The sequence below is a fragment of the Leifsonia tongyongensis genome, from assembly GCF_010686705.1.
Classification (GTDB): Bacteria; Actinomycetota; Actinomycetes; order Actinomycetales; family Microbacteriaceae; genus Diaminobutyricibacter; species Diaminobutyricibacter tongyongensis.
In genome coordinates, this window is the sequence record NZ_JAAGWY010000003.1 from 343,551 (window position 1) to 399,052 (window position 55,502).

Consider the following 55,502-nt stretch of genomic DNA (forward strand, 5'->3'; position numbering starts at 1 on the left):
GGCGTCGTGACCCCGCTCCGGCGAGAGGTTCCATGGGGGAAGCAAAGCATAGTTTGGCAAATTGTGGCAAACGGTTGCACCAGAATCGAAGGAGAGTCACGATGAGGTGTTCGGTGCGACCCAGCCTCACCTCAGGAGCAGTCACATGACCCAGACGACCCGGCCGACCCGGCCGACCCAGGCGACCCGGCCGACGTGGACCCTCTCCGGGTTCGGCGACGAGATCGACCAGGACCCGGTCGTGCAGGCCGCCGTGCTGCAGGCGCTCGGCGCCCACCACATCGAGGTCCGCAGCGCGTGGGGAGTGAACATCGTCGATCTCGACGAGGACTCGCTCGATCGGCTGGCCGGGATCCTGTCGGAGCGCTCGATGGGCGTCTCGGCCATCGCCTCACCGATCGGCAAGGTGGACGTCTCTCTGCCGGTCGAGCACGAGGTGGAACGCCTCACACGGGCGATCGCTGCCGCCCATCGGCTCGGCTCCGGCTTCATCCGGATCTTCTCGTTCTACCGGGGCGATGGAGTGAGCGTGGAGAGCATCCGAGACGACGTCCTGCAGCGGATGCGCGCCCTCGCCGCTCTCGCCGAGGCGTCCGGTGTCGTGCTCCTGCACGAGAACGAGAAGGACGTCTACGGAGACACCCCGGAGCGGGTGCTCGATGTCATCGAATCGGTCGGCTCCGACCATCTCCGCGTCGCCTGGGACAGCGCGAACTTCGTGCAGGTCGGCGTCGGGCGACCATTCGACGACGCCTATGCGATGCTGCGCCCGCACTTCGCGTACCTGCAGGTCAAAGATGCCCTCTCAGCGAGCGGCGAAGTGCGCCCCGCGGGGGAGGGCGACGGCCAGGTACTCGAGACCCTCACCGCCCTCCGCGACGACGGCTACGCCGGCTTCGCGTCGCTCGAACCGCACCTCACCGATGTGAACGCCCTCGGGGGATTCTCCGGACCGGAGGCGTTCGGGCGAGCCGGGCGTGCCTTCCGCACCCTCACCGACCAGATTGGAGTCCGCCTCGCATGAGCGATGCAGCCACCGGCCGATCCGTCCTCTCCGTCGCCATCGTCGGATGCGGGATCATCGGCCTCAACCACGCACGGGCGATCGCCCGGCACCCCCGCCTCACGATCACAGCTCTCGTCGACGCCGTGCCTGCCGCGGCGACGATGCTGGCCGACCAGGTCGAGTCGGAACTCGGGATCGCCCGGCCGGCTGAGCACGTCAGCCTGACCGCCGCGCTCGCCGCCAGCCCGATCGACCTCGTCGTGGTGTGCACGCCCAGCGGGCTCCATGTCCCGCTCGCCGAGGAGGCACTCCTCGCAGGCAAGCATGTCGTCATCGAGAAGCCGCTCGACGTCTCGATGGAGCGGGCGAGAGAGATCGCCGGTCTCGCGGCAGCCGCTGCGACGCGCGGGCTCGTCGTGTCGGTGATCAGCCAGCATCGCTTCGACCCCTCGTCGGTCGCGGTCGCGCGGGCGGTCCGTGACGGCCGGTTCGGGCGCGTGACCAGTGGGATCGCATCCGTCGCCTGGTGGCGCAGCCAGGACTACTACGACTCAGGGCAGTGGCGGGGGACGTGGGAGTTCGACGGCGGCGGAGCCGTCATGAACCAGGGTGTGCACACCGTCGACCTGCTCGTCTGGTTCCTCGGGCGCCCTGTCGACGTCTACGCCCACACTGCTCTGCTCGCCCACGACCGCGTCGAGGTCGAAGACGTCGCCGTCGCCACCGTGCGGTTCGAGTCGGGCGCGCTCGGCGTCATCCATGCCACGACCGCCGCCTACCCCGGGCTGTCGGTGCGCGTGCAGGTGCATGGCGACCGCGGGTCGGCGATCATCGACGACGACCAGCTCGAATACTTCTACGCGGCAGGCGATGACGCGTTCGATCCGGGCGGATCGTCGGCTCGCAACCAGGCCGCTGAGCTGGTGCCGGCGGATGAACTCCGCGGCGGCGACCGCGGACCGGATGTGTTCATCACGGGCCATCTGCGCCAGTACGAGGATGTCGTCGACGCGATCGTCGAAGGGCGGGAACCCGGCGTTCGCGTCGAGGACGCTCTCCTCTCGCTCGCGGTCGTGCGTGCGGTCTACCTCTCCGCGACGCTCGGTCGGTCGGTCGCGGTCGACGAGGTCCTGTCGGGATCGCTCGACGGAATCAGCGTCGTTACCGGAACCGTCGCATGAGGTTCTCCGTCTTCACCGCCTCGACACCCGAGTGGACGCCCGAGGAGGCCGCGCGCATCCTCGCCGCCCAGGGCTGGGAGGGCATCGAATGGCGTGTCACCGACCAGCAGCCCGCGGATCCGCCGGGATTCTGGGCAGGCAATCGCGCCACCTGGCCGCTCGAAGGTCTCGAGGGCTCCCTCGACGAAATCGCGCGCATCACCCGCGAGGCCGGCCTCGAGTTCTCGGGGATCGGCGGGTACGCGCGAGCCGACGACCACGAGAACGTGGACAGGATGCTCGCCGCGACGGCGGCCCTGGGCGCCCGCCAGGTGCGCGTGACCATGCCGCAGACACGGCTCGGCGACTACCGCGAGCTGTTCGCGGCGACACGCGCCGACCTGGAATGGGCGGCGGAGCGCGCAGCATCCCTCGGTGTGAAGGCACTCGTCGAGCTGCACCACACGACGATCACGCCGTCGGCGTCCGCTGCGTTCCGGCTCGTCGACGGGCTCGACCCCCGGCACGTCGGCGTGATCCACGACCTCGGCAACCTCGTCATCGAAGGACACGAGGATCACCTCGCGGCCTTCCAGCTGCTCGGGCCGTATCTCGCCCACGTGCACGTCAAGAACGTGCGCTGGGTGCCGACCGGGGAGCCCGGATTCGACGGCAGCGTCTCCTGGCATGACGAGTGGGCTCCGCTGCGCACCGGGCAGGCGGACGTCGAGGCCTATTTCGCCGCGCTCGCCGCGTTCGGCTACGACGGCTGGGTGACCGCGGAGGACTTCTCGACCGACCTTCCCCTCGAGGAGCGGACGCGGGACAATCTCGAATACCTGTGGGCTGTCGAGTCCCGCACCCGGGAACGCGCCGGTGAGGAGAGACGATGACGTCGGTCGGTCCGGAGGTGATGGGCGCGGATTCACCGCGCACGAAGCGTCACCCCGTGCGGATCGTGCACCTCGGTCTCGGTGCTTTCCATCGCGCCCACCAGGCCTGGTACACCCAGCTCGCCAACGACGCAGACACGGATGAGGGCTGGGGCATCGCCGCGTTCACGGGACGGAGCCCGGACGCCGCGACGGTGCTCGCCGCCCAGGATGACGTCTACACCCTGATCGAGCGTGCCGGTGCGGGGGACTCCGCCCGGCTGATCGAGAGCATCAGCGTTGCGGCCGACGGCGCCGACGAGAGCCTCTGGCGCGCTGCGATGGCCGACCCCGCTGTCGCGATCGTCACGCTCACGATCACCGAGGCCGGCTATCGGGCCATGGGACCCGCGTCGGCCGGCGCACGGCTTGCCGATGGGCTTCGTGCGCGTCGCGCTGCCGGGTCGCCGCCGATCGCCGTCGTCAGCTGCGACAACCTGCCTGGGAACGGCGAGGTCGTGCGCGACCTCGTGCGCGGGATCGCATCCACGGATCCCGGTCTGGTCGACTGGGTCGACGGGAACGTCTCCTTCGTTTCGACGATGGTCGACCGCATCACCCCCGCATCCACACCACGCGACCAGGCGATCGCCCGCACGCTCACCGGTTTCGCGGATGCGGCCCCGGTCGTCACCGAACCGTTCAGCGAATGGGTGCTGAGCGGCGCATTCCCGTCCGGCCGACCGGAGTGGGATGTCGCCGGTGCGCGTTTCGTCGACGACATCGAACCGTTCGAACGGCGCAAACTCTGGCTGCTGAACGCCGGGCATTCGGCGCTCGCGTACCTCGGACTGCTGCGCGAATGCACGACCATCGCCGAGGCCATGGCCGACAGCGTGTGCCGGGATGCCCTCGAGGCGGTGTGGGCGGAGGCGAGCCCCGTGCTTCCGTTCGACGCCGCTGAACTGGAGGTGCAGTTCGCCACGCTCCGCTCGCGCTTCGAGAACGCGCGCATCGAGCATCGGCTCGTGCAGATCGCGCAGGACGGGTCGCAGAAGCTGCCTCCGCGCATCCTCGATGCCGCTCGTGCGCGCGCCGAGGCGGGTCTTCCTGTCGGAGTGGCGGAGGCACGCGTCGTCGCTGCCTGGATCATCCATCTCACGACCGACGCCGTCCGCGATCCGGGTGCGCAGGCGCTGGTGCGGATGCTCGACCTCCGCGACGTCGAGGCGAGCGCACACGACGCGATCGCCCTGCTCGAACCCGAACCATCCCGGGTCGACGCGGCCTTCGTCGCCGAGGTCGCCCGGCAGCTCGTCGAACTGCGACGGCTCGACGATCTCACCACCCCCGAAACGCGAGGAGCACGCTGATATGCGAATCACATCCGCCGAGGTCCTGGTCTCGAGCCCGGGCCGCAATTTCGTGACGCTGCGGATCACCACGGACAACGGCTTCGTCGGCCTGGGCGACGCGACCCTCAACGGTCGCGAGCTCGCGGTGGCCGCCTATCTGAGCGAGCACGTGGTGCCGTTGCTGATCGGCCGGGATGCGCACAGGATCGAGGACACGTGGCAATACCTCTACCGTGGTGCGTATTGGCGTCGGGGACCGGTGACGATGGCGTCGATCGCGGCGGTGGACACCGCGCTGTGGGACATCAAGGCGAAGGTCGCCGGGCTGCCCCTCTATCAGTTGCTGGGTGGTCGCAGCAGGGAAGGGCTGCTCGTCTACGGGCACGCGTCCGGGGCGGAGCTGCCCGAGCTGTTCGACTCGATCAATGAGCACCTCGAGGAGGGCTACCGGGCGGTGCGGGTGCAGACGGGCATCCCTGGGTTGTCGTCGGTGTACGGGGTCGCATCCAGCAAGAACGCTGCGGCCGGTGCGGGCAGCGGCAGCGACGCCCGCTACGACTACGAGCCGGCCCGGCGCAGCGCCGTCCCCGTCGAGGAGACCTGGGACACGCGGGCGTACCTGCGACACGCGCCGACGGTGTTCGAGGCGGTGCGGAACGAGTTCGGCCCCGAGCTTCCGCTGCTGCACGATGCGCATCACCGGCTCACCCCGATCCAGGCGGCGAAGCTCGGCAAGTCGCTGGAACCGTACGACCTTTTCTGGCTCGAAGACGTGACCCCGGCCGAGAACCAGGCAGCACTGCGGCGGGTGCGCGAGCACACCACGACCCCGCTGGCGATCGGCGAGGTGTTCAACACGATCTGGGACTACCGGGAACTGTTCGAGGAACAGCTGATCGACTACGTGCGCTCGCCCGTCACCCACGCGGGCGGCATCACGGCGCTCCGGCGCATCTTCGACTATGCGGCGGTGTACCAGATCAAGTCGGGCGTGCACGGCCCGACCGATGTCTCGCCGGTCGGCCTGGCCGCGGCCATCCACCTCGGAATCGCGATTCCGAACTTCGGCATCCAGGAGTACATGCGGCACAGCGCGGCCACCCACGAGGTCTTCCGCACCAGCTACCGCTTCGCCGACGGGATGCTCATCCCGAGCGACGACCCCGGGCTCGGCGTCGACTACGACGACCTCGTGGCGCAATCGTTCCCCTACGAGGCGGCATACTTGCCGGTGAACCGTCTGACCGACGGGACGATGCACGACTGGTGATGCACGACGGTGATGCACGACTGGTGATGCACGACTGGCAGAGAGCAGGACGACCCCGATGACCGAACCCCACCCGCAGACCGGGCGTCCGCTCATCGTCGTCATGGGGGTGTCCGGCTCGGGCAAGAGCACGGTGGGTGCGCTGCTCGCCGAGTCGATCGGCGTGGGGTTCACGGATGGCGACGACCTGCATCCGCCCGCGAACGTCGCGAAGATGGCGGCCGGCATCCCCCTCGACGACGCCGACCGGTGGCCGTGGCTCGCCGCCGTCGGCCGGGCGCTCGCGGACGCCGGCCCGGCCGGGCTGGTCGTCGCCTGCTCCGCACTGAAACGCAGCTACCGCGATGCGATCCGCGCCGAGGCGCCGACCGTGCGATTCGTCGAACTCGACAATTCGGCCGACATCCTCGCCGAACGCATGACAGAGCGCACAGACCATTTCATGCCGGAGAGCCTCCTGGCCTCGCAGCTCGCAACGCTCGAACCGCTGGCCCCCGACGAGCCCGGCGTGCGCATCCCGAACGACGAGCCGCCGTCCGCCGTCGTCGCGTGTGCCCGCGCCGCCCTGGGGATCGGGTAGACTGGCGAACTGAACTTCGGCGAGGGATGCTCACCCGGGCTACCGGGCGTGTGTCCGTTATCGACGCGGTGGAGCAGGCTTCGCAGTCTTTCCTCACACGTCTTTCATCTGAACGATGCGTTCGAGTCGACACAACACCAGACACTGCGAGTCCCCGCTCGCCTGACAGCCGGCACGCCCGGCAAGGAGAAAAACCATGGCTGACGAGAGCAACAAAGTCGCCGCTGAGCTGCGCACCAGCTTCGGCAAAGGCGCTGCGCGCAAGATCCGCGCAGTAGGCAAGATCCCCGCCGTCATCTACGGACACGGCACCGACCCCCAGCACGTGACCCTCCCGGCCCACCAGGTCGGCCTGCTGCTCCGCAAGGCGAACGCCGTGCTCGAGCTCGACATCGAGGGCAAGAGCCAGCTCGCGCTGGTCAAGGACGTGCAGAAGGACCCCGTGCTGCAGATCATCGAGCACCTCGACCTCATCGTCGTCCGCCGTGGCGAGAAGGTGCACGTCGAGGTCCCGGTCCACGTCGAAGGCGAGTCGTTCTCGGGCACCATCGCTGTGCTCGAAGTCGCGACCGTGCGTGTCGAGGCCGAGGCGACCCACATCCCCGAGCGCATCGTCCTCAACGTCGAAGGTGCAGAAGAGGGCACCCAGTTCCACGCGAAGGACCTGCCGCTCCCGTCCGGTTCGACGCTGCTCGACGAGCCCGACGTCCTCATCCTCAACGTCCTCGTGCCCGCAGCGGCCCGTGCCGACGAAGAGGCCGAGGAAGCAGCTGCAGCTGCCGAGGAGGCAGCCGAGGCTCCTGAGGCCGAAGCCGCAGAGTAGTCGGCACTCGCACACAGAGATGACTTCACGCCGCCGTGAGATCACGTCACGTGGACTCGTCTGACACGCCCTGGCTGGTAGTCGGGCTCGGTAATCCCGGGCCCGGCTACGCAGCCACGCGCCATAACGTGGGGCAGATGGTCCTCGCCGAGCTCGCAGCGCGCGGCGGGATGAAGTTCAAGACCCACAAGACCAACTCGACGGTCGCCGAGGGGCGCATCTTGCCCGGCGGCCCCCGGTTCATCCTCGCCAAGCCGAACACGTTCATGAACGTGTCCGGCGGACCGGTCTCCCAGCTGATGCGGTTCTATTCGCTCGAACCTTCGCGGCTGATCGTGGTGCACGACGAACTCGACATCCCGTTCGACACCATGAAACTCAAGTTCGGCGGAGGCCACGGCGGGCACAACGGCGTCCGCGACGTGATCGCCGCACTCGGCACGGGCGACTTCACCCGGGTGAGGGTGGGCGTCGGACGCCCGCCCGGTCAACAGGGCGCGGCCGACCACGTGCTCCGCGAATTCGGTTCGGCGGAGCGCAAGGTGCTGCCGAACGTCATCGCGGATGCGGCCGATGCGGTCGAGCAGATCGCGACCGACGGACTCACCGCGGCGCAGCTCCGGTTCCATACGTCCGCCTGAGGCGGTCGCATCCGTCCTCCTCCCGCCGGGCGGGCGGTGTTCGTAATTCAGGAACTTCGGGGGTGCGCCGGCGTGGGTCGTGCATCCCATCAGGGCTTTTTCCGCGCTGGAGCGCGAGACCGTCACGTCTGTCCCACGAACTCCTGTTTTGTGAACGGCGCTGCGGCGCCGCCGCTCTCTATGGGCCGGGCCAGCGGTGTTCGTAATTCAGGAACTTCGGGGGTGCGCCGACGCTGGCCGCGCATCCCATCAGGCCTTTTTCCGCGCGAGGGGCGCGCGACCGTCACGTCGGTCCCACGAACTCCTGAATTGCGAACGGCGCTGGCCTGCGGGTCAGGGCCCGCCGACGAATGCGGTGATCGTGACTCCGAACGCGGTGAACGCGACGATCGGCGCGAGCACGGAGACGACGATCGCGACGATCCCGTAGGCGCGCCCACGGTTCTTCGCTGTGGCGACGATGCCCTGGATGAGGGCCCAGAGCCCGAGCGCCGTGCCGAAAAGGATCGTGGCCAGGAAACCGAGGCTGTAGCCGGCGAGCGCAGGCGATGCCCCCTGCTGATTGAGCGTGACGGTATTGCCCGACCGGGTCGTGTACGGCCCGAGGGCCGTCCCCAGGCTGATGAAGACCACGAGCGACACGACGAACACCACGATCGCCACAATCATCGCGACGAGACCGAGGGTTTTCGACTTGGGCGCTGCGACCTGCTCGCCGTATTGCGGTTGGGCGTAGCCCGGGGCGGGCTGCCCATAGACCGGTGGCTGCTGGTACGCCGGCTGCTGGTACGCGGGCGGCTGCTGGTACGCGGGTGGCTGCTGCCCGTATCCCGGGATCCGTTCACCGTAGGCCGGGGGCGCCTCCGCGGGAGCAGTCGGTGCAGCGGGTGCAGCGGGAGCAGCGGGAGCCGTCGGAGCGGTCGGAACCGTCGGAGGAGCAGGCAGCGGGGGAGCCGGCTCGGCCGGCGGCGGGGCCGGCTGCTCGCCGGTCGACGCGGGCTCAGCAGGCGGACCGGATGGCGCGTTCGGCTCCGGCGGCGGGAAATCGGTCATGCCCAGAGGCTATTGGCAGAGCGGCCCCGGGGCAATCACCGACGGTCACCCCCTTTCGAGTGTTCTCCCATGCAAACACGAGCAAGCTCCCGGCCTGCGTCGAGGCTCGGAGAATACAGTCAGGGACATGAAGTTGCACACGCGTGAGTGGGGCACGGGAGATCGTCACGCGGTGCTGGTCCACGGCGTCATGTCGGATTCCCGCTGTTGGCGGACGGTCGGGCCCGCGTTGGCCGAGAAGGGCTATCGCGTCACCGCCGTCGACCTTCGAGGTCACGGTCACAGCCCGCGATCGAACGAGTACACGGCAGAACTGCTCGCGCAGGACGTCGTCGACACCGTGGCGCCCCACCCTGAGCTCGTGATGGGTCACTCCCTGGGAGGTCTCACGGTCAGCCTGGCCGTCGAACGACTTCAGCCGGAGCGTGTCGTCTACGTCGACCCGGCGTTCGGTCCCGAGCTGCCGTGGTGGCAGCGGATGCTCGCCCCAGCCTTCCTCCGGACCCTCGCCTGGGCGTCCGCCGCAGCCATCGCCCGCCGCAATCCGCGCTGGGATCCGCTCGATGTCGCCATCGAGGTCGAGACGATGAAGTCGTACGACAGGGCCGTCATCCCGGTGCTGGTGGCGCCCGGATCCCTTCGGCCGCCGGAAGAGATGCACGTTCCCTCGCTGGTCGTGCTCGCCGACAACTCGCACCTCGTGAAAGAGGATCTCGCCGACCGCCTGCGGGATCGCGGCTTCGCCGTCCGGATCGTCGCCGGGGCCGGCCACACCGTGAACCGGGACGACTTCGAGGGCTTCATGAGGGCGCTCGACGGCTGGATCTGAGCCTCGCGGTCGACACGTCGGTGGTACTCCGTAGACTTGTCCGGTGATCCTTCAGGGCTTAATCGCGGCGCTTTCGCGCGCCTCCACGTTCGATGACGCCCTCGCGTATTCATCGCGCAACGCCGACTTCTCGCTGACCGACGGGCTGCGGGCGCCTCTGCTCGCCGGGCTCCTCGCGCGCCGGGCGCTGTCGGAGCTGCCACCTGCGCTCCTGGTGATCACAGCGACAGGTCGCGAGTCCGAGTCCGTGCGCGGCGCGCTCGCCAGCGTGGTGCCGAACGCCGAGATCATCGAGTTCCCGGCGTGGGAGACCCTGCCGCACGAACGCCTGAGCCCGAGCGCCGAGATCGTCGGCAAGAGGCTGTTGGCCCTGCGCCGCCTGGCCGAATGGCAGAAGGGCGACCGTTCCACGCCGATCATCGTGGTGGCATCTGTGCGCGCCGCATTGCAGCCGGTGGCCGACAACCTCACCGACTATGAGGCCATCGAACTGACAGCCGCCGGGCGCGGGTTCGATCTGGCGGGGCTCGCCCTGCAGCTCGTCGACCTCGCCTACTCGCGCGTCGACATGGTCACGCGGCGCGGCGAGTTCGCCGTGCGCGGCGGCATCCTCGACGTGTTCCCGCCCACGGCCGAGCATCCGTACCGGGTCGACTTCTTCGGCGACGAGGTGGAGCAGATCCGGCCGTTCTCGGTCGCCGACCAGCGGTCGCTTCCCGACGCGATCGCCTCCGTGACGCTTCCGCCGAGCCGGGAGCTCCTGCTGAGCGATTCGGTCCGCCAGCGCGCCCGCGAGATGGAGCACGAGTTTCCGAGCATGTCCGGGATGCTCGCGAAGATCGCGGAAGGCATCCCGGTCGAGGGAATGGAGTCGCTCGCTCCCGCGCTCGTCGATCGCCTCGTCCCGATCACCCATTACCTGCCCGACGGCGCTGCCGTCGCCGTTCTCTCTCCGGAGCGGGTGGCCGGACGCGCGATCAGCCTCGCTGAGACGAACCGGGAGTTCCTCTCGGCAGCCTGGAGCGCCGCGACGGTCGGTGCCGCAGCGCCGATCGACCTCGCTGCCGGCGACTTCATGACCCTGGAGAAGCTCAGGGAGAGTGTGCAGTTCTCGAGTCCTGGCGCGCTGGAGCTTGGAGCGTCGCATCGCGACGCCGCGACGCCAGCGCCGAGCGAGCTGCGCTCGCGAGGTTCGGCCCCAAACCATCCCTGGTGGACGTTCAGCAGCTTCAACGCCGGCGATCCGGTGCCCGAGCTCCGCGAGGTCGAGGAATACCTCGCGGTGCGCATCGACGCCGAGGCCATCCCGAGCTTCCAGGGCAACGTCGACGGCGCGATCCAGCACGTGGCGGCTCGACTGCGCGACGGGTGGAGGGTGGCGGTCGTCGCCGAAGGCGCCGGCCTCGTCGAGCGGGCGGCCGACGTGCTCGCCGAACAGGAACTGCCCGCGCGGCTGGTGGAGGAGTACCCGGCGGATCCCGAACCGGGCGTCGCATACCTGCTGAAGGCATCCGTCGAGCACGGGTTCGAACTGGCGGAAGCCAAGCTCGCGCTGATGAGCGAGGGCGAGTTCTACGGGCGCGCCGCCGGCTACGACTCACGCCAGGTCAAGAAGCTGGCGGCGCGTCGAAAGAACGTGGTCGACCCGCTCCAGCTGAAGGCGGGCGACTACGTCGTTCATCAGACGCACGGCATCGGCAAGTTCGTCGAACTCACGCAGCGTGAAGTCTCGAGCGGTGGGCGCAACGCGGTGAAGTCGAAGCGAGAGTATCTGTTGCTCGAGTACGCGCCGTCGAAACGCGGCTACCCCGGCGACAAGCTCTACGTGCCGACCGACCAGCTCGACCTGCTGACCCGTTACGTGGGCGGCGAGGCCCCGGCGCTCAGCAAGATGGGGGGCAGCGACTGGGCTGCGGCGAAGGGGCGCGCCCGCAAGGCTGTGCGCGACATCGCTGTCGAACTGGTCAAGCTCTACTCGGCCCGGATGGCCAGCAAAGGACACGCCTTCGGGCCCGACACCCCCTGGCAGCGCGAACTCGAGGAGGCGTTCCCGTTCGCGGAGACGCCCGACCAGCTGCAGACCATCGACGAGGTGAAGGCCGACATGGAGCGGCCGATCCCGATGGACCGGCTCATCTCGGGCGATGTCGGCTTCGGGAAGACCGAGATCGCGGTGCGTGCGGCGTTCAAGGCCGTCCAGGACGGCAAGCAGGTCGTCATGCTCGTGCCCACCACCCTTCTCGTGAAACAGCACTTCGAGACCTTCCAGGAGCGTTTCGCCGGCTTCCCCATCCATCTGCGCGCGCTCAGCCGGTTCCAGACGGACCGCGAGGCCGCCGAGACCGTCCGCGGGCTCGCCGACGGCACCGTCGACATCGTGATCGGAACGCACCGTCTGCTCGCCGATGGGATCACGCTCAAAGATCTGGGCCTCGTGATCATCGACGAGGAGCAGCGCTTCGGCGTCGAGCACAAGGACGCACTCAAGAAGCTGAAGACGAACGTCGACATCCTCGCGATGAGCGCCACGCCCATCCCGCGAACGCTGGAGATGGCTGTCACGGGCATCCGCGAGATGTCCACACTCGCGACGCCACCCGAAGACCGGCATCCGATCCTCACCTTCGTCGGGCCGTACTCAGAACGCCAGGTCGCGGCCGCGATCCGACGCGAGCTCCTGCGCGAGGGGCAGGTCTTCTTCGTGCACAACCGGGTGGGCAGCATCTCGCGAGCCGCAGCCAAACTGGCTGAGCTCGTGCCGGAGGCGCGCATCGCCGTCGCCCACGGCCAGTTGCCTGAGCATGTGCTCGAGCAGGTGGTCGTCGACTTCTGGGAACGCAAGTTCGATGTGCTCGTCTCCACGACCATCATCGAGACCGGTCTGGACATCGCCAACGCGAACACGATCATCATCGACCGCGCGGACAAGTACGGGCTCAGCCAGCTCCATCAGCTGCGTGGTCGCGTCGGCCGCGGAAGGGAGCGCGCGTACGCGTACTTCCTGTGGGATGAGAACAAACCGCTCACCGAGACCGCCCACGACCGCCTGTCGACGATCGCGGCCAACAACGATCTCGGCAGCGGCATGCAGGTGGCTCTGAAAGACCTCGAGATCCGTGGCGCGGGCAACCTGCTCGGCGGCGAACAGTCCGGTCACATCGCCGGGGTCGGGTTCGACCTCTATCTGAGGATGATCGGCGAGGCCGTCAGCACGTTCAGGGGAGAAGTTGCCGAAGGGCAGACCGAGTTGCGCCTCGAGCTGCCGGTCGATGCGCACATCCCCGAAGACTATGTCGACAGTGAGCGGCTGCGTCTCGAGGCCTACCAGAAGCTGTCGACCGCCAGCTCGCCCAGCGCGAAGGAGGACCAGATCGGGCTTGTGCTCGAGGAGCTGACAGACCGGTACGGCGAGCCTCCCGAGCAGGTGGTGAACCTCATCGCCGTGTCCCGGCTCCGGCGCACGGCGCAGCGTGCGGGGCTCGGAGAGGTCGTCGCGATGGGCTCCAACCTCCGGGTGGCGCCCGCCATCCTTCCCGACTCGCTTCAGGTGCGCCTGCAGCGGATGTACCCGGGCTCCAAATACCACGCCGCACCGAAGGTCGTCACCGTGCCACTGCCGCGCGTGAACGGCGAAGCGCCCGCCGATGCCGACCTGGTCGAGTGGGTCCGTTCGCTGCTGGGAGCGATCTTCCCGGTTCCGGAACCGGCCGAGCCTGCCGAAGCGGCCGAAGCCCCGGCCAATTAGCGGCTACCGCTGGCGAACCGTGTAGGTCAGGTGCGTCGCCCGCTTCGTCGGTTGCGAGCTGACCTGCTGCAGCGCGATCCGGCTCGCGTCCACGCCGTCGAACAGGCGGATGCCCGCCCCGAACAGCACGGGAGAGAGCGCGATCGAGAACTCGTCGACCAGGCCGGCGTTCAGGTACTCCAGGATCGCCGCACCGCCGCCCGCGATGCGGACGTCTCGATCACCGGCGGCTTCGCGCGCCAGGTCGAGTGCGGTCTCGATGCCGTCGTCGACGAAGTGGAAGGTGGTTCCGCCGAGCCGCTCCCAGGGGTCACGCGTCTCGTGGGTCACCACGAACACCGGCGTGTGGAAAGGAGCATCCTCCGGCCACGCCTGTTCGCCGGCTTCGAACATGCGCTTGCCCATCACGCTCGCGCCGGTGCGCTCGAACGTCTGACGCGCAATGTCGTTGTCGAGACCTTCGTCTCCGCCGGCGCCGAGCCCCAGGTTCTCGCGGAAGAACCGCGTCGGGAAGACCCATTGCTGCAGTTCCATCCACTGCTGCCCCATCAGCTCGTCCGGGGACTGGGGCGCGATGAACCCGTCCAATGACATCGACACGCTGAAGAAGACTTTTCCGGTCACGATCGCATGGTACCCCGCGCAGGGATGCGGTCCCGCCCTAGGCGTGCGGGTGCGACCCCGCGGCGGCACCCCAGACGATCGCTCCCAGGACGACGAGCAGGATGACCGCGGCGAGCGCAATGCCGACGGGGTGTCCCAGGTTGACCGTCCAGCCCACGCCGAACCGTTTGGGGACGACCAAAGCCGGGTCCGCCCGGTTGACGTAGACGGATCCGGCCTTCCAGAAGCGGTCGTCGTCGGGCGCTTCGGGCCGGGGAGCGTCGGTGGGGCCCGCGCTTCCGGCCGAGACCGGCACGCCGGCGCGCGCGGCCACGGTCGCGCGTCGATACCGGACGAGGAACAGGACGATCAGGGCGAAGAGGAGCAGCGGAAGTGCCAGGGTGGCGACGAGGATGACGGTCGGCGAGTCCGGGGCCAGCCACCCGACGACGGCCACGCTCGCGAATTCGAGGGCGATGAGGAAGGCGAGCTGGCCCAGCAGCTCCTGCATCAGGGTGAGCTGGGCGACAGCGAGGCGCGCGGACACCTCGGGAGAGTCCGATGCGACTGCCCTGACCGGCCACCGCGGCATGAGCACGGCGAGCACGAACAGGAACGCCACCACGCCGATGCCCAGCAGGATCGGGCCGAACACCGACCAGAGGTCCTTCGCGGCGAACCGGTCGGCGACCCCATCCGCGTTCCAGTGCACCGGCAGGGGGTTGGGGAGGCTGTCGTAGATCGCTGCGCCGATGACGATGGCCGCCATGAGCACGATGATGCCAGCGACGTACCAGCCCAGCGCGGGCGCGACCCGGGGCCGGCCGGCAGTGGTGACGGTGGCCGCAAGCCGCACGGGCACATCGTGATACCAGTCGCCATCCCGTTTGGCCTGCTGGATGCGGCGACGGCTCGTGAGGTAGACGGTGAGGGTGCCGGCGAGAATCACCAGGATCGGCAGGAGCGCGGACGCCAGCGGCGCGAGGGCTGCGCCGAGGATGCCGACGACGACCGCGCCGAGCGTCACGGAGACCATCCCGATGCGGTACCACTTCACAGCGCCGGTCACGGCAGGATCGCCGACGCGGGTGCTGGGGATGCTGACCCCGAGCGGGATCGTCGGTCGCGTCAACCAGGGCATGGCGTAGAACATCGCGCCGATCAGGATGACGATGAGCAAGGTGACGATGGACACGATCCAGTTCATGAGGGGCTGTCTTTCGCTGTGTCGGACGTGGAGCGACGGGCGGAGAAGTCGTCGACGATGGCGGTGCTGCGTTCGATGATCGCGGCGTCGGTGAGGCCTTGGGCGACGGCCTCGGCGAGCAGCGTCGCCAGTCGCGCCGACCAGTCGGCGACGAATGCGTCGTCGGCGGGAGCGGTTCCCGGACCGCGGGCGATGACGGAGCCCGACTTGTGGTTGGTGCGGATGATTCCTTCGTTGCGCAGCACGTCGTACGCCTTCGCGACGGTCGCCACGTTGATGCCGAAGTCGACCGCCAGCTGGCGAACCGAGGCAAGCTGGTCGCCGGGGGTGAGGTCGCCGGCGGCGACTGCTTCGACGACCCGATCGCGGATCTGTTGGTAGATCGGCGCAGCCGACACCGGATCGATCTGGATCTGCACGTGGTCACCGCCCTTCATCTGCTCCATCTGTACTATAACAGATGGTACAGATGGCGCGACCAGCGGGTCAGGCGGCAGGCGAGGGGCGCGGATGCTCGCGCCGGACCTTGCGGGCGAGCCGGCTGACCAGCAGCGCCGCGATCACGATCGAGATGCCCGAACCGAGCAGCACCGCGAGCGTTCCTTCATCCCGTACCTCGGAGTGCGCGGCGAACGCCAGCTCGTTCATCAGCAGGGAGACGGTGAAGCCGATGCCGCCGAGGGCGGCGACCATGACCAGCCCCTCGAATGAGATCTTGCCCCGGTCGGCCCCGCGCCGGGTGAACGAGCCCAGCCAGCCGCCCAGGGTGATCCCGATGAGCTTGCCGAGCGGAAGGGCGACCAGGATTCCCCAGAACGCCGGGGCAAGCTGCGAGGGCGCGACCTGGGGGATGGGTACCAGCGCGGCGGAGAAGGCGAAGAGCGGAAGGATAACTCCGTTGGACCAGGGTTCCAGGTGGTGGGTGACCCGGCCGGCGGGTTGCCGGGACATGACCAGCCCGAGGGCGACGCCGGCGATGGTGGCGTGCACGCCGGAGTCGTGGACGAGCCACCAGCTGAGACCGGCGAGCAGCACCATCAGCACCCCGATCGGCACCCGCATCCGCCCTTTCAGGTAACGGCTGAGCACACCGAAGAGGGTGACGGTGACCGCGGCGAGGAGCAGTTCGACGAGGTTCGGGTTCGCAGTGAAGAAGATCGCGATGATCAGGATCGCGATCAGGTCATCGAGGATCGCGAGTGCGAGGAGGAACACCCGCAGCCGGTTGGGAAGCCCGCGGCCGAACACGGCGAGAACACCGAGCGCGAACGCGATGTCGGTCGCGGTCGGGATCGGCCAGCCCTGGCCGTAGCCGGCCGATCCCGCGATCAGCAGGTAGATCCCGGCGGGCACGATCACGCCGAAGACCGCGGCGATCGCGGGATGGATCGCCTTCTGCAGGGTGTTGAGCTCACCGACGACGAGTTCGTGTTTCAGTTCGACCGCAACGATGAAGAAGAAGACCGCCAGCAGCCCGTCGCTGATCCAGTGGCCGACGGTGAGCTGCGTGCCGGGCCAGCCGATCGTCGTGTGCTGCAGGTCGGCAAGCGTGGGTCCCACTGCGGTGTTCGCGAGCAACAGGCCCAGAGCCGCAGCACCCAGCAGCAGCCCGGCCGCCGTGCGCTCCGACCGGATCAGACTCACAGCGGAGCGACCAGGCAGAGCACGTGGCCGTCGGCGTCGCGGATCACCGACTGCCGCTCGCCCCACTCCTGGTCCGCCGGCTCGTCGATGACCGTCGCCCCGGCCTCGACGGCCGCTTCGGTCGCCGCGTCCACATCGGCGACGGTGAAGCTCGGTGCGACGCCGGCGTCCCCGGTGGCCGGGATGCGCTCGTGCAGCAACACCTCGATCCCGCTTCCGCCCACATCCGAATCCGTCGCGAGCATCACCAGACCCTCGACCGCATAGCGGCGGATCAGGCCGAGCACGCCCTCGTAGAGAGCGAGCGCACGGGGGAGTTCTTCGACCGAGATGGTGAGTCGTACGATGCGGGTTCCCATGACATCAGGCTAGTCGTCCGGGGTTCTCGGGCCACGGTGAGAAGATGGCAGTGGACGTATTGGAGGGCTCATGACCGACCTCAGTTTCTCATCCTCCGCAGCGACCGGGGTGCCGACCGAACTCGACGAACTGGTCGCCGTGATGGCCCGGCTCCGCGGGCCCGGCGGGTGTCCCTGGGATGCCGACCAGACGCATGAGTCGCTCGTGCAGTACCTGATCGAGGAGACCTACGAGCTCGTCGAGGCGATCGAGACCGGCAACCGTGACGACATGCTCGAGGAGCTGGGCGACGTGCTGTACCAGGTGCTCTTCCACGCGGACATCGCTGCCCACACCCCCGGCGAGGATTTCGACATCCAGGACGTCGCTGCCCAGATGACGGCGAAGATGGTCGGCCGGCATCCGCACGTCTTCGGCGACCGCGTCGCGGAGACCCCGGATGCGGTCATGGAGTTCTGGGAAGACCTCAAGCGAAGCGAGAAGCCCGGCCGCACCAGCGTGCTCGACGGGATTCCCCAGGCGATGCCCTCGCTTGCACTGGCTGACAAACTCCTGGGTCGCGCCGAGAAGGTGGGACTCATCGAGCTCGAGGGCGCCGGCGGCGTGAACGTCGAGTCGGAGGATGAGCTGGGCGCGCTCCTGCTGGCGATCGTGGCGTCGGCGAAGTCGAAGGGTCTCGATGCCGAGCGGGCGCTGCGTGCCACCTTGCGTGACCTGCAGGGCGAGATCCGCGAGCACGAGGCCGGGGTCGCGGACGCGGGGATCATCGGGCTGGCTGTACCCGAGGCCTGATAGCGCGCCCGAGGCCTGATAGCGCGCCCGAGGCCCGATCGAGCGCTGACGGAGGCCGTGGCCGACGGCGCGATCACCAGGTGGGCACCCCCTCGACCATTCGGGTGAGAGCGGAACCGCACTCCTGGCGTCTGGCGATCGTGCCGTCGTCCTGTGTCTGGCAGCGAGCACCGCCCGGGGTCGGGTCGGGATGCGGCTCATGCCATGTCCTATTGGGACACCACCGAAGCCGGCAGGCCCGGCCATCAGGGTGGCAACACGGACAGTTTACGACCGGGGGCGAACGCTCGCGAGATGAATTTCGCTCATCCGAGCATACGTGTGAAGAACGCTCGGATAGCGTCCGCTGTGTCCTCCGGCTGCTCGATCCCGGCGAAATGACCGCCCCGCGGCGCGACGACGAACTCCCGGAGGTCGGCGGACGCTCTTTCTGCGAGCGAACGCGGGAAGCCCTGCATGACCGGCTCCCGGCACAGATATACGCCGACCGGCGCCTCGATCAGCGGGCGAGGCGCATTCGCGGGGTAGTCGAAGTACTGCGCGAACGAGGTGCCGATGCTCTCAGTGACCCAGTAGAGCGTCGCGATGGTGAGCAGCACATCCGCGTCCACCACCCGGTCGAGGTCGCCGTCGACCCAGTCGTGCCATTTGTCGGCGATCCATGCCAGCAGTCCCGCAGGCGAGTCTCCCAGCGCGGCCGCGATCGTGTCGGGACGGGTGAGCATGATCTCGCTGTAGCCGCCGTCGGCGCGGTCGTACCGGTCGACCCCCTCGAGGTACACCCGCTCTTCCTCGCTGTGCGGCGCCGTGTCAGCAGGAAAGGGCGCGTTGAGCAGCTGGATGCCGATGACGCGATCGGCGTGCTCGACCCCGAGCCAGGTGGCCGCGCCGCCGCCGATGTCACCGCCGAACGCCGCATAGCGGTCGTAGCCGAGCACGCCCGTCATCAGTTCGTGCAGGTCCTCGGCGATCTCGTGGCGTGTCAGGGGCCGGTCGCCGAGCTCGGAGAACACGAAACCGGGCAGCGACGGGATGATGACGTCGAACGCGATGCGGGCATCCGACCCGGAGGCGGCGGGGTTGGCGAGACGCTCGCCCAACGGAAGGTACTCGGTGAACGCGCTCGGCCAGCCATGGAGAAGCAGCAACGGCACGCGGAGTTCGGCTGAACCGGCGGCAGGGATGCGCACGAAATGGATGCGATGGCCGCGCACGTCGGCGAGGGAATGCTCGAACGCGTTCAGCCGGTCTTCGATCGCACGCCAGTCGAACGCCGCCCACGCGGCGACCATCGCGCGGAGCCTCGCGGGGTCCATCCCGCCCTCCCAGGGCTTCGACCCGAGCGCCGGGACGAGCCTGGTCCGCTCGAGCCGGAGCCGGAGGTCGTCGAGCACCTCGTCGGGCACGCGGATGCGGAACGGTTCGATGGTCATCGCTGCCACCGTACCCGCCCGTGGAAGAATCGTCAGCATGGCTGCTCCCATCACCCCGCCCCGCGGCATGCGCGACTTCCTTCCCGCCGACAAAGCCCGCCGGGAGCACGCGCTCGGAGTCATCAGGAAGACCTTCGCTGCACACGGGTTCGACGAGATCGAGACGCCAGTCGTCGAGGACATCGCGCGCCTCCACTCGGGGCTCGGCGGCGACAACGAGAAGCTCGCGTTCAGCGTGATGCGACGAGGACTGGATTCCGACGACCTCGCAGCCGCGATCGACCACGGCGACCTGATGAGCCTCGCCGACCTCGGCCTGCGCTTCGACCTCACCGTTCCGCTCGCCCGGTTCTACGCCACGCACCGGGCCGAGCTCCCGCCGGTCTTCCGCGCGATCCAGATCGCCCCGGTCTGGCGGGCCGAGCGACCGCAGAAGGGCCGGTACCGCCAGTTCGTGCAATGCGACATCGACATCATCGGCGAGGCGGGCCAGCTCGCCGAGGTCGAGCTCATCACGGCGACGGCCGCGGCTCTCGAAGCGCTCGGGCTCGAAGGCTGCACGATCCGGATCAACGACCGCCGCATCCTGAACGGTCTGCTCGAATTCTGCGGGTTCGAGGAGTCACGGTGGCCCCAGGTGCTGATCTCGATCGACAAGCTCGACAAGATCGGCGCCCAGGGCGTCGTAGCAGAGCTGAGCGCTGACGGCGCCGACTCGGCCGCCGTGCTGGGCGGCGTGCTCGAGACGCTCGAGCCGCACCTCGCCGAAGGCGGAGTGGCGCTGACCGTGGAGGCCATCACGGCGATCCTCCCGGACGGCATCGACACCGACGCCGTCGCCCAGCTGGAGGCGCTCGCCCACGCGCTCAGTTCGCTCCCGCCCGGGGTCGAGCTGCGCTTCGACCCGACACTGGTACGGGGGATGGGCTATTACACCGGCACCATCTTCGAGATCTCGCACCCGGGCTCGGGGAGTTCCGTCGGCGGCGGCGGCCGCTACGACGGGATGATCGGGCGCTTTCTCGGCACCGACGTGCCCGCGTGCGGCTTCTCCATAGGGTTCGAGCGGGTGGTCGACCTCATCGAGCTGCCCGAGACGGATGGGGCGGATGCGGTCGTCCTCGTCTTCGACCCGACCGTACCGCTGTCCCGGCTCCTCACCCTCAAGAGCGCGCTCCTCGACGATGGGCGGCGCGTGCGCCTCGAACGCCGCGCCAAAAACCTCAAAGCGCTGCTGGACCGGTCGGCGGCCGCGGGGTTCGCATCCTTCGCCTTCGTGACCGACGAAACGGGCAGTGTCGCCGACCTCGAGTTCAAGCCGCTCGCCTGAAGCGGGCTCGGGGCCCTTTCTGCGAGGTCACTAGACTGGCCAGCGGATCAACGGAGATTTCACCCCACCCCCCACACCGTGAAACAAGGAGACAGTTGTGGCTCAAATCGAGGCTGTAGGCGCTCGCGAGATTCTGGATTCGCGTGGGAACCCGACCGTTGAGGTCGAGATCCTGCTCGAAGATGGCACGGTCAGCCGTGCCGCCGTGCCGTCCGGCGCATCCACCGGCGCATTCGAGGCGTACGAGCTTCGTGACGGGGACAAGGAGCGCTACCAGGGCAAGGGCGTGCTCAAGGCGGTCGACGCTGTGCTCGACGAGATCGGCCCGGCGATCGAAGGATTCGAGGCCGCCGACCAGCGCCTCGTCGACGCCGCGATGATCGAGCTCGACGGAACCGACAACAAGAAGCGCCTCGGCGCGAACGCCATCCTCGGTGTCAGCCTGGCCGTCGCCAAGGCCGCGGCCGACTCGGCCGACCTGCCGCTCTTCCGTTACATCGGCGGCCCCAACGCGCACACGCTGCCGGTGCCCCTCATGAACATCATCAACGGCGGTTCGCACGCCGACAACGACGTGGACATCCAGGAGTTCATGATCGTCCCGCTCGGAGCGGAGACCTTCAGCGAAGCGCTGCGCTGGGGTGTGGAGACGTACCACGCGCTCAAGGCGCTGCTCCAGTCGAAGGGTCTCTCGACCGGCCTCGGCGACGAAGGCGGCTTCGCCCCCAACCTGCCGAGCAACCGCGCGGCGCTCGACCTCATCGTCGAGGCGATCACCAACGCCGGCTACACCCCGGGCGAAGACATCGCCCTCGCGCTCGACTGCGCGGCGAGCGAGTTCTACAAGGACGGCTCCTACCACTTCGAAGGCAAGCAGCTGAGCGCTGAAGAACTCGTCGCCTACTACGGTGAGCTCGTCGCCGCCTACCCACTGGTCTCGATCGAGGACCCGCTCGAAGAAGACGACTGGGACGGCTACGTGCACCTCACCGCTGAGCTGGGCGGCAAGATCCAGATCGTCGGCGACGACCTCTTCGTCACCAACCCGGAGCGCCTCGCCAAGGGCCTCGAACTGGGCGCGGCCAACTCGATCCTCGTCAAGGTGAACCAGATCGGCACCCTCACCGAGACGCTCGACGCCGTGGCACTCGCCCAGCGCGCCGGCTACACCGCGATCCTCTCGCACCGGTCGGGTGAGACCGAGGACACGACCATCGCCGACCTCGCCGTCGCGACGGACGCCGGCCAGATCAAGACGGGTGCGCCGGCCCGTTCGGAGCGTGTCGCCAAGTACAACCAGCTGCTGCGCATCGAAGAGGAACTCGGCGAGGCCGCCGTCTACGCCGGCCGCCGCGCCTTCCCGCGCTTCACGGCGTAGGCACTTCGCAGACAGAGGGGTCAGCTTCCGATGGTGCGCCATCGTGCAACCAGCGGAGCTGACCCTTTTGTGCGCGCTGGGGCTCGCGCGACGAGGATCAGGGAAGGTCCAATCCGAACGCGAACATTCGAATAGAGCCGACTTGGCAGTCGTGGTCGCTAACGCGACCCGGAAAACGACCACAAGTGTCAGGTCGTAGGTATCCGGATCGGGTCCTCGACGTCGTGCGAAGCTCGACAGCGGTCCCGGCTTCGAGGCTCGCGCGACCGCACAGCCGGAAACCGGCCGCCGTCGCCGATAATGATTCGGCAGCAGCTTGTTGCCCGGCGCGAAAGCGTCGCACGACTTTGGAGGTACCGTGGCCAGGCCCCGAACCCGCCGAGTGCCGGTCGCCATGTCGGCCGAGACGGTGGCCGGCAGCTGGCTGCGAGGCATCCGTTTCTCCGGGTTCTCCCTCGTCATGATGGGGCTGCTGATCGTCGCCGTGGTCATCCTCGCGCCGACGCTGAGATCCCTCATCGAGCAGCGCCAGCAGATCGCCGACCAGCAGGCTGCCGTCGACCAGCTGAAATCGCAGGTCACCGACCTCAAATCGCAACGTGCCCGCTGGAACGATCCCAGCTACATCCGCGCCCAGGCCCGCGACCGCCTCTACTACGTGATGCCCGGCGAGGTGAGCTATCTTGTGATCGACGACCGGCCGCCCGCAGCGAAAGCCGCCGACCAGGGGCCGGTCAGCACGCAGATACAGGCGACGAAGACGGATTGGGTAGGCTCGCTGTTCGGCTCGTTCATGACCGCGGGCCTGAGCGACGCGACGCCCGCAGAGCTTTCCGGAGGCACCGGCACGAAACAGCCGCCTCCGGCCCCCGCACCGACACCAGGCAAGTAGACATGACAACCCCACCATTCGATCCGGCCACCGACCGGGACATCGCCATCGTCTCCGCACAACTCGGCCGACCCGCTCGCAACGTCATCGGTATCGCCGCCCGCTGCGTCTGCGGTGCGCCGACGGTGGTCGCCACGGCTCCGCGGCTCGACGACGGCACACCGTTCCCGACGCTCTACTACTTGAGCCACCCCGCGGCGACGGCGGCGCTCTCGTACCTCGAGGCGACACAGGTGATGAACGAATTCAACGAACTGCTCGAGAACGACGACGACCTGCGGGCGCACTACGCGGATGCTCACGCCGCCTACCTCGCCGACCGCGAGAGCATCGCCGAGGTACCTGAGATCGCCGGCATCTCGGCCGGCGGGATGCCTTCGCGCGTCAAATGCCTCCATGCACTCGGCGCCCACGCGCTCGCCGCGGGCCCCGGCGTCAATCCGATCGGCGATCTCGCCCTGGAGCGCGCGAACTGGTCGCCCTCCGTGTGCGAGTGCCTGGACTACTCGGTCGGATGATCCGCGCAGGCCGCGCCCTCGTCGCGCTCGCCGCAGGCGTCGTTCTCGCTCTGGGCGGCGCCACCGTCGCCCATGCCGACCAGGTTCGCAGCCTCGAATACTGGCTGAACGACTACGGCATCTCCCAGGCGTGGTCGACGACGCGCGGTGCTGGCGTGAAGGTCGCGATCATCGACACCGGTGTCGACGGCTCGGTGCCCGACCTGAGCGGGGCGGTGGTCGGGGGCACGGATGTATCTGGGATCGGCTCCGCCAACGGCCAGAAACCCCTCGGGTCGAGCGAAGACTCCGGACACGGTACGTGGGTGGCATCGCTTCTCGCCGGTCGCGGGACCGGTGGCGACAACGGCGTGATCGGGGTCGCGCCCGAGGCCTCCCTCCTGACCGTGTCCGTGTCGCTCGGAGCCTCGCCGTCGTCGGTCAGCAGCGACGACCAGATCGCGGATGGCGTGCGCTGGGCGGTCGACAACGGCGCCAAAGTCATCAACATGTCGCTCACCCGCAACACGCTCGACTGGCCCGAGAGCTGGGATTCCGCGTTCCAGTACGCGTTCGCGCACGACGTCGTCATCGTCGCCGCGGCCGGAAACCGGGGGAGCGGCACCACCGAAGTCGGTGCTCCGGCGACCATACCGGGCGTCCTCACGGTGGCCGGGGTCGACCGCAACGGCAAGGCCAGCTTCGACGCGTCCTCGCAGGGCATCACCATCGGAGTGTCCGCGCCCAGCGAGCAACTGGTGGGTGCGAATCCGGGCGGCGGGTACGTGCAGTGGGCGGGTACCAGCGGAGCTGCGCCCCTGGTGGCGGGAGCGGTCGCGCTCGTGCGGGCTGCGCATCCGGAGCTGAACGCAGCCAACGTCATCAACCGCATCATCTCGACCGCCCGGCCGGTCGGCTCGGTGCCGAGCCCGATCTACGGATACGGGCTGCTGAACGCGAACGCGGCGGTCACCGCATCCGTCGCTCCGGTCACCGCCAACCCCATGGGCGACCTGGGGCAATGGATCCACATCCACCGGCGTGCGCAGTCCTCGGAGACGCCCGCGCAGGGTTCGCAGGCTCCCGTTCCGACGAGCACGCCACGGGCTCTCAGCCCCGACCGCACCATCGCCGTCGGGCAGCTCGTGGTGCCGGGCTGGGATGCTCTGACCCTGTTCTGGATTCCCTTCACACTGCTCGCAGGATTCGTCGTCCTCGCTTCTCTCGGCGTAACGGGAGCGGTCCTGCATTTCAGGCGAGTGGGTCGCAGGGGGTAGATTGTCCCCATACTTTCGTCTTGAGGAGACCGTTCACTGTGCCCAAAATTCTGATCGTCGGCGGCGGCTACGCCGGGTTCTATACCGCGTGGAAGCTCGAGAAATGGCTGCGTAACGGCGAAGCCGAGGTCACGATGGTCGACCCGCTCCCGTACATGACGTACCAGCCGTTCCTCCCCGAGGTCGCTGTCGGGTCGATCGAGCCGCGTCACGCGGTCGTCGCCCACCGTCGCCACCTCAAGAAGACGAACGTCGTCACGGCCAAGGTCACGTACATCGACCACGCGAACAAGACGGCGACGATCGAGCCGCCCGTGGGCGAGCCGTGGCAGCAGGAGTACGACATCGTCGTGGTGACCGCGGGTGCCGTCTCGCGCACGTTCCCCATCCCCGGTGTCGCCGACCAGGCGATCGGCCTCAAGAACATCGAGGAAGCGATCGCCATCCGCGACCGCGTGCTCACCAACTTCGACAAGGCGGCCAACCTGCCCGCCGGTCCCGAGCGCGACCGTCTCCTCACGTTCGTCGTCGTCGGCGGCGGCTTCGCGGGCATCGAGATCTTCGCCGAGCTCCGTTCGTTCGCCAGCGCGCTGCTCAAGTTCTACCCGCAGCTGACGTTCGACGACACCCACTTCCACCTCATCGAGGCGATGGGCCGCATCATGCCCGAGGTGTCGCTGCCCACGAGCCACTGGGTGATCAAGAACCTGGCGCAGCGGGGTGCCGAGATCCACCTCGACACGCAGCTCTCGAGTGCAGTCGACGGGGTCATCGAGCTCTCCACCGGCGAGAAGTTCGAGACCGACCTCATCGTCTGGACGGCCGGCGTCATGGCCAACCCCAGCATCGTTCGCCACACCGACCTCCCGATCGAGGAGCGCGGCCGTCTCCAGGTTCGCGCTGACCTCCGCGTCGGTACCGAAGAGGACATCGTCAAGGACGCCTGGGGCGCCGGCGACATCTGCGCTGTGCCCGACCTCACCGGTGGCGGCGTCGGCGGCTTCACGGTTCCGAACGCGCAGCACGCCGTGCGTCAGGGCAAGCTGCTCGCGAAGAACCTCGTCGCCGACATGCGCGGAGAGCTGCCCCGCCAGTACTTCCACAAGAACCTGGGCGCCGTCGCGGGCCTCGGCCTCGGCATCGGTGTGTTCCAGGCTGGCAAGATCGCCGTCAAGGGCTTCATCGCCTGGCTGATGCACCGCGGCTACCACGGTCTGGCCATGCCGAGCTGGGAGCGCAAGATCCGCGTGTTCTGGGGCTGGATCAACAACTTCTTCCTCGGGCGCGACCTCGTGTCGCTCGCTGCAGCGCAGCACCCTCGCGCAGCGTTCGAAGAGTTCGCTGCTCGTCCCCGTCCGGCCGTCGAGGCCGCGCCCGCCCCGGCGCCCAAGGCCGTCAAAGCGCCGGCCCGGTCGCGCACGAAGACGGCGGAGCCTGCCGAAGTCACGGTGAAGTAGGTCTCTCGCGAAGGCCCGGGTCGACGAAGTCGCCCGGGCCTTTCGCGTGCGGAAGTCGCGTCAGCGCAAGCCGGCGGTGAACAGCGACAGTACCCGGCGGAGGTCGTCGCGCGTGTACCCGCTCTTGTTCGCCGCCCAGGCAAGCGAGCTGGCGAAGACGAACAGATCGTCGGGCAGCACGTCCACGCGCACCGCTCCTGCTGCCTGCGCCCGGTCGAGGAGCCGCGCCGTGGCGCTCTTCATCATGCTGCACGGGGCCGTCAGCGGAGAGGTCAAATCGTTGACCGCTTCGGCCACGGAGTCGGGCAAGCCGTCGTAGCTGCTGAGGTGTCGAGCCAACTCGATGAGCCAGTCGTCGAGGGCAGCGCCGGCATCGTCACGGACGAGCAACTCCTCGGCAGTCTCGTCGAGGGCCTGCCGGCTTTCGACCAGCGCGGCGGCGAGCAGGCACTCGCGGTTGGGGAAGTGGCGGTAGAGCGTGCCGGCGCCGACTCCGGCTCGCTTCGCGATGTCGTCGAGCGATGTGTGCACGCCGTGCTCGCTGAACGCCTCGCAGGCGACGGCGACGATTCTGTCGTAGTTGCGTTGGGCATCCACGCGCATCGGTCGCACGGGGGCAACTGTTTCGCCGGCCACGATCTTCCTTTCCACAATTCACTTCGTCGTCGTTGACAAAGCGGAGACAGTCTCCGTATATTCGTTCAAGAGGAGAGTCTCTCCGGATAACAGTGTACGTCCATCAGAAACGGATGCACCAGCATGACGACAACCGATCTCACACCGCACCCAGCAGAAGACGCAGAAGACACCATCGCTACCCCCATCGCACCCGTTGCACCCGCATCCGCCACCCGACCTGGCGCATCCGCCGCATCCGCCGGCTCCGACCGCCGCGCGCTCCGTGGCCCAGCCCTGGGGCTGGTCGTCGTGTTCATCACGCAGCTCATGCTCGTCGTGGACGCGAGCATCGTGAATGTCGCGCTGCCCGACATCCAGAAGGAACTGCACTTCTCGCCCACCGATCTGTCGTGGGTGGTCACGGCGTATGCGCTCGCTTTCGGCGGCCTGATCCTGCTGAGCGGCAAGATCGGTTCGATCGTCGGCGCCCGGCTAGCTCTCATGGTCGGTGTCGGACTCTTCATCGTCGCGAGCGCCCTCGGAGGTTTCGCGCCGACGGCCGAGATCCTGGTCGCCGCGCGAGTGCTGCAGGGTGTCGGGGCCGCGATCGCCGCCCCCAGCACCCTGGTGCTGCTGGTGGCGAACACCACCGAAGGCCAGAACCGTGCCAGGGCGATGTCGCTCTTCGTGCTGGCAGCCGGCAGTGGCGGGGCCATCGGGTTGATCCTCGGCGGCCTGCTCACCACTGGTTTCGGCTGGGAGTGGGTGATGTTCGTCAACGTGCCCATCGGCATCCTGATCATCGTCGGCGCAGCCCTGTTCCTGCACGAGACCGAGCGGGTCCCGGCGAAACTCGATCTGGGTGGCGCGGCCGCTTCGACGATCGGCATGGTCGCCCTGGTCTATGGCTTCACCCGCGCGGCCAGTCACAGCTGGACCGACCCGCAGGTGTTCATCTCGTTCGGTACCGCACTCGTCGCGCTCGTTGCGCTCATCTTTATCGAGCGGCGCCACATCAGCCCAGTCGTGCAACTGCACTTCTTCTCGACCATGCGCACGGCGGTTCCTCTGCTGGGTATGCTCCTCGTGCCGGCCGGAATGTTCGGCTTCTTCTACTTCGCGACCCTCTTCACCCAGCACGTGCTCGGGTTCGATCCGCTCGGCACCGGACTCGCGCTGCTGCCCTTCGTCGCCTCGATGCTCGTCACCAACGAGATCGCCCCGCGCGTGCTTCCTCGGATCGGCGAGAAGGTCGTGGGAGTCGTGGGTCTCAGTGGCATGGTGATCGGTCTCGTCTGGCTCGGGCAGCTCAACTCGTCGAGCACCTTCCTCAGCGGGTTGCTCGGCCCTGCGGTCGTGCTCGGCATCAGCGCGGGACTCACCTTCGCGCCGCTGACGTCGATCGCGATGGACCAGGCGCCTGAGGGCGAGGTCAGCGCAGCGTCGAGCCTGTTGCAGGGGATGCAGCAGCTGGGCGGCTCCGTCGGTGTCGCGGTGCTGACGACGATCTTCATCGCCCAGACGCTTGTCGGCGGCGAAGCGAAAGGCATCTCGACGACGCTGCTGGTCGGCGCGGCCTTTCCGGCGCTCGCTCTCGTGCTCTTCGCGATCTGGGGTCGCCGCATCCCGGTGAAGAGCGGTACGGATGATGGTGCCGGGGCATCGGAGCGGGCGAGCGTGGTGCTGCACTAGCCCGCAAGTCGGCCGGTCCGCTCTCGATAGGATCGAGGGCGGGCCCCCATAGCCCAATCGGCAGAGGCAGGCGACTTAAAATCGCCCAAGTGTGGGTTCGAGTCCCACTGGGGGTACTTCGTCGCATGAGCCTTCTCGAGAGCGGTTGCACCGAACACCCGATAACATCTGAGTGTGCGTTGGCGACAGGCGGCGGAGTTGCTCTCTATGACGCCCAAGCAGAAGCGCGTTCCGCCGGCCTCCAAGCAGACGAGCGATCATTACGGTCTAACTGCTGTGATCTTGGGGATCCTTGCGTTGATCGGGTCGCTTTTCCCCCTGATCGCCTATGACATCATCGGATGGGTTGCTGGAGCGGCAGTCATTTTCGGGATAGCCGGTTTCACCAGCCAAGGAATTAAGAAGACGATGGCGCTCACGGGGTTGGTCACCGGTGCCCTCGCCGCAACGGTCGTCATCGATAAGATCTTCGACTACTAATCGATTCGTGCTGCAAAGGCTGTTTGGACGCAACCTTCGGGCGTCTAACCGCCCCCCGCCACACCAACACCTGCCGCTGCTCCCAAAATAAGATGACTACAACCCCGCCTTGTCACGGCGGCGGAAGGAACGGCGAGCCACACCTACGCAGAGGACATAGACGAGCACCAGCGCTCTGCCAGCCGCCGTTGCAGCGACTGAGGCGTTCGCCGCTTCGGAGCCGGGCGACGCCTCCGCCAATTGCAATGCGCCAACTGCCTGAACCACGACGCCCGCGGCGAGCGCGATGCCGATGAGACACGCGACCCAATAGACGACGGTGCGCACTATTGCGCCTTGCACCTTGCGAAAAATAGCCAACACACATTAAAACCTAGGGTATTAATGGCCTAACGATCGTCGACACCTTGTTGCAGCGGCCGCCCGATGCGCCAGCGCCGGTTCCTGAGCGTTCTCTCAGGAAGGTCGGCGCCCGGGTAGACCGGCGAGTACCATCGCAGACGCCGACGAAGGCGCAACGCGGATGGGGGACATCATGGCGAATCCAGGACAACCGACGATCCAGCAAGGTGCGACGGGGAGGGTCGTCAGGCGACTTCAGCGGGCAATCCGCCGAACACCGAATCTTTCGCTTGTGGTCGACGGAATCTTCGGGCCGGCGACGCACGCCGCCGTGATCCAGTTCCAGCAAGGCAATCCGCCGCTGGTGGTCGATGGCATCGTGGGGCCACACACGTGGGCCGCGTTGCCCGACGGGGGACCCATGCCGGTTCTCTCCCTGGGCTCGACGGGAGACGCGGTGAAGAGCCTGCAGACGGTGCTGACGAACGGTGCTTCCCAATGGGGAGGCGTGACGCCTCAAGGGATCGACGGTATTTTCGGCCCGCACACCGAGGAGGCTGTCGAAGCGTTTCAGGCGTGGGGGCACGTCGTCGTCGATGGCGTGGTCGGCGACCAGACCTGGAGCGTCTCGCTCCACGCAGCGTCGGCAACCCTCGAGTCGGCGGTGGGCCTGCAGTACGTGATCGGTTGACGCCGGGCGGGCCGGCTCTCGCCCCTAGTGGTGGCCGAGCAGCCCGAGCAGCTGGGTGAAAAGCCAGAGCGTCTCGAAGTACATCAGGATCGCGACCCAGAACATCACGAGGTCGGGGAAGCGCGTGGAGAAGCCGGCGATGCGCGCACGCCGGGCGACGAGACTGGCGGCGATGATCCCGAACAGCGGCAGGAAGACGCCGAGCACGGCCGAGAGTGTGCTGGCGGTGGCGAGCCCTCCGGTGAGGGGTGCGGCCGGCCCAGCCGGCGCGGCTTCTGCGTGGGTGTCGGTCGGATGCAGGTCGGTCGTCGTTGCGGACATAGGCACAGTTTAGGGCCACGGATGCGTGCCATCCGAAGCCCCAATGATGGTACCTTGGTAATATGGTAACAATCGATCGGGTCCAGACCGGCGTGCGGATCGAGCGCCGGATCCTCAAGACGGCGAAGGGTCTCGCCGAGGCCCTCGACATCCCGCTGGGCGAGCTGCTCGAAGGCGTGCTGCTGCACTCATTCGAGGGCACGACGCCGTTCAGCAAGGCGACCATCCACAAGATCGAGTCCCTCAAGTCCGTCTACGACCTCGACCTGACGAGTGCGGATGCTCACCACCTCGACGAACCCACAGCCGACGATGAACTCGAGGACTTCTACGCAGGTCGCATCCGTACGCCCGGCTTCGTGCACCGCGACCACCTGCGCATGGCGTTCCTCGCCCTGGGCCGCGATCCCTTCTCCGTGGCGTTCGCGCGCTACTCGGAAGGCATCCGGCAGCTCGCAGTCCACGCCGGTCGACCCGAGAAGTTCAACCTGACGATCACGGGAGCGTTCCTCTCACTCATCGCCGAGCGTCTCACAGCGCATCCACCGAAGCAGCCGTATGCCGACTTCGAGGCGTTCATCGACGCCAATCCCGACCTTCTCGACACGGCATTGCTCGAGCGGTACTACACGCCGCAGCGACTCGCCTCAGCGCAGGCCAAGTCGGTCTACCTGCTGCCCGACCGGCCCAGATGATGGTCGCGGTACGGCGCCTTGATGAGCGCGACGAGGCAGGAGATCGCGAGCGCTCCGCCGACGATGATCACCAACCAGATGAATGCGATCAGCCAACCTTCCATGCCTGAACGCTACACCTCGCATCCGCTGCTGCCACAGTGCCGCGTCAGAGGGTTTCGCGCGCCGGGTCGCGGGCGGATACTGGGGAGATGTTGCGCGTCGGCTCGATCGTGTGGGGTGTGCGCGACGTGCCAGGTGCCATCCGGTTCTGGTCGGAAGCACTCGACTACCGCCCCCGCGACGAGGAGCCGTCGGACGACTGGGCGATCCTGGCGCCCAGGGAAGGCCACGGGCCGCAGTTGGCAATCACCGAGGTCTCCTCGCTCGCCGGCACGCACCAGCGGCATCACCTCGACCTGTACGCCTTCGACCAGGCTGAAGAGGTCGAGCGCCTGGTCAGCATCGGGGCGACCAGGGTCGACTGGGACTATGAGCCGGATGCGGACTACATCGTCCTCGCCGACCCCGACGGGAACCGCTTCTGCGTCGTCCAGGCCGGCGAGCTCGCCAACCATGGCTGAGCTCCGGTGAGCATCCGCGATGCCGAGGGCCGCCGGACGCGCTGCCCGTGCCTCAGCGGCGACCCGTATGACGTGTGCTGCGGGCCGATCCATCGTGGCCAGGCGGATGCACCGACCGCGGAACGCCTGATGAGGTCTCGATTCTCGGCGTTCGCGCTGGGGGACGCGGAGTACCTGCTCGCGTCCTGGCATCCGTCGACGCGCCCCGCCGGCCTCGAACTCGACCCGGGCCTGCGCTGGTACCGGCTCGACATCGTCGGCACCACGCGCGGCGGGATTCTCGACGAGGTCGGCACGGTGCACTTCCGCGCCTACTTCAAGGGCGACGCGATCGGCGTGCAGGAGGAGGACAGCCGGTTCGTCCGCGAGGGGCGCCGCTGGTTCTACGTCGACGGATCCACGGCGACGGTCTAAGACTGGCGCGCCGGTTCGACGAAACGCTCCCACAGCCAGAAGGCCACGCTGAACGCGGCGAACACGATGACGCCGACGACGAGGACGACTGACGCGGTGCCCGCGTTCCACAGGGCTTGCACCGGGAGCAGGAGCGCGAACAGCACGGTGTAGACCGCGAGGCTCAGGGCGACCCACACCCGTCGCGACCACAGGAAGACGGCACGCCCGGCCAGTGCTCCGACGGGAAGCAGACTGATACCGGCCGAACCGAGCGCGAGCAGAGTGATCGCGCCGGCGAGCTCGGTGACGAACGCGCTGAGCGGGTCAGACGGGTCGGGGATGAGGCCGAGAGCGAGCCAGGCGAGCACACCGACACCGGCGAGCCCGGCGACCTGCGCAGCGGCGAGCCGCCCCTGTGCCGAGCGCCGGACGGATTCGGCAGCTCCACCGGTGACGCCGGGCATGGCGACGGCGCCGACGAGGAGCCCGAAGAGGAGGGCGGGCTGAAGGTCGAAAATCCGGGATGCGACCGCGGCGACCGCGACGACCAGGAGGTTTCTGGGCTGGAAGGCGATCACCGCGTGAGCACCGGTCAGGTGAACGGATGCGAACCTCGGGATCGCGATCCAGGCCGCGTTGACGATCGCGAGGGCGATCAGTACGGCGATGAGGACGCGCACGTAGGTCCCGACGTCTCCGGCGGGGCTGGACCCGACGGGGCTGGAGAGAGTGACGAGGGCAGCGGCCGCGACGAATCCGGATCCGGCGGCGAGGCGACGCTGCAGGATGCCGGCCGGATGCGCATCCGGGTCCGCATCGGCCTCGACCTCCGAGCGTGGCCTGTTGCGTCCGAAGAAGCGGTGCCGTCCGGCGGCGGGGTGTTCCAGGCGGGCTCGGGCCAGTGTCGTGGCGAGGAGGCGGGCGGGCAGTGCCAGCAGCAGCAGGGCGGCCGCGGCGAGCAGGACGGATCGGAGCCAGCCCGGGATGGCGGCGGGCGCGATCGTCGGAGGTGTCGCATTCGTGAACTGGGATGCTCCCGACCAGGTCTGGAGCCCACCGTGCGTCGCGTGGGGTGGCCGCGCTGACGGTGTCGGCGAGCTCGGCGCGGTGGGGACGGGCTGTGCCGACTGGCCGGCCGAGCTCGACGGGCTGGGCGCCGGGCTGGCTGCGTGTGCCCCCGGAGCTGCCGGCGGCGCGGCCGCGAAGGTCAGGGTGATCGCCGCGCTCGCCGGACTGACATTGCCTGCAGGGTCGCTCTGGAGCGCAGAGACGGTGTAGCGCCCCGGCGGCAGTGTGCCGTTGCAGGACCACGCACCCTGTGCGACGATCGTGCGGCAGATCACCGCGGAGCCGGCATCGTCGCCTCCGTAGACGGTGACGTGCGCCCTGTTCTCGCCGGTTCCGCCGAACGCCCCGGCGCGACCGTGCGGCACGGTCGAGTTCGGCGCCGGCCAGGCGAGCTGTGGACGAGCGGGTGCGGTCGAGTCGATCGTGATGCCGACGGGTGTGCTGGCGCGGGAACTCTCCGTCGAGAACGGCGCCGTCTGGGTCGCCGACACGGCGTACGTCCCCGATGGCGGCGGCCCGCTCAGGACGCACGCCCACGACCCGGCTGAGTCGACCGGGAACGTGCAGGTCGCTCCGCCCGCAGCCGTCACGGTCACCGTCGCGCCCGGGTAGCCGGTGCCGTGCACTCCGCCGCTGGAGAGGAAGCCGTTGGAGCCGCCTGAGATGGTCGGCGGGGAGAGCACAGCCACGCTGACGCTGTCGGAGCGGTCGGTGTCGCCCGTGACGACGGCGCCGATGATGACATCGGGGCCGTCGCTGAGCGTCGGCACGGTGCACGACCAGACGGAGGCGGGGTCGACCGTCGCCTGGCACGCGGGACCGTGTGCATCGACGAAGACCCCGATGCGGTCGCCGGGGTTTCCGGTGCCGCTGACCGTGACCGTGCCCGTCGTCACGAGAGTGCCGGGAGCCGGCGAGGTGATCGTGGGCGAGCCGGGGGCCGGCGTCGCGGACGGGGGCGGGGGCGACGGCGCGGGTTCGGCGTGTGCGGCGCCCGGCGCTGTGGCTACCGAGAGCACAAGAGCGAGTGCGGTGGCGCTCAGAAGGAGTCCAGTCACCACCCCTGACCGAACCGGAACAACGTGAATCTGGAAGAACCTGTGCACCCTACCCCCCATTTCAGGTGTCATCAACGGGGATGTCAATGCACAGGGCGGACTTTCGTGCAGACTTTCGTGCATACTTGCATCTGGGTCAATCGTCCCAGTTCTTGCCCAGCGTCGAGCAGGAGAACCACATGACGCGTATCGCTGCCGCCGACCGGCGCGCCGCCCTCGTCCAGGCCGCCCTGCGGGTCGTGGCCGAACGCGGCGTCCAGGCGGCCACGACGCGCGCGATCGTGGCCGAAGCAGGCATGTCCCTCGCCAGCTTCCACTACGTCTTCACGTCGCGCGACGAACTGATGAGCGAACTCGTCGCGTTCGTCGTCGCACAGCAGGAACGCGCACTGGTGCCCGTGCTGACGCCCGGCGAAGGCCCGGCTGATCTCCGCGACGCGGTGCGGGCGGGCCTCCAGACCTACTTCGACGTCGTGCGCTCCGATCCGCAGCGCGAGAAGGCGATGTTCGAGCTCACGCACTACGCGATGCGATCGCCCGGACTCGAGCACCTGGCGCGACTCCAGTACCGCAGCTACTACGCGCTCGCGGAGAACGCGCTCGCCGTCGCATCCGAGCTCACCGGCGCGGACTGGGACCGCCCGCTCAATGACATCGCCACCCTGCTGGTCGTCCTGACCGACGGCCTCACCATCTCCTGGCTCGTCAACCGCGACGATGCGGCCGTGGAATCCATCCTGGATTTCGCCGCCGACGCCGTCGCACGCCTTGCCACCATCCCATCGACCGCGAGGACTCCATGACAGAAACCCAGACGACGGCCGTCTTCGCCGAACCGACCCGCAAGGTCACCGGGCGGTGGATCGCCTTCTTCGCGATCGCCTGGCTCGGGATCTGGATGGCGCAGCTCGCGCCGGTGCAGAAGCTGCTGCCCGAGCAGATCACCGCCCAGCTCAAGACCACGTACTGGGTCGACAACGTCGTCGCCTTCGGCATCATCTCGGGGATCTCCGGCGTCTGCGCCATCATCGCCTACCCGCTGACGGGTGCGCTCTCCGACCGTACGACCAGTCGCTTCGGGCGGCGCCGGCCGTGGATCGCGATCGGGACGCTCGTCTTCGCGATCTCGCTCATCGTGCTGGGAGCACAGACGACGATCGTCGGCATCGGCGTCTTCTGGTCGCTCGCCCTCACCGGTTTCTGCATCCTGACCGCCGCGCTCACCGCTACGATCAGCGACCAGGTGCCCGTCAACCAGCGCGGCTACGTCTCCGGCTGGCTGAGCGCGCCGCAGGCGATCGGGATCATCCTCGGCGTCATGCTGGTGACCTACGTGTTCGTCGGAACCTTTGTCGGCTACGCGGCGATGGCGGTGCTCCTCGTCGTGCTGGTGACGCCGTTCCTGTTCCTGCCGGATGCCGTGCTGCCGGTCGAACTCAAAGAGAAGATGACCGCACGCGGCGTCGTGCAGAGCCTGTGGATCAGCCCGCGCCAACACCCCGACTTCGGCTGGACGCTCCTCAGCCGCGTGCTCGTCAACTTCGGCAACGCGTTCGGGACGACGATGCTGCTCTACTTCCTGCAGTTCGGCCTGCACGACAAGCACGCCGACGACGACCTGCTGACGCTCATCCTGATCTACATGGTCTTCGTGATCATCGCGTCGCTGGCGCTCGGGCGTCTCTCCGACCGGCTCGGCCGGCGCAAGGCGTTCGTCTTCATCTCGTCCGCGCTGCAGGGTGTCGCGGCCCTCCTGCTCGCATTCCTCCCCGATTTCACGGTGGCGATGGTCGCGGCCGGCCTGCTCGGTCTCGGCTACGGATGCTTCCTCTCCGTCGACCAGGCGCTCGCGACTCAGGTGCTGCCCGACCCCGAATCGCGGGGCAAGGATCTCGGGATCATGAACATCGCCACCGCCGTCCCCCAGGCGATCGCCCCGCTGATCGGCGCCGGTGTCGTCGCCATGATGGGCGGATTCGTCGGCCTGTTCGTCATGTCCGGTGTCTTCGCGTTCGCGGGTGCTCTCGCGGTCGCCCGAGTGAAAGCAGTCCGCTAGTGCCTACGACCACCCTCGACCTGTCGGTCGCGCCCGTCGCTTCCGCCCGAACGTGGACCCGGCTCGGTACGTACTGGCCGTCGCTCACGGCGGCGACCGCGCACCTCGACCCCGCGCTCGCGGTCATCCAGCTCGACGCGCTTCGCCACAACACCCACGACATGCTGCGGCGTGCTGGAGGCAAGCCGATCCGCGTGGCATCGAAATCGGTGCGGGTGCGCGACGTGCTCGATGCGGTGCTGGCGGTTCCCGGCTACCACGGCGTGCTCGCCTACACCCTCGCCGAGGCGCTGTGGCTGGCCAAGGGATCGGACGGGCATCCGCCGATCGAGGATGTCGTGGTCGGCTACCCGACCGCCGACCGCGCAGCCATCGCCGAACTCGCGCATTCGCCCGAGCTCGCAGCGCGCGTGACCCTGATGGTCGACTCGCTCGCACAGCTCGACCTGATCGACAGCGTGGCCCCGGCGTCGGTGCGCGAAACCATCCGGGTGTGCCTGGAGCTCGACTCGTCGTGGCAGCACCCGGTGCTCGGCCACATCGGGGTGTGGCGGTCGCCGGTCTTCACCGCGGAGGACGCCCGGGCGCTCGCTGCGAAGATCGTCGCCCGTCCGGGGTTCGCGCTGGTCGGCATGATGGGGTACGAAGCCCAGATCGCCGGACAGGGGGACAAGCCCGCCGGCCGTGCCGCCTGGGGCGCCACCCTGCGCTGGGTGCAGAAGAACTCCAAAGCCGAGCTGGCCGAGCGGCGCGCGCAAGCCGTGGCCGCGGTGCGTGAGGTCGCAGACCTCGAATTCGTGAACGGGGGCGGGACCGGCTCGCTCGAGTTCACATCCTCGGATGCGTCGGTCACCGAGATCGCGGCGGGCAGCGGACTGTTCGGCGGTCACCTCTTCGACAACTACCAGTCCTTCCGCCCGGCGCCCGCAGCGGCGTTCGCGCTCTCCGTCGTGCGCAAGCCGACCCCCGCGACGGCGACCCTGCTCGGCGGCGGATGGATCGCATCCGGACCCGCAGGAGACGACCGGCTTCCACGTATCACCTGGCCGACCGGCCTGTCGATGGTGCCCAGGGAGATGGCGGGCGAAGTGCAGACGCCGGTGACCGGGGCCGCGGCCGGCGTCCTCAAGGTCGGCGACCGCGTCTGGCTGCGCCACACCAAGTCGGGCGAGCTGAGCGAACACGTGAACGAGTTCCACCTCGTTGAGGGTGACACGGTCACCGGCACCGCCCTGACGTACCGGGGCGAAGGGAAGGCGTTCCTGTGACGGCGACCGGGGCGACCTGGCGCAACTGGGCGAGAAGCGAGAAGGTCCGGCCTGCGCGCGTCGAACGTCCCTCCAGCGCCGAGGCGGTCCAGCGCGCCGTCGCCGCAGCGATCCGGCAGGGGATGCACGTCAAAGCCGTCGGGGCCGGCCACAGCTTCACCGGCATCGCGGTGGCGCCCGGCGTCCAGCTCGAACTCGGCGACCTGCGTGGCGTGCTCGCCGTCGACGAAGCGCGCGGACGGGTCACCCTTGCGGCCGGCACCAACCTCTACCAGTTGCCGGAGCTGCTCCTGCCGTACGGTCTGGCGCTGGAGAACATGGGCGACATCGACCGGCAGACCATTGCGGGCGCGACCTCGACGGGAACCCACGGCACCGGCGGCAGCTTCGGCGGGCTCGCGACCCAGATCGTCGCGCTCACCATCGTGACCGGCACGGGTGACGTGCTCACCATCAGCGAGACCGAGAACGCCGAGCTGCTGCCCGCGGCGCGGCTCGGATTGGGTGCCCTCGGCGTGATCGTCGACATCACCCTGCAATGCGTCCCGGCCTTCCTCCTCCAGGCGGTCGAACGCCCGGAACCGCTCGAAGAGACCCTCGACAGCTACCTGGACCGGTCCTCGATGGAAGACCACTTCGAGTTCTACTGGTTCCCGCACACCGAGACGGCCCTGACCAAGACGAACAGCAGGCTTCCGTTCGGCGCGGAACGCCGGCCGCTCGGCAGGGTCGGCCGCTGGGTGGACGACGAGCTTCTCGGCAACGGCGTGTACCGCGGAGTGTGCGCGACCGGCACGGCTGTGCCCGCCATCGTGCCGCCCTTCAGCCGGCTGGCCCAGAAGCTCACCGGCAACCGGGATTTCACCGACTACTCGCCGCGGGTGTTCGTGACGAACCGCGCGGTGCGTTTCCGGGAGATGGAGTACGCGATTCCCCGCGAGGCGGTACCGGATGCGCTCCGTGAGGTGAAATCCCTCATCGAGCGCCGTGGATGGCGCATCTCGTTCCCCATCGAAGTGCGCTCCGCCGCGGCGGACGAGAACTGGCTGTCGACCGCCCACGCCCGCGCATCCGGATATATCGCAGTCCACCGGTACTTCAGGGAGAATCCCGAAGAGTACTTCCGCGCAGTCGAGGAGATCATGATGGCGTACGACGGCCGACCCCACTGGGGCAAGATGCACTACCGCGACGCCGAATCGCTGCGGGCCACCTACCGGCGCTTCGACGATTTCATCGCCGTGCGCGACAGGCTCGACCCTGAACGCGTCTTCGCCAACGACTACCTCACCAGGGTTCTGGGAGCATGAGCGCACCCCGGCGGCCGGACGCGCACTGGCGCGAGCGCGCCCGTGAACTCGGCGAGCGCATCCCGGCAGGTTTCCGCGTCGGAGTCGCGACGGCTGCCTTCCAGATCGAAGGGGCGACCCATGAAGGCGGGCGAGGGGAGTCGGACTGGGACGTCTTCACCCACCAGCCCGGCCGCATCCTCGGCGGATCGAACGCCGACGTGGCGACCGACCACTATCACCGACTCGGCGAAGACGTCCGGCTCATGGCCGACCTGGGGGTGGACTCGTACCGGTTCTCGCTGGCCTGGCCGCGCATCCAGCCCGGAGGTCGCGGCGGCGGCAATCACGACGGGATCGCGTTCTACGACCGCCTGATCGACGAACTGCTCGCGGCCGGGATCCGGCCGATGGCCACCCTCTTCCACTGGGACACCCCGATCGAACTGCGCGGTGGCTGGCTTTCGCGCGACACGGCCCACCGGTTCGCCGACTACGCGTTCCTCGCGGCCGAGGCGTTCGGCGACCGGGTCGAGTCGTGGGTCACCATCAACGAGCCTGCCACGGTCACGCTCAACGGGTATGCGCTCGGCGTCCACGCGCCCGGGCACACGCTGCTGTTCGACTCCCTTCCCGCTGCCCACCACCAGCTGCTCGGGCACGGACTCGCGGTCGGTGCGTTGCGCGACGCCGGGGTAGTGGGGCGGATCGGCATCACGAACGTGCACTCCCCGGTCGAGCCGGCCGCCGACGGTGAGGAGGACGGGGCATTCGCTGCGCTTTTCGATGTCATCCACAACCGGGTCTTCGCCGACCCGGTCCTGCTCGGGCGCTACCCGGAGGCGCCCGAGCCGTTCCGCGAGCTGTTCGGGGTGTTCGACGAGGTCGATCCGGACGACCTCGCCGTCATCTCGGCGCCTCTCGACTTCTACGGCCTGAACTACTACTTCCCGTCTCGGGTCGCCGCCGGCGCCGGCGACGCCGACTCGCCCGACGGCGAGGCGGAAGCGATGCGATCGCTCCCGTTCCACCTGGAGCCGTGGCCGGAGTTCGACCGGACCGGATTCGGCTGGCCGATCGCCCCCGACTATCTCGGGGTCGCGCTGGGTGAGATGCGCGACCGGTACGGCGACCGGCTCCCGCCCGTGGTCATCACCGAGGGTGGGGTGAGCTTCCCCGACGCGGTTGCGGAGGGAGCCCGGCCGGAGGACCCTGTGGATGACCGCGCCAGGATCGAATACCTCGGCGACCACATCGCGGCCGCCCTCGACGCGGTCGCCCCCGGCGGCCGCGCGGAGGGGGTCGACCTGCAGGGGTACCACGTATGGTCGCTTCTCGACAACTTCGAATGGGCGGCCGGATACACGCAGCGGTTCGGCATCGTGCACGTCGATTTCGACACCAGGGACCGCGCGCCCAAGCGCTCGTACGGGTGGCTGCGCGAGGTGCTGGGGTCCCGGAACTGAGACCCCCAATCCGGGTGAGCGCGGCTCGAGTGAATCTTGACAACTGCTCAGTTCGGCTGGAACACTCCCCACTAGCCGTCAAGCTCTGCCGTCATCCGACCGACCGCGGGTGACGGCAGCGAAACGACTGTGGCGTCGAGCCTCCTGGTGTCGGGCACTCAGGAGGTCGACGCCACAGCGTCGCTCGGCTAGGCGGTGCGGCGCTGCAGTGTCAGCGAGCCGACGATGATCGCAGCAACGGCGAACGCACCGATGATGAGCAGCTGTCCGCCGATGTAGGCGGCGTCGTGCGAATCGGTCGCCACCGCGTTGAGCGCGTCGATCGCGTGGGAGAGCGGAAGCCAGTCGCTGATGATCTCCAGCCCCTCGGGCAGCTGATCGCGCGGGATGAAGATCCCGCCGAGCAGGACCTGCGGAAACACGAGCAGCGGCATGAACTGCACCACCTGGAACTCGGTCCGGGCGAATGCGCTCGCGAACAGGCCGAGCGTCGTGCCGAGGATGGCGTCGGCGAGGGCGACCGCGAGCAGCAGCCACACGCTTCCTTTGATCGTGAGGCCGCAGACCCAAGTGGCGTACCCGACGGCGACCACCGACTGCACGATCGCGAGCAGTCCGAATGCGAGCGTGTAGCCGAGGATGAAGTCCGCGCGCCCCAACGGCATCGACAGCAGCCGTTCGAGCGTGCCGGTGCGACGTTCGCGCAGGGTCGTGATGCTCGTGACCAGGAACATCACGATGAAAGGGAAGAGCGCCAGCATGGCCGGCCCGATGGTCTGGAACATGTTCGTGTCGGTGAAGATCCAGGCGACGAGCCCGATGAGGAGGCTCGGCACGACGACGAGCAGGCCGATGGTGCGCGGGTCGTGCCGGATCTGAGTGAGTACCCGGCCGGCGGTGGCGAAGGTGCGGGTGAGAGTCACTGTTCCGCTCCTTGCTCGAGGTGCTTCGGATGCCGCCTGATCAGCGCCAGGAACGCGCTCTCGGTGTCGAGGGCGCCGGTCGCGGCGAGCAGGCCGGCAGGGGTCTCGTCGGCGAGGATCTCGCCGTCGCGCATGAGGAGCAGCCGATCGCAGCGGGTCGCCTCGTCCATGACGTGGCTCGAGACGAGGAGGCTCGTGCCGACGCCCGCGAGCCGGTGGAAGAGGTTCCAGAGGTCGACGCGCAGCAGCGGGTCGAGCCCGACCGTCGGCTCGTCGAGCACCAGCACTTCGGGTACTCCGAGGAGTGCAGCGGCGAGCGAGACCCGGCTTCGCTCCCCGCCCGACAGTGTGGAGACGAGCTGCGACGCATGAGCGCCGAGGTCGGTCGCTTCGATCACCCGGTCGATGTCGTCTTTGGGAGCGCCGAGCACGCTGCGGAAGTAGGAGAGGTTCTGCCGCACGGTGAGGTCGTCGTAGACGCTCGCCGACTGGGTGACATAGCCGATCCGGTGCCGGAGGGATGCGGAACCCGCGACGTCCCCGAGCACCGTCACCGTGCCTCCCGCGATCTTCTGGACCCCCACGATGGATCGCATGAGCGTCGTCTTGCCGCAGCCGCTCGGGCCGAGCAGGCCGATCACCTGGCCGCGCGGGATCGTGAGCGACAGGCCGTCGAGCACCACCTTCTTGCCGCGGCGGACCCGAAGACCGTCGATCACGATCGCAGTGTCCGGAGAATTCATCATGTGCTGAATTATTCGCTGGTGGGAACGGCCACGTCAAGGGCCGGTAACGGCTGCCCGGTGCCGAACAGATGCCACTGGACGACCGGCCCGACGCGGCGTACGAGTTCCTCGGTCGGCGTGCTCGCGATCGGCTCCAGGCGCAGGACGAAGCGCGTCATCATGACGCCGACGAGCTGGGCGGCGGCGAGGTTGGCGCGCAGGTCCGCATCCGGGCTCGCGCTCGCCGCGGCGAGCCGCTGGAACACCTCGCGCACGAGGAACTCCTTCAGCATGCGGCTGCCGGGTCCGCTCCCGACGGCTGTGCGGAGGATGGCCACGATCCGCGCCTGGGCCTTCTGCTCCTCGAGCTGTTCGAGCAGGTAGCGCACGATGCTGGTCCCGACGTCCTCGCGGGGACCGGCGAGGATGACCGTGATCGCCCGGTCCGGACGAAGCGGCGCCTCGAGCGTCGCCGTGAACAGGTCGGCCTTGTCCTCGAAATAGTGGTGAACCAGGGCGGAGTCGACCCCGGCGCGTCTCGCGATCGCGCGCAGCGAGGCCGCCTCATAGCCGCGGTCGGCGAACTCCTCGGTCGCCGAGCGGATGATCGCAGCCTTCGTCGACGCACCGGAGCGTGTGCCGGCACGCGGTCTTCCGCGCCTGCGTCTGGGCGTCGCATCCGTCGCATCGCTCACGAGACGAAAGCGTAGTACCGGATGTTCGTGAAGGAGTTGCTTTGAGTGTGGTGGGAAGCCCGTGGGAGCCAGGTCCACCCCGGATATGATGAACATCGCGCGACGAATGCGCCACACACTCAAGGAGTTTCTGCCATGGATTGGCTCATCCCGGTCATCATCGTCGTCGTCATCGTCGCGATCATCGGGATCTACCTGTGGGCGACGTACAACTCGCTGGTCACGCTGAACGTTCGCGTCGACGAGGCGTGGAGCGACATCACCGTCCAGCTGAAGCGTCGTGCCGACCTCATCCCCAATCTGATCGAGACGGTCAAGGGGTACGCATCGCACGAGCGCGGCGTCTTCGAGTCGGTCACCAAGGCGCGCGCAGAGACGCTTTCGGCGCAGGGCCCGGCGGAGGCCTCTGTCGCTGAGAACCACATCCAGGCGGCGTTACGCAGCATCTTCGCGGTCGCCGAGGCCTACCCGCAGCTGCAGGCGAGCCAGAACTTCCTGCGCCTGCAGGCCGACCTGGTCGATACCGAAGACAAGATCCAGGCTTCCCGCCGTTTCTACAACGGCGGTGTTCGCGAGCTGAACACCAAGATCAAGGTGTTCCCGAACAGCATCTTCGCCAAGCGACTCGGCTTCAGCGCGCGTGACTTCTTCGAGGTCAGCGACGTCGCGGCGATCGCCGAACCGCCCCGCGTGCAGTTCTAGCGGCAGGCGGCAATGTATAGAGCAATCGCCAGGAACAAGCGCAACACGGTCATCACCATCCTGCTGTTCCTGTTGATCATCGGCGGCCTCGGCTGGCTCGCGAGCGTCATCTACAACAACACGACGATCGTCATCATCACCCTGGTGGTCGCGGTGCTGTACGCGATCTTCCAGTACTACCTGGCGAGCAGCCAGGCGCTGAGCATGTCGGGCGCGATCGAGATCCAGAAGGCCGACAATCCGCGCCTGTGGAATGTCGTCGAGAACCTCTCGATCGCCACGGGCACCCCGATGCCGAAGGTCTACATCGTCAACGACCCTGCACCGAACGCGTTCGCGACCGGCCGCGATCCCCAGCATGCGGCGGTCGCCGCGACTACCGGCCTCCTCGACATCATGACGGACTCCGAGCTGGAGGGCGTGATGGCTCACGAGCTCGGCCATGTGCGCAACTACGACATCCGTCTGTCGATGATCGTGTTCGGGCTCACCGTCGCCGTCGGCTTCATCGCCGACATGTTCCTCCGGATGGCGTTCTTCGGCGGCCTCGGCGGCGGGCGCAACAACAACAACAGCGGTGGCGGTGGCGGCGGGGGGAACCCGATCGTGATCGTCTTCGGTCTGGTCGCACTCATCATCGCTCCGCTCGTCGCGACGCTCGTCCAGCTCGCGGTCTCGCGGCAGCGCGAGTATCTGGCGGATGCGACGGGAGCGATGACGACACGCCACCCGGATGCGCTCGCCAGCGCCCTGCTGAAGCTCCAGGACTACGGGCGGCCGATGCGCCGCCAGAATTCGTCGATGGCGCACCTGTGGATTGCAGACCCGCTGAAGCCGAGCCTGATGAGCCGCCTGTTCAGCACGCATCCGCCGATCCCCGAGCGCGTCGAGCGTCTCGAGAAGATGGGCAGCACCTTCTAAAGGCTGGCTGCCAGCGCGGGTGCGAGGTCGCCTCGACCGCTGACCGTGATCGCGCTCAGGCCCTGCCACGCAGCGGTCTCGTGCAGCAGACCGGCCACGCGCTCGGCGGTACCGTCGGGAGCGTTCGGTTCGGTCCAGGCGGCCTGCACGCGCAACACCCCGGCCTGGCGGTCGCTCTTCAGATCGATGCGGCCGACGATCCGGTCGTCGAGGAGGATGGGCAGCACGTAATAGCCGTAGACGCGTTTCGGCTCCGGCGTGTAGATCTCGATGCGGTAGTGGAAGTCGAACATGCGCAGTGCGCGATCGCGATACCAGACCACCGGATCGAACGGTGAGAGCAGCGCGGTCGCCGCGAGCCGACGAGGCCGACGTGCGTCGCGATGCACCCACACCTTCTCGGGTTTTCCGTTGCGCTCCCAGCCCTGCACGGTCACGGGCTCCAGTTCGCCCGACTCCTCCAGCTCACGAACGGCGACAGCGGCCGGGGCGCGTTTGATTCGGAAGTAGTCGGCCAGATCGCCGAGGGTCCCGATGCCGTGAGCGAGGACGGAGCGCCGGATCAGCTCCCGGATCGCGTCGGCGTCGCCGACCTCCCGATCGAGGATCTCGGCTGGAATCACGTTCTCGACGAGCGCGTACCGCCGCTGGAAGCGGGTTCGGCCCGCGATGGCGACCTCGCCGAAGTAGAACATGTACTCGAGCGCCTGCTTCACGTCGGACCAGCCCCACCAGGGACCGGTGCGCTTGTTCGCGTCGTGCTCGATCTCGCCGGCAGCGAGCGGGCCGTTCGCCGCGAGTTCCGCGCGCAGCCACTCGACCGTCGACCGGTTGCGCTGGAACCAGCCGTCTTCGGGGTCGCGGTAACGGCGGCGGTAGTCGCGCATCCGCCACCGGAACAGCGCCCAGTCCTCACGGTTGATCAGTGCCGCCTCGTGGGCCCAGTACTCGGTGTGCGGTGCCTTCGCCTCGAATGCGATGCGATCGAGGATGGTCTTGTCATAGGCGCCGAGCCGCGCGAACACCGGCAGGTAGTGACTGCGCTCGAAGACGTTCACCGAGTCGATCTGCAGCACGTTCAGGCGGTCGACGAGGCCGTTCAGGTGCCGGGCGGAGACGACCGCCGGGCGTGGACGCCCGAACCCCTGGGCGGCGAGGGCGATGCGGCGCGCGCCCGCCGACGAAATCTTCTCAACCATCGCCATGACACTACCGGCAACCTCGGACACCGCCGGGCCATCCGACATGGAGCATTCGCCGTCCATTCACCTTCCGCGCCCGAAACGGTAACTCTCGGCCGACAGCATGACCCGAGGATCGATCCTGCGGTGTTGCACGGTTCGCGACACAGCGCGAGTCGGCCGTGGGCGTTCCGAGGAGGCACCCTTGACCACCAAGCGCACGATCGCGGCAGTCTCGCTCGCGACCATCGCGGCCCTCGCGCTCGCCGGTTGCTCGGCCGCGGCCGCCGGCACGGCCGCAACCAGCAAGGTCGACGCGTCGAAGGCGACCAGCGCCGCAGACGTCGGCGGACTCGACAAGCTGGTCGCCGCGGCGAACGCCGAAGGCCAGCTCAACGTCATCACCCTTCCGCCCTCCTGGGCGAACTACGGCAAGATCATCGACGGGTTCAAGAAGAAGTATCCGAAGATCACGATCAATTCGGCGAACCCGAACGGTTCGAGCGCCGACGAGGTCGCCGCAGCGAAGTCGCAGAAGGGCCAGGCCACGGCTCCTGACGTCTTCGACCTCGGTACCGCCGTGCTCGACCAGAACCTCGATCTCTTCGCCCCGTACAGGGTCGCGAACTGGGCCGACATCCCCGCTGACTTCAAGGATGCGTCGGGCAAGTGGTACTACGACTACACGGGCCTGATGTCGATCGGCTACGACTCCAAGCAGATCACGAAGGCGCCGTCCTCCCTCGACGACCTCCTCGGCTCGTCGTACAAGGGCAAGGTGGCCATCAAGGGCAACCCGACCCAGGCGAACGAAGCGGCCAGTGCCGTCTACCTCGCAGCGCTCGAGAGCGGCGGCTCCGCCGACAACATCCAGCCGGGTGTCGACTTCTTCGGCAAGCTGAAGAAGGCGGGCAACTTCCTCTCGGTCCTGCCGACGCAGGCGACGGTGAACTCGGGGGAGACCCCCGTCGTCATCCAGTGGAGCTACAACAACCTGGCCTGGGGCCCGGACGGCGGATCGGCCGGTAACCCGAACTGGAAGACGATCGTCCTGCCCGGCAGCGCGCTCGGCAGCTACTACAACCAGGCGATCAACGTGGATGCACCGCACCCCGCTGCTGCTCGCCTCTGGGAGGAGTACCTGTACACGCCCGAGGTGCAGAACCTGTTCCTCGCGTCCGGCGCGTACCCGTCGACCCTCGCCGCCACGCAGAAGAACAAGACCGTCGACGACCAGGTGCTGAAGAGCGTCGGCGAGCCGCCCGCGGACTTCGTGCAGCTGACCGCCGACCAGGCCGCCGCGGCCTCCAAGGTGCTGTCGGGCAACTGGGCCAAGGCCGTCGGCTGACCGAGGCGATCCAGATGACTGTCGCTTCGACCGATGTGAAGGCGACGACGACGCGCGGCGTCGGGACGATGTCCCGGCGCCGCAGCGTCGCATGGCTGGGCTTCACCCCGTTCGCCGCCTACGTGCTGATCTTCCTCGCGGTCCCCGCCCTCATCGCGGTCGCGAGCGGGTTCTTCACGTCCGACGGGCGATTCACGTTCGCGAACCTGACCGCGTTCGCCGACCCCACCATCCAGTCGGCGTTCGTCGCGTCGTTCGCGGTCAGCCTGGTGAGTGCTGCGGTCGGCGCGGTCGCCGGGGCGATCATCTGCTACGCCCTGCTGGGCGTGCGGCCCGACGGATTCCTGCGCACGGCCATCGACTCCGCGAGCAGCGTGCTCGCCCAGTTCGGCGGCGTCATGCTCGCCTTCGCGTTCATTGCGACCATCGGCATCCAGGGGCTGCTCACGCAGTGGCTTAAGCAGACGTTCGGCTTCGACATCAATGCGAACGGGCCGGTCCTCTACCAGGTCCCGGGCCTGCTGTTCCCCTACGTGTACTTCCAGATCCCTCTCATGGTCCTCACGTTCATGCCGGCGCTGGCCGGGCTGAAGCCCCAATGGGGCGAGGCCACGGCCATCCTCGGAGGCAGTCGCCTCACCTACTGGCGGCGCGTCGGCTTCCCGATCCTGGCGCCCGCGTTCTGGGGCTGCTTCATCCTCCTCTTCGCCAACGCCTTCTCGTCGTATGCGACGGCGGCGGCACTCATCGACCAGGGCGGGATCGTGCCGCTGACCATCCGCCAGCAGCTCACCAGCGAGACCGTCGTCGGCGTCTCGAACGTGGCCGGTGTGCTCGCACTCGGGATGCTCGTGGTCATGGTCGTCGTCATGCTCGCCTATTCGGCCCTCCAGCGACGCACGTCGAGGTGGCAGCGATGAGCGGCCGGCGTTTCGGAGCGCAGCCGGGCGCATTCGCCCGACGGGCCATCCTCATCGTCTCGGTGGTCGCCTTCCTCATCCCGATCCTCGCGCTCTTCCAGTTCACGCTCCGCAAAGGCCAGACGGGCCAGCTCACCCTCGAGCACTACGTGTCGATCGTCCGGCCCGCCGACGCCTCGACCTACGACGTCCTCTGGCAGGGCCTGGGGAACTCGCTCGTCATCTGTGTCGTCACACTGGCGATCATCCTGTTGCTGCTGCTGCCCACGATGCTGCTGGTCGAGCTGCGGTACCCGAAGATGCGCCGCTGGCTCGAGTTCGTCTGCATCCTCCCGATCACCGTGCCGACCGTCGTCCTCGTCGTCGGCTTCGTGCCCGTCTACTCCGGGGTGGCGGCGATCTTCGGCAGCTCCCCGTGGACCCTGGCGTTCGCGATCGGGATCATCGTGCTTCCGTACGCCTATCGCCCGATGGCCGTGAGCCTCGCCGCCTTCGACATCGTCGTCCTGACGGAGGCGGCGCGTTCGCTGGGTGCCGGGTGGGGGAGCGTGATCGCGCGGATCGTGCTGCCGAACCTGCGACGCGGCATCGCATCCGCCGTCTTCATCACCATCGCCGTCGTGCTCGGCGAGTTCACGATCGCCTCGTTCCTCAGCCAGAACACCTTTCAGACCGCGCTCATCCTCCTGCAGCAGAGCGATCCGTACGTGGCCGCGATCTTCGCGCTCTTCGCCCTGGTCCTCGCCTTCGTCCTCCTTCTACTCATCGGCCGCCTGGGTTCGCTCGGGCGCAATCGGAGAATCGTATGACCACGACAGCTGACACCGAACAGACCACACCGCCCATCACGGTCCAGGAGGGGGCGAGCGTCGAACTCATCGACGTGGTCAAGGACTACTCGGGACAGCGTGCGCTCAACGGCGTGAACCTGTCGATGGCCCGCGGCGAGTTCGTCGCCCTCCTCGGGCCGTCGGGGTGCGGCAAGACGACCGCCCTGCGTGCGCTCTCCGGCCTCGAGCAGGTCACGTCCGGGTCGATCCGGATCAACGGAGTGGATGTCGTCGGCACGCCCGTGAACAAGCGCGACATCGGCATGGTGTTCCAGTCGTATTCGCTCTTCCCGCACATGACGGTCACGCAGAACGTCGAATTCGGCCTCGAGATGCGGCGTGTGGATGCGGCGAGCCGCCGGCGCCGGTCGGCTGAGGCGCTGGATCTCGTCGGCCTGGGTCAGCTGGGCGGCCGGTACGCCCACCAGCTGTCGGGCGGGCAGCAGCAGCGGGTGGCGCTGGCGCGTGCCCTTGTCACACGACCTCGGGTCCTTCTGCTGGACGAGCCGCTCTCGGCCCTCGACGCGAAGGTGCGCGTCCAGCTCCGGGAGGAGATCCGCAAGATCCAGACAGAACTGGGGATCACGACCCTCTTCGTCACGCACGACCAGGAGGAGGCCCTCGCCGTCGCGGATCGCGTCGCCGTCATGCGTGCCGGCGACATCGAACAGATCGGAACGCCGGAGGAACTGTACCGCGCGCCCGCGACCGACTTCGTCGCAGAATTCGTCGGCATCAGCAACCGGATCGACGGGGTCGTCTCCGGCGGGTCCGTCACCGTGCTCGGTCACCGGCTCCCGCTCGTCCGGCCGGATGTGGCCGACGGACCCGTGCGCGTCTTCCTGCGACCCGAGGACGTCAGCCTCGCGCCGGCCGGGATACCCGCAACCGTCGTCGCGACGAGTTTTCTCGGCTCGCTGCGCCGGACATTCGTGCGACTCGACGATGGGGCCGTCATCTCGGTACAGCACGCGGCCCGTGAGACGACGTCGCCCGGCCAGGACGTGTTTCTCGCACTGAGTGGTTCACCCGTCACTGTGACCACCGCAAGGGGGTAGACAGCGAGGAGTAGACTTTTCCTCATGTCTGAGGAATCGTACGAGATCGCTACTGCTGCGTTCGAGGACAGGGGGATCGACCTCACAACATTCGAGAAAGATCTCACCCTCGAAGACTGGACGAAGATCGTCCACTTTCCCTGGTTTCCGCCGCCCATCGAGGTCATCAGCCCCGTCCACACGATCGGGAAGGGGCGAACGAATCTCACGCTCGGTGCTCCCGACATCCTGCAGACGGACGCGGCGACCCCGTACGCGAGCTACAGCTACCGCGCGACGCCGGCCGGCGGGCCGTTCGTCTCCGTGCACTTCCAGCCCTCGGCCTACGGGATCACGACGACGGGGACGTACGTCATCGGGTTTCTGCTCGAAGCGGCGAACCCGGTCACGCTCAATGCCGGGGGATACGCGGGTGGCGGGACGCTCACCGGGACAGGTCCGAAGACCCTCGTCGGCAAGAGAGCGCTGTCGGTCGTGCTCAACAACGTTCCTGCGAACGCCCAGGTCAACGCGTTCTTCCAGCAGACCTCGTCAGGAGGTCCCTGGACCTGGTATTCGACGAGCATCGAATATCCGCCACTCGTGATCGTGATCTGAGGCCGTCCGGACCGGCCCCCTTAGACTTGCCGCGTGACTACGACCGAGGGACCCAGCACTCCTGGCCCGGGGCGTGATCGCCCGCGCGGCGGACTCTTCACCGGTCGCCGAAGAGCTGTCACGACGTCACCGGTCCCTGCGCCTGCGCCGATCGAGGCCACGCTGCCTCGCGGCGTGAGGGTCGCGGGAGCGTGGTCGTGGCGGCTGCTCGCCATCGCCGGGGTGATCGCCGTCCTGATCTTCCTGGTGGTCCAGCTGCGGCTGATCGTCATCCCGCTGCTCATCGCCGTGCTGATCGGCGCGCTGCTGGTGCCCTTCTCGGCGTTCCTCCACCGCCACCACTGGCCGAGGTGGATCGCCATCGTGACAGCGCTCCTGACTTTGATCATCGTGATCGGGGGCCTGTTCTACCTCGCCATCTGGGAGGTGACGCGTGAGTCCTCGTCCCTGAGCGCCCAGAGCATCACCGCCTACAAGGATCTCCGGGCCTGGCTCACGACGGGGCCGCTCGGACTCACGCCCGCTCAGATCGACGGCTACCTCAAGCAACTCGGCTCGGCTTTTCAGCAGCAGAGCCAGTTCTTCATCTCCGGCGCGCTGTCGGTCGGCACGACCGTCGGCCACGTGCTCACCGGGGTTCTGCTCACGCTGTTCAGCCTGATCTTCATCCTGATCGACGGCAAAGGCATCTGGAACTGGATCGTCCACATCTTCCCGCACAAGGCACGGGCGGCCGTCGACGGGGCCGGCCACGCCGGTTGGGCAACCCTGACGAGCTTCGTCAAAGTCCAGGTCCTCGTCGCGACCATCGATGCGATCGGAATCGGGCTCGGGGCCCTCATCCTCGGTCTCCCGCTGGTCATCCCGATCACCGTCCTCGTCTTCCTCGGCTCGTTCATCCCCATCGTCGGTGCCGTGCTGACCGGAACGCTCGCCGTGTTCATAGCCCTGATCTTCAAAGGCTGGGTGTTCGCGTTGATCATGCTGCTGATCATTCTCGGTGTGCAGCAGCTCGAAGGCCACGTGCTGCAGCCGTTCATCATGGGGACGGCCGTCAAAGTGCATCCGCTCGCCGTGGTCCTCGTCGTCGCGGCGGGGTCGCTCCTCGCCGGTATCCCGGGGGCGCTCTTCGCGGTGCCCTTCGCAGCTGTGCTCAACGTGATGGTGCGCTACGTCTCCAGCGGTGTCTGGCGCACCGCACCACCGTCAGACCCCTCGATCGACGAGCCGATACCCGTGCTGTGGGAGACCGTTCCGCGGCCCGCCCGGAGGCCCCGCTGAGGCCGTCGGCCATGCCGCGCTGGGAATATGAACGCCAATAGACTGAACCGGTGGCTACCCTGACCGGAACGACGCGCACACCATTCGCAGGCCCGACACTCGACGAGATCGAGGCAGCGCGCGACGTCGTCTCCCGGGTCGCCGAGCACACGCCGATGGAGACCTCTCGCTATCTCGCGGAGGTCCTCGGATCGCCGGTCCATCTCAAATGCGAGAACCTGCAGCGCACGGGGTCTTACAAGATCCGCGGCGCCTACAACCGCCTGGTCAAGCTCACCCCGGAAGAGCGGGCGCGCGGCGTCGTCGCGGCCTCCGCCGGCAATCATGCCCAGGGCGTCGCCTTCGCGGCCCGTGACCTCGGCATCGCCGCCACGATCTTCATGCCGCGCGGTGTCGCGATCCCGAAGCTGGCCGCCACCCGTGCGTACGGAGCGGATGTCGTCCTGCGCGGCGACACGGTCGAGGAACCCTTGCGCGCTGCCGCGGAATTCGCCGCCGAGACCGGTGCCGTCCTGATTCCGCCGTTCGACCACAAAGACATCGTGACCGGGCAGGCGACCCTCGGTCTCGAGATCCTCGATGACGTCCCGGATGCGACGACGGTCGTCGTTCCCATCGGTGGAGGTGGGCTCATCTCGGGCGTCGCATGCGCGGTCAAGCTGCGCGCAGCCCAGGAGGGCCGCGAGATCCGTGTCATCGGGGTGCAGGCGGCCAACGCCGCCGCCTACCCGCCATCACTGGCCGCGGGGGAGCCGACCGAGATCTCGACGGTCGCGACGATCGCGGACGGGATCGCGGTCAGTAAGCCCGGCGTCCTGAACTTCGAGATCATCCGGGACACCGTGGATGAGATCGTGACCGTCACGGAGGACGACATCGCCCGTGCGATGCTCGTGCTGCTGGAGCGCGCGAAAATGGTGGTCGAGCCGGCCGGCGCTGTCTCGGTGGCCGCCATCCTCGCGGGCAAGATCGCGCCGACCGGGCCGACCGTCGCCATCCTCAGCGGGGGCAACATCGACCCGCTCCTGATGCAGCGCGTCATCGGACACGGGCTGGCCGCATCCGATCGCTACCTGAAGCTCAAGATCGCGCTGCCCGATCGTCCGGGCCAGCTCGCGCGAATCGCCGAACTGCTGGCCGAAGCGAACGCCAACGTCGTCGAAGTCCTCCACACCCGCCACGGGCACGACCTGCAACTCAGCCAGGTCGAGCTCGATGTCAGCGTCGAGACGCGCGGTTCGGAGCACCGCCAGCTGGTGATCGAGGCGCTGCGAACAGCCGGGTACGACCCGGTCGTCGACTACGAGTGAAGCGGTGAGTCCTACTGGCCCAGGTAGGTCTCGACCTTGGTGACGGTCACGTCGATCTGCTTGCCGTTCGGTGCGGTGTAACTCGTCGAGTCGCCGACCTTGAGACCGAGGATCGCCGACCCCAGCGGGCTCTGCTCGCTGTAGACCGACAGGTCGCTGCCGAACGCCATCTCACGGTTGCCGATGAGGAAGACGCTCTCGTCGCCCGCGATGTTCGCCGTGATGACCGTGCCCGGTTCCACGACCCCGTGGCTCTCCGGCGCAGCACCCACTGTCGCGTGACGGAGCAGCTGGGTGAGCGTCACGATGCGCGCCTCGATCTTGCCCTGCTCGTCCTTGGCGGCGTGGTAGCCGCCGTTCTCCTTGAGGTCTCCCTCTTCGCGCGCGGCCTCGATACGCTTGGCGATCTCGTTTCGGCCGTTGACGCTCAGCTCCTCCAGCTCGGCCGCGAGGCGGTCGTAAGCATCCTGGGTCAAGAAGGTGACCTGAGTCTCCTGAGACATGCTGAACTCCTTTGCGCCATCCGGTTGTGACATCGGATGTGGTGGGTGGGACGAGCCGAGCTCATCCGACATAAAGTCGACGCCCCGACGTATCCGTCAGGGCGTTTCGAAGATCTTAAGTCAGCCAGCAGCTTGAAATCAAACCGGTGTTGCTCAACTGGGTCGTCCTGATGGTCTCAGTATGACTCGTCACGCGCTGCGAAGAGCCCGGGTAGGACACGATTTTCCAGCCGACGATGGCGAACGATTCGTCGAGGGCCTGCACGGCGCAGGTCACCGGCGTGCCGGGCGCGGTGTTGATCGAGAACGTCACGCTGACGCTATGGGCGTTGACGATGGTGTGGGCGGTGTCGGTCGCCTCGAGGTCTCCTGACGAACCGTCCAGCCCGGCCCAGAGCACCCAGGCGGTGAAGACGGCCACGAAGGCGAGGGCGATGCCGATGATCCACCAGCGGTCACGCCGTGCGCGATTGCGTGTGCGACCGTACCGTTCGGCAAGCTGCCCGGTCACAGCCCCGCTACTCCCTGCACTGAAACTCCCGTGAAAATGGTGCGCCGTTCCGAACGGTTAGGCTTGATCTCAAGACTAGGAGAGATTCCTGAGAACCTCGGCCGCTCCCGAAGCGGCCCGCGAGAATTGAAGACGGAAATGCCTGAGAACGACCCGTTCGCCGGAATCGAGAACGACGCGTGACCGCGCACGCGTTGCTGCAGTCGATCATCGCGAGCCCCATCCGAGCGGCCGCCACTCCGACCCCGTCACCATCGCCCGCTCCCGACTTCAACCCCGACACGGTCACGCCGGGCCTGGTCGGATTCGCCATCACCTTCCTGATCGCGGTGGCCGTCGTGCTGCTCATCCTCGACATGGTGCGCCGCATCCGCCGCGTCCGTTACCGCGACGAGATCCGGCAGCTCCTCGACAATGAGCAGCTGCGCGAGCTCGACGACGACGTGGATCCGAAGCCGGGCACCGAGAGGCCGGGCACCGAGAAGCCGGGCACCGAGAGGCCGGGCACCGACGAGCCGGGAGACCCCCGCTAGCCGACGTTGTAGACCGGGTGGAGCGCGATGATCAGCGTCGCCGTCCAGTGGCAGAGGAACGCCAGCACGGTCAGCGTGTGGAAGATCTCGTGGAAGCCGAATACCCCGGGCCACGGGTTGGGCTTCTTCAGCCCGTAGATGATCGCGCCCGCGGTGTAGAGCAGGCCGCCGACGAGCACCAGCACCATCATCGGCACACTGGCGTCCAGCAGGTCGACGATGTACATGATCGCCGCCCAGCCGAGAGCAAGGTAGATGGGCACGTACAGCCAGCGCGGGGCGGTGATCCAGAACACCCTGAAGCCGATTCCGATCAGGGCGCCTGCCCACACCAGCGTAAGCAGCAGGATGCCCTTCGACGGCGGGAGGGCCAGGATGGCGAGCGGGGTGTACGTCCCTGCGATCAGCAGGAAGATGTTCGCGTGGTCGATGCGCTTCAGGATGACCTTGGTGCGCGGTCTCCAGTTGAAGCGGTGGTAGAGCGCCGAGTTGCCGAACAGGAGCATCGACGTGAGCATGAAGACAGCGGAAGCCCATTTCGCCGGCGCCCCGTGTGCCAGGACGATGAGGACGATTCCGGCCGCGATGGCGACAGGGAACGTGGCCGCGTGGATCCAGCCGCGCCAGGTCGGCTTGATGTCGGCGACGTTCGCCGCTGACGCATCGAGGAACGGGATGTTCGGAAGATCCGGGCCGCGCTCCTCGTCCGCTTTGACCGCGGCATCCGCCGGGCCCAGCTCTGAGGCGGGCTCCTGAAGGAGCTCGGCGACATCCTCTGCTTCGTGGGTCTTGCGGGGGTTCATTCTGCAAGAGTACGGGACCCGCGGTCGCACGATCCTGTGAGTTGGCGGAGCCCGCGCTCGCGGTAACGTACAGGTGTGACAAAGCAGCGGACGGGACTGGGGCGAGGGCTCCTGTACGGCCTCTACCAGAACCGGCTGCGCAGAGGGCTCACCAAAGACGTCGTCCCCGGTCACGTCGCGATGATCATCGACGGCAACCGGCGCTGGGCGCGCCAGGCCGGGCATGAGACCGTCTCGCACGGTCATCGAGCGGGCGCGGCGAAGATGCGCGAGTTCCTCGAATGGTGCGACGACCTCGGGGTATCGGTGGTGACCCTCTACCTCCTCTCGTCCGACAACCTGACGAACCGTGACGGAGAGGAGCTCTCCGACCTGATCGAGATCATCGCCGGCCTCGCAGAAGACCTCTCGCACTACCGGAACTGGCGGGTCCAGCACGTCGGTTCCACGACCG

Annotated in this window: 59 protein-coding genes and 1 tRNA gene (2 of these 60 cut by a window edge); 40 read left to right on the forward strand and 20 right to left on the reverse strand. The window is 67.9% G+C overall.

Annotated features, from left to right (window positions below; translation table 11 throughout):
- Positions 1-34, reverse strand: the start of a protein-coding gene (locus G3T36_RS15020) for a LacI family DNA-binding transcriptional regulator (RefSeq protein ID WP_163290618.1). It extends 1,001 nt beyond the left edge of the window; only the first 34 of its 1,035 coding nucleotides appear in the window; its start codon is at positions 32-34; the stop codon falls past the left edge of the window.
- A 111-nt stretch (positions 35-145) separates the two neighbouring features.
- On the opposite strand from G3T36_RS15020, the gene G3T36_RS15025 reads away from it, so the two are divergent.
- The 8 genes from G3T36_RS15025 to pth all read left to right on the forward strand — a co-directional run bounded on the left by G3T36_RS15025 (position 146) and on the right by pth (position 7,707).
- Positions 146-1,024: a sugar phosphate isomerase/epimerase family protein gene (locus G3T36_RS15025; protein WP_163290619.1), complete on the forward strand. Its 879-nt coding sequence runs from the start codon at positions 146-148 to the stop codon at positions 1,022-1,024.
- On the forward strand, positions 1,021-2,187 hold the full coding sequence (locus G3T36_RS15030; RefSeq protein ID WP_163290620.1) for a Gfo/Idh/MocA family protein: 1,167 nt from the start codon (positions 1,021-1,023) through the stop codon (positions 2,185-2,187). The genes G3T36_RS15025 and G3T36_RS15030 overlap by 4 nt, the downstream gene beginning before the upstream one ends.
- Positions 2,184-3,059, forward strand: a complete 876-nt coding sequence (locus tag G3T36_RS15035; RefSeq protein WP_163290621.1) for a sugar phosphate isomerase/epimerase family protein — start codon at positions 2,184-2,186, stop codon at positions 3,057-3,059. The genes G3T36_RS15030 and G3T36_RS15035 overlap by 4 nt, the downstream gene beginning before the upstream one ends.
- A complete protein-coding gene (locus G3T36_RS15040; protein WP_240148557.1) occupies positions 3,056-4,411 on the forward strand; it encodes a mannitol dehydrogenase family protein in 1,356 nt (451 codons plus the stop codon). The genes G3T36_RS15035 and G3T36_RS15040 overlap by 4 nt, the downstream gene beginning before the upstream one ends.
- A gap of 1 nt (position 4,412) precedes the next feature.
- On the forward strand, positions 4,413-5,663 hold the full coding sequence (gene manD / locus G3T36_RS15045; RefSeq protein ID WP_163290622.1) for a D-mannonate dehydratase ManD: 1,251 nt from the start codon (positions 4,413-4,415) through the stop codon (positions 5,661-5,663).
- Between the two features lie 58 nt (positions 5,664-5,721).
- A complete protein-coding gene (locus G3T36_RS15050; protein WP_163290623.1) occupies positions 5,722-6,243 on the forward strand; it encodes a gluconokinase in 522 nt (173 codons plus the stop codon).
- Between the two features lie 196 nt (positions 6,244-6,439).
- Positions 6,440-7,066, forward strand: a complete 627-nt coding sequence (locus G3T36_RS15055; protein WP_163290624.1) for a 50S ribosomal protein L25/general stress protein Ctc — start codon at positions 6,440-6,442, stop codon at positions 7,064-7,066.
- A 50-nt stretch (positions 7,067-7,116) separates the two neighbouring features.
- Complete coding sequence (gene pth, locus G3T36_RS15060; protein WP_338031598.1) at positions 7,117-7,707, forward strand: aminoacyl-tRNA hydrolase; 591 nt, start codon at positions 7,117-7,119, stop codon at positions 7,705-7,707.
- A gap of 333 nt (positions 7,708-8,040) precedes the next feature.
- Here pth and G3T36_RS15065 read toward each other — a convergent pair whose 3' ends face one another.
- Positions 8,041-8,760, reverse strand: a complete 720-nt coding sequence (locus G3T36_RS15065) for a hypothetical protein (protein WP_163290626.1) — start codon at positions 8,758-8,760, stop codon at positions 8,041-8,043.
- 127 nt (positions 8,761-8,887) lie between these two features.
- On the opposite strand from G3T36_RS15065, the gene G3T36_RS15070 reads away from it, so the two are divergent.
- Together G3T36_RS15070 and mfd are read left to right on the forward strand one after the other, a co-directional pair.
- Entirely contained in the window at positions 8,888-9,589 is a 702-nt protein-coding gene (locus tag G3T36_RS15070) for an alpha/beta fold hydrolase (protein WP_163290627.1), read from the forward strand.
- A gap of 43 nt (positions 9,590-9,632) precedes the next feature.
- Positions 9,633-13,334, forward strand: a complete 3,702-nt coding sequence (gene mfd / locus G3T36_RS15075) for a transcription-repair coupling factor (RefSeq protein ID WP_163290628.1) — start codon at positions 9,633-9,635, stop codon at positions 13,332-13,334.
- A 3-nt stretch (positions 13,335-13,337) separates the two neighbouring features.
- On the opposite strand, the gene G3T36_RS15080 is transcribed toward mfd, so the two are convergent.
- The 5 genes from G3T36_RS15080 to G3T36_RS15100 are packed head-to-tail and all read right to left on the reverse strand — an operon-like array spanning position 13,338 to position 17,147.
- Positions 13,338-13,958 carry a dihydrofolate reductase family protein gene (locus G3T36_RS15080; RefSeq protein WP_163290629.1) on the reverse strand — a complete coding sequence of 207 codons (621 nt, stop codon included), beginning with the start codon at positions 13,956-13,958 and terminating at the stop codon, positions 13,338-13,340.
- Between the two features lie 37 nt (positions 13,959-13,995).
- The gene (locus tag G3T36_RS15085) at positions 13,996-15,144 is read right to left on the reverse strand and encodes a DUF1648 domain-containing protein (protein WP_163290630.1); all 1,149 of its coding nucleotides are present in this window, start codon (positions 15,142-15,144) and stop codon (positions 13,996-13,998) included.
- Positions 15,141-15,590, reverse strand: a complete 450-nt coding sequence (locus tag G3T36_RS15090; RefSeq protein ID WP_240148558.1) for a GntR family transcriptional regulator — start codon at positions 15,588-15,590, stop codon at positions 15,141-15,143. Before G3T36_RS15090 ends, G3T36_RS15085 begins: the two co-directional genes overlap by 4 nt.
- A 40-nt stretch (positions 15,591-15,630) precedes the next feature.
- A complete protein-coding gene (gene nhaA / locus G3T36_RS15095; protein WP_163290631.1) occupies positions 15,631-16,788 on the reverse strand; it encodes a Na+/H+ antiporter NhaA in 1,158 nt (385 codons plus the stop codon).
- Positions 16,785-17,147, reverse strand: coding sequence for a VOC family protein (locus G3T36_RS15100; protein WP_163290632.1), 363 nt, complete (start codon positions 17,145-17,147; stop codon positions 16,785-16,787). The genes nhaA and G3T36_RS15100 overlap by 4 nt, the downstream gene beginning before the upstream one ends.
- Before the next feature lie 70 nt (positions 17,148-17,217).
- Here G3T36_RS15100 and G3T36_RS15105 point away from each other — a divergent pair, with 70 nt between their 5' ends.
- The gene (locus G3T36_RS15105) at positions 17,218-17,940 is read left to right on the forward strand and encodes a nucleoside triphosphate pyrophosphohydrolase (RefSeq protein WP_163290633.1); all 723 of its coding nucleotides are present in this window, start codon (positions 17,218-17,220) and stop codon (positions 17,938-17,940) included.
- Between the two features lie 305 nt (positions 17,941-18,245).
- On the opposite strand, the gene G3T36_RS15110 is transcribed toward G3T36_RS15105, so the two are convergent.
- Positions 18,246-19,373 carry an epoxide hydrolase family protein gene (locus tag G3T36_RS15110; RefSeq protein ID WP_163290634.1) on the reverse strand — a complete coding sequence of 376 codons (1,128 nt, stop codon included), beginning with the start codon at positions 19,371-19,373 and terminating at the stop codon, positions 18,246-18,248.
- A 37-nt stretch (positions 19,374-19,410) separates the two neighbouring features.
- On the opposite strand from G3T36_RS15110, the gene hisS reads away from it, so the two are divergent.
- The 6 genes from hisS (at position 19,411) to G3T36_RS15140 (ending at position 26,204) form a co-directional block, all read left to right on the forward strand.
- The gene (hisS, locus tag G3T36_RS15115) at positions 19,411-20,703 is read left to right on the forward strand and encodes a histidine--tRNA ligase (RefSeq protein ID WP_163290635.1); all 1,293 of its coding nucleotides are present in this window, start codon (positions 19,411-19,413) and stop codon (positions 20,701-20,703) included.
- Between the two features lie 97 nt (positions 20,704-20,800).
- Positions 20,801-22,081 carry a phosphopyruvate hydratase gene (eno, locus tag G3T36_RS15120; protein ID WP_163290636.1) on the forward strand — a complete coding sequence of 427 codons (1,281 nt, stop codon included), beginning with the start codon at positions 20,801-20,803 and terminating at the stop codon, positions 22,079-22,081.
- 358 nt (positions 22,082-22,439) lie between these two features.
- A complete protein-coding gene (locus tag G3T36_RS15125; protein WP_163290637.1) occupies positions 22,440-22,973 on the forward strand; it encodes a septum formation initiator family protein in 534 nt (177 codons plus the stop codon).
- A 2-nt stretch (positions 22,974-22,975) separates the two neighbouring features.
- Positions 22,976-23,491 carry a DUF501 domain-containing protein gene (locus G3T36_RS15130; RefSeq protein ID WP_163290638.1) on the forward strand — a complete coding sequence of 172 codons (516 nt, stop codon included), beginning with the start codon at positions 22,976-22,978 and terminating at the stop codon, positions 23,489-23,491.
- Complete coding sequence (locus G3T36_RS15135; protein ID WP_163290639.1) at positions 23,488-24,747, forward strand: S8 family serine peptidase; 1,260 nt, start codon at positions 23,488-23,490, stop codon at positions 24,745-24,747. Before G3T36_RS15130 ends, G3T36_RS15135 begins: the two co-directional genes overlap by 4 nt.
- A 38-nt stretch (positions 24,748-24,785) precedes the next feature.
- Positions 24,786-26,204 (forward strand): FAD-dependent oxidoreductase, encoded by a 1,419-nt coding sequence (locus G3T36_RS15140; protein ID WP_163290640.1) that lies wholly within the window; start codon positions 24,786-24,788, stop codon positions 26,202-26,204.
- 60 nt (positions 26,205-26,264) lie between these two features.
- Here G3T36_RS15140 and G3T36_RS15145 read toward each other — a convergent pair whose 3' ends face one another.
- Complete coding sequence (locus G3T36_RS15145) at positions 26,265-26,840, reverse strand: SbtR family transcriptional regulator (RefSeq protein ID WP_163290641.1); 576 nt, start codon at positions 26,838-26,840, stop codon at positions 26,265-26,267.
- Positions 26,841-26,963: 123 nt separating this feature from the next.
- Here G3T36_RS15145 and G3T36_RS15150 point away from each other — a divergent pair, with 123 nt between their 5' ends.
- The 3 genes from G3T36_RS15150 to G3T36_RS15160 all read left to right on the forward strand — a co-directional run bounded on the left by G3T36_RS15150 (position 26,964) and on the right by G3T36_RS15160 (position 28,994).
- Entirely contained in the window at positions 26,964-28,514 is a 1,551-nt protein-coding gene (locus G3T36_RS15150) for a DHA2 family efflux MFS transporter permease subunit (RefSeq protein ID WP_163290642.1), read from the forward strand.
- A gap of 42 nt (positions 28,515-28,556) precedes the next feature.
- Positions 28,557-28,630: transfer RNA gene (locus tag G3T36_RS15155), tRNA-Leu, on the forward strand.
- A gap of 91 nt (positions 28,631-28,721) precedes the next feature.
- Positions 28,722-28,994, forward strand: a complete 273-nt coding sequence (locus tag G3T36_RS15160; RefSeq protein WP_163290643.1) for a hypothetical protein — start codon at positions 28,722-28,724, stop codon at positions 28,992-28,994.
- 96 nt (positions 28,995-29,090) lie between these two features.
- Here G3T36_RS15160 and G3T36_RS15165 read toward each other — a convergent pair whose 3' ends face one another.
- Positions 29,091-29,321, reverse strand: a complete 231-nt coding sequence (locus G3T36_RS15165; protein ID WP_163290644.1) for a hypothetical protein — start codon at positions 29,319-29,321, stop codon at positions 29,091-29,093.
- 208 nt (positions 29,322-29,529) lie between these two features.
- Here G3T36_RS15165 and G3T36_RS15170 point away from each other — a divergent pair, with 208 nt between their 5' ends.
- Positions 29,530-30,027, forward strand: coding sequence for a peptidoglycan-binding domain-containing protein (locus G3T36_RS15170; RefSeq protein ID WP_163290645.1), 498 nt, complete (start codon positions 29,530-29,532; stop codon positions 30,025-30,027).
- A gap of 24 nt (positions 30,028-30,051) precedes the next feature.
- Here the strand turns inward: G3T36_RS15170 and G3T36_RS15175 are convergent, their stop codons facing one another.
- The gene (locus G3T36_RS15175; RefSeq protein ID WP_163290646.1) at positions 30,052-30,348 is read right to left on the reverse strand and encodes a hypothetical protein; all 297 of its coding nucleotides are present in this window, start codon (positions 30,346-30,348) and stop codon (positions 30,052-30,054) included.
- A 62-nt stretch (positions 30,349-30,410) separates the two neighbouring features.
- Between G3T36_RS15175 and G3T36_RS19600 the strand changes: the two genes are divergently transcribed.
- On the forward strand, positions 30,411-31,043 hold the full coding sequence (locus tag G3T36_RS19600) for a hypothetical protein (protein ID WP_205245071.1): 633 nt from the start codon (positions 30,411-30,413) through the stop codon (positions 31,041-31,043).
- On the opposite strand, the gene G3T36_RS20025 is transcribed toward G3T36_RS19600, so the two are convergent.
- Positions 31,016-31,147: a hypothetical protein gene (locus tag G3T36_RS20025; protein WP_275690020.1), complete on the reverse strand. Its 132-nt coding sequence runs from the start codon at positions 31,145-31,147 to the stop codon at positions 31,016-31,018. The genes G3T36_RS19600 and G3T36_RS20025 overlap by 28 nt on opposite strands.
- An 87-nt stretch (positions 31,148-31,234) precedes the next feature.
- On the opposite strand from G3T36_RS20025, the gene G3T36_RS15185 reads away from it, so the two are divergent.
- Together G3T36_RS15185 and G3T36_RS15190 are read left to right on the forward strand one after the other, a co-directional pair.
- Complete coding sequence (locus tag G3T36_RS15185; RefSeq protein WP_163290647.1) at positions 31,235-31,606, forward strand: VOC family protein; 372 nt, start codon at positions 31,235-31,237, stop codon at positions 31,604-31,606.
- A 6-nt stretch (positions 31,607-31,612) separates the two neighbouring features.
- The gene (locus G3T36_RS15190) at positions 31,613-32,020 is read left to right on the forward strand and encodes a YchJ family protein (RefSeq protein WP_338031599.1); all 408 of its coding nucleotides are present in this window, start codon (positions 31,613-31,615) and stop codon (positions 32,018-32,020) included.
- Here G3T36_RS15190 and G3T36_RS15195 read toward each other — a convergent pair.
- Complete coding sequence (locus tag G3T36_RS15195) at positions 32,017-34,128, reverse strand: hypothetical protein (protein WP_163290648.1); 2,112 nt, start codon at positions 34,126-34,128, stop codon at positions 32,017-32,019. The genes G3T36_RS15190 and G3T36_RS15195 overlap by 4 nt on opposite strands.
- Before the next feature lie 179 nt (positions 34,129-34,307).
- Between G3T36_RS15195 and G3T36_RS15200 the strand changes: the two genes are divergently transcribed.
- The 5 genes from G3T36_RS15200 to G3T36_RS15220 are packed head-to-tail and all read left to right on the forward strand — an operon-like array spanning position 34,308 to position 40,207.
- Positions 34,308-34,931 (forward strand): TetR/AcrR family transcriptional regulator, encoded by a 624-nt coding sequence (locus G3T36_RS15200; protein WP_163290649.1) that lies wholly within the window; start codon positions 34,308-34,310, stop codon positions 34,929-34,931.
- Positions 34,928-36,184, forward strand: coding sequence for an MFS transporter (locus G3T36_RS15205; RefSeq protein ID WP_163290650.1), 1,257 nt, complete (start codon positions 34,928-34,930; stop codon positions 36,182-36,184). Before G3T36_RS15200 ends, G3T36_RS15205 begins: the two co-directional genes overlap by 4 nt.
- A complete protein-coding gene (locus G3T36_RS15210; protein WP_163290651.1) occupies positions 36,184-37,452 on the forward strand; it encodes an amino acid deaminase/aldolase in 1,269 nt (422 codons plus the stop codon). The genes G3T36_RS15205 and G3T36_RS15210 overlap by 1 nt, the downstream gene beginning before the upstream one ends.
- Positions 37,449-38,762: a D-arabinono-1,4-lactone oxidase gene (locus G3T36_RS15215; RefSeq protein ID WP_163290652.1), complete on the forward strand. Its 1,314-nt coding sequence runs from the start codon at positions 37,449-37,451 to the stop codon at positions 38,760-38,762. Before G3T36_RS15210 ends, G3T36_RS15215 begins: the two co-directional genes overlap by 4 nt.
- Positions 38,759-40,207, forward strand: a complete 1,449-nt coding sequence (locus G3T36_RS15220; RefSeq protein ID WP_163290653.1) for a GH1 family beta-glucosidase — start codon at positions 38,759-38,761, stop codon at positions 40,205-40,207. The genes G3T36_RS15215 and G3T36_RS15220 overlap by 4 nt, the downstream gene beginning before the upstream one ends.
- A gap of 188 nt (positions 40,208-40,395) precedes the next feature.
- On the opposite strand, the gene G3T36_RS15225 is transcribed toward G3T36_RS15220, so the two are convergent.
- From G3T36_RS15225 to G3T36_RS15235, 3 genes are read right to left on the reverse strand one after another with little or no spacing between them, the layout of a single operon-like run.
- The gene (locus G3T36_RS15225) at positions 40,396-41,130 is read right to left on the reverse strand and encodes an ABC transporter permease (protein WP_163290654.1); all 735 of its coding nucleotides are present in this window, start codon (positions 41,128-41,130) and stop codon (positions 40,396-40,398) included.
- Positions 41,127-41,876 carry an ABC transporter ATP-binding protein gene (locus G3T36_RS15230; RefSeq protein ID WP_163290655.1) on the reverse strand — a complete coding sequence of 250 codons (750 nt, stop codon included), beginning with the start codon at positions 41,874-41,876 and terminating at the stop codon, positions 41,127-41,129. The genes G3T36_RS15225 and G3T36_RS15230 overlap by 4 nt, the downstream gene beginning before the upstream one ends.
- Positions 41,877-41,884: 8 nt before the next feature.
- The gene (locus G3T36_RS15235; RefSeq protein ID WP_338031600.1) at positions 41,885-42,550 is read right to left on the reverse strand and encodes a TetR/AcrR family transcriptional regulator; all 666 of its coding nucleotides are present in this window, start codon (positions 42,548-42,550) and stop codon (positions 41,885-41,887) included.
- A 135-nt stretch (positions 42,551-42,685) separates the two neighbouring features.
- Between G3T36_RS15235 and G3T36_RS15240 the strand changes: the two genes are divergently transcribed.
- Both G3T36_RS15240 and G3T36_RS15245 read left to right on the forward strand, forming a co-directional pair.
- A complete protein-coding gene (locus tag G3T36_RS15240) occupies positions 42,686-43,252 on the forward strand; it encodes a LemA family protein (protein WP_163290656.1) in 567 nt (188 codons plus the stop codon).
- 12 nt (positions 43,253-43,264) lie between these two features.
- Positions 43,265-44,173 carry a M48 family metalloprotease gene (locus G3T36_RS15245; RefSeq protein WP_163290657.1) on the forward strand — a complete coding sequence of 303 codons (909 nt, stop codon included), beginning with the start codon at positions 43,265-43,267 and terminating at the stop codon, positions 44,171-44,173.
- Here G3T36_RS15245 and G3T36_RS15250 read toward each other — a convergent pair.
- Positions 44,170-45,372 carry a winged helix-turn-helix domain-containing protein gene (locus G3T36_RS15250; RefSeq protein ID WP_163290658.1) on the reverse strand — a complete coding sequence of 401 codons (1,203 nt, stop codon included), beginning with the start codon at positions 45,370-45,372 and terminating at the stop codon, positions 44,170-44,172. The genes G3T36_RS15245 and G3T36_RS15250 overlap by 4 nt on opposite strands.
- 187 nt (positions 45,373-45,559) lie before the next feature.
- Between G3T36_RS15250 and G3T36_RS15255 the strand changes: the two genes are divergently transcribed.
- The 7 genes from G3T36_RS15255 to ilvA are packed head-to-tail and all read left to right on the forward strand — an operon-like array spanning position 45,560 to position 52,698.
- Positions 45,560-46,702: an ABC transporter substrate-binding protein gene (locus tag G3T36_RS15255; RefSeq protein ID WP_163290659.1), complete on the forward strand. Its 1,143-nt coding sequence runs from the start codon at positions 45,560-45,562 to the stop codon at positions 46,700-46,702.
- Positions 46,703-46,716: 14 nt separating this feature from the next.
- Entirely contained in the window at positions 46,717-47,622 is a 906-nt protein-coding gene (locus tag G3T36_RS15260; protein ID WP_193571241.1) for an ABC transporter permease, read from the forward strand.
- Complete coding sequence (locus G3T36_RS15265; protein WP_163290660.1) at positions 47,619-48,431, forward strand: ABC transporter permease; 813 nt, start codon at positions 47,619-47,621, stop codon at positions 48,429-48,431. Before G3T36_RS15260 ends, G3T36_RS15265 begins: the two co-directional genes overlap by 4 nt.
- Positions 48,428-49,510 (forward strand): ABC transporter ATP-binding protein, encoded by a 1,083-nt coding sequence (locus G3T36_RS15270; RefSeq protein ID WP_163290661.1) that lies wholly within the window; start codon positions 48,428-48,430, stop codon positions 49,508-49,510. The genes G3T36_RS15265 and G3T36_RS15270 overlap by 4 nt, the downstream gene beginning before the upstream one ends.
- Before the next feature lie 24 nt (positions 49,511-49,534).
- Positions 49,535-50,107, forward strand: a complete 573-nt coding sequence (locus G3T36_RS15275; protein ID WP_163290662.1) for a hypothetical protein — start codon at positions 49,535-49,537, stop codon at positions 50,105-50,107.
- A 33-nt stretch (positions 50,108-50,140) separates the two neighbouring features.
- Positions 50,141-51,388, forward strand: a complete 1,248-nt coding sequence (locus G3T36_RS15280; RefSeq protein ID WP_338031601.1) for an AI-2E family transporter — start codon at positions 50,141-50,143, stop codon at positions 51,386-51,388.
- Between the two features lie 50 nt (positions 51,389-51,438).
- The gene (ilvA, locus tag G3T36_RS15285) at positions 51,439-52,698 is read left to right on the forward strand and encodes a threonine ammonia-lyase (RefSeq protein ID WP_163290663.1); all 1,260 of its coding nucleotides are present in this window, start codon (positions 51,439-51,441) and stop codon (positions 52,696-52,698) included.
- An 11-nt stretch (positions 52,699-52,709) separates the two neighbouring features.
- Here the strand turns inward: ilvA and greA are convergent, their stop codons facing one another.
- On the reverse strand, positions 52,710-53,201 hold the full coding sequence (gene greA / locus G3T36_RS15290; RefSeq protein WP_163290664.1) for a transcription elongation factor GreA: 492 nt from the start codon (positions 53,199-53,201) through the stop codon (positions 52,710-52,712).
- 115 nt (positions 53,202-53,316) lie between these two features.
- The gene (locus tag G3T36_RS15295) at positions 53,317-53,712 is read right to left on the reverse strand and encodes a DUF4307 domain-containing protein (protein WP_163290665.1); all 396 of its coding nucleotides are present in this window, start codon (positions 53,710-53,712) and stop codon (positions 53,317-53,319) included.
- A gap of 179 nt (positions 53,713-53,891) precedes the next feature.
- Here G3T36_RS15295 and G3T36_RS15300 point away from each other — a divergent pair, with 179 nt between their 5' ends.
- Complete coding sequence (locus tag G3T36_RS15300; protein ID WP_338031602.1) at positions 53,892-54,245, forward strand: hypothetical protein; 354 nt, start codon at positions 53,892-53,894, stop codon at positions 54,243-54,245.
- On the opposite strand, the gene trhA is transcribed toward G3T36_RS15300, so the two are convergent.
- Entirely contained in the window at positions 54,242-55,048 is an 807-nt protein-coding gene (gene trhA, locus G3T36_RS15305; protein WP_163290666.1) for a PAQR family membrane homeostasis protein TrhA, read from the reverse strand. The two genes, G3T36_RS15300 and trhA, sit on opposite strands and share 4 nt — an antisense overlap.
- 75 nt (positions 55,049-55,123) lie before the next feature.
- Here trhA and G3T36_RS15310 point away from each other — a divergent pair, with 75 nt between their 5' ends.
- Positions 55,124-55,502 carry the beginning of an isoprenyl transferase gene (locus G3T36_RS15310; RefSeq protein ID WP_163290667.1) on the forward strand. Its footprint extends 407 nt past the window's final position, so 379 of the gene's 786 nt are visible here — the first part of the coding sequence; it begins with the start codon at positions 55,124-55,126; the stop codon falls past the right edge of the window.

Excerpts from the sequence above, each read along its gene's own strand:
- G3T36_RS15275 (WP_163290662.1), top strand. The coding sequence starts at position 49,535 with ATGTCTGAGGAATCGTACGAGATCGCTACTGCTGCGTTCGAGGACAGG.
- hisS (WP_163290635.1), top strand. The coding sequence starts at position 19,411 with ATGGCTGCTCCCATCACCCCGCCCCGCGGCATGCGCGACTTCCTTCCC.
- G3T36_RS15025 (WP_163290619.1), top strand. The coding sequence starts at position 146 with ATGACCCAGACGACCCGGCCGACCCGGCCGACCCAGGCGACCCGGCCG.
- G3T36_RS15245 (WP_163290657.1), top strand. The coding sequence starts at position 43,265 with ATGTATAGAGCAATCGCCAGGAACAAGCGCAACACGGTCATCACCATC.
- G3T36_RS15260 (WP_193571241.1), top strand. The coding sequence starts at position 46,717 with ATGACTGTCGCTTCGACCGATGTGAAGGCGACGACGACGCGCGGCGTC.
- G3T36_RS20025 (WP_275690020.1), bottom strand. The coding sequence starts at position 31,147 with ATGGAAGGTTGGCTGATCGCATTCATCTGGTTGGTGATCATCGTCGGC.
- G3T36_RS15065 (WP_163290626.1), bottom strand. The coding sequence starts at position 8,760 with ATGACCGATTTCCCGCCGCCGGAGCCGAACGCGCCATCCGGTCCGCCT.
- G3T36_RS15035 (WP_163290621.1), top strand. The coding sequence starts at position 2,184 with ATGAGGTTCTCCGTCTTCACCGCCTCGACACCCGAGTGGACGCCCGAG.
- G3T36_RS15200 (WP_163290649.1), top strand. The coding sequence starts at position 34,308 with ATGACGCGTATCGCTGCCGCCGACCGGCGCGCCGCCCTCGTCCAGGCC.
- G3T36_RS15050 (WP_163290623.1), top strand. The coding sequence starts at position 5,722 with ATGACCGAACCCCACCCGCAGACCGGGCGTCCGCTCATCGTCGTCATG.
- G3T36_RS15150 (WP_163290642.1), top strand. The coding sequence starts at position 26,964 with ATGACGACAACCGATCTCACACCGCACCCAGCAGAAGACGCAGAAGAC.
- G3T36_RS15185 (WP_163290647.1), top strand. The coding sequence starts at position 31,235 with ATGTTGCGCGTCGGCTCGATCGTGTGGGGTGTGCGCGACGTGCCAGGT.
- G3T36_RS15130 (WP_163290638.1), top strand. The coding sequence starts at position 22,976 with ATGACAACCCCACCATTCGATCCGGCCACCGACCGGGACATCGCCATC.
- G3T36_RS15090 (WP_240148558.1), bottom strand. The coding sequence starts at position 15,590 with ATGGAGCAGATGAAGGGCGGTGACCACGTGCAGATCCAGATCGATCCG.
- greA (WP_163290664.1), bottom strand. The coding sequence starts at position 53,201 with ATGTCTCAGGAGACTCAGGTCACCTTCTTGACCCAGGATGCTTACGAC.
- G3T36_RS15135 (WP_163290639.1), top strand. The coding sequence starts at position 23,488 with ATGATCCGCGCAGGCCGCGCCCTCGTCGCGCTCGCCGCAGGCGTCGTT.
- G3T36_RS15110 (WP_163290634.1), bottom strand. The coding sequence starts at position 19,373 with ATGACCATCGAACCGTTCCGCATCCGCGTGCCCGACGAGGTGCTCGAC.
- G3T36_RS15230 (WP_163290655.1), bottom strand. The coding sequence starts at position 41,876 with ATGATGAATTCTCCGGACACTGCGATCGTGATCGACGGTCTTCGGGTC.
- G3T36_RS15270 (WP_163290661.1), top strand. The coding sequence starts at position 48,428 with ATGACCACGACAGCTGACACCGAACAGACCACACCGCCCATCACGGTC.
- G3T36_RS15205 (WP_163290650.1), top strand. The coding sequence starts at position 34,928 with ATGACAGAAACCCAGACGACGGCCGTCTTCGCCGAACCGACCCGCAAG.
- manD (WP_163290622.1), top strand. The coding sequence starts at position 4,413 with ATGCGAATCACATCCGCCGAGGTCCTGGTCTCGAGCCCGGGCCGCAAT.
- G3T36_RS15175 (WP_163290646.1), bottom strand. The coding sequence starts at position 30,348 with ATGTCCGCAACGACGACCGACCTGCATCCGACCGACACCCACGCAGAA.
- G3T36_RS19600 (WP_205245071.1), top strand. The coding sequence starts at position 30,411 with ATGGTAACAATCGATCGGGTCCAGACCGGCGTGCGGATCGAGCGCCGG.
- G3T36_RS15240 (WP_163290656.1), top strand. The coding sequence starts at position 42,686 with ATGGATTGGCTCATCCCGGTCATCATCGTCGTCGTCATCGTCGCGATC.
- G3T36_RS15085 (WP_163290630.1), bottom strand. The coding sequence starts at position 15,144 with ATGAACTGGATCGTGTCCATCGTCACCTTGCTCATCGTCATCCTGATC.
- G3T36_RS15250 (WP_163290658.1), bottom strand. The coding sequence starts at position 45,372 with ATGGTTGAGAAGATTTCGTCGGCGGGCGCGCGCCGCATCGCCCTCGCC.
- G3T36_RS15070 (WP_163290627.1), top strand. The coding sequence starts at position 8,888 with ATGAAGTTGCACACGCGTGAGTGGGGCACGGGAGATCGTCACGCGGTG.
- G3T36_RS15055 (WP_163290624.1), top strand. The coding sequence starts at position 6,440 with ATGGCTGACGAGAGCAACAAAGTCGCCGCTGAGCTGCGCACCAGCTTC.
- G3T36_RS15170 (WP_163290645.1), top strand. The coding sequence starts at position 29,530 with ATGGCGAATCCAGGACAACCGACGATCCAGCAAGGTGCGACGGGGAGG.
- G3T36_RS15100 (WP_163290632.1), bottom strand. The coding sequence starts at position 17,147 with ATGGGAACCCGCATCGTACGACTCACCATCTCGGTCGAAGAACTCCCC.
- G3T36_RS15105 (WP_163290633.1), top strand. The coding sequence starts at position 17,218 with ATGACCGACCTCAGTTTCTCATCCTCCGCAGCGACCGGGGTGCCGACC.
- G3T36_RS15220 (WP_163290653.1), top strand. The coding sequence starts at position 38,759 with ATGAGCGCACCCCGGCGGCCGGACGCGCACTGGCGCGAGCGCGCCCGT.
- G3T36_RS15160 (WP_163290643.1), top strand. The coding sequence starts at position 28,722 with ATGACGCCCAAGCAGAAGCGCGTTCCGCCGGCCTCCAAGCAGACGAGC.
- G3T36_RS15030 (WP_163290620.1), top strand. The coding sequence starts at position 1,021 with ATGAGCGATGCAGCCACCGGCCGATCCGTCCTCTCCGTCGCCATCGTC.
- trhA (WP_163290666.1), bottom strand. The coding sequence starts at position 55,048 with ATGAACCCCCGCAAGACCCACGAAGCAGAGGATGTCGCCGAGCTCCTT.
- G3T36_RS15040 (WP_240148557.1), top strand. The coding sequence starts at position 3,056 with ATGACGTCGGTCGGTCCGGAGGTGATGGGCGCGGATTCACCGCGCACG.
- G3T36_RS15265 (WP_163290660.1), top strand. The coding sequence starts at position 47,619 with ATGAGCGGCCGGCGTTTCGGAGCGCAGCCGGGCGCATTCGCCCGACGG.